Below are 57671 nucleotides of genomic sequence, written 5' to 3' on the forward strand. Positions count from 1 at the left end.
GGAATGTCCCAGATGCAAACGTATCAACCGGCAGCTAATCATGTCAGACTCATCGGACGGACCCACTGGATGGGGGAGGTGCTGTGGCTGGCTCTTTCGGGGAGCGGGGTGGAATTTTCATTCTACGGCCGGGCGGCCCGGATCACTCTGCAAGGCGATGATATCGCTGCAACCGGCAACAATCTGGCCCGGATTGGAATCAGTGTTAACGGCCAGCAGGTGATAGACGATCAGGTGGATCAGCTACGCAAAACGTATACAGTGTTCGAAAGCGAAACCGAGCAAAAGGTTACTGTAAGAATTACGAAGCTGTCTGAAGCAGCCATGTCAACGGTTGGCATTGCGGAGATCGCGGTGCAGGCTGAGGAAGGGATTAAGCCGACCCCATCTCCGCAGCATACGATCGAATTCATCGGCGATTCCATTACCTGCGGGTATGGTGTGGATGATGAAGAAGCGCTGCATACCTTTTCTACGGCTACAGAAAATGTAACGAAGGCTTATGCCTACCTGAGCGCAGAGCAGCTTGGTGCGGATTACAGTATGGTGTGTTACAGCGGATACGGCATTATTACCGGCTATACAGAAAATGATCAGAAGCTCACCACGCATCTTCTGCCCGATTACTACGAGAAGGTAGGCAAGTCTGAAGGGAGGTTCGGCGGCAGTCTGCTGCCTCAGGAGATAGCTTGGGATTTCAGCAGATTCACGCCGGAGCTGGTCGTCATTAATCTGGGGACCAACGACGATTCGTACACCAAGGAGGACCCCTCCAAGCAGGCGGATTATGCAGAGAACTATGTCGCTTTTCTACAAATGGTCAGACGGAATAATCCCGATTCGGCCATTCTGTGTACGCTCGGGATCATGGGGGACAGGCTGTATCCTATCCTGGAGCAGGCGGTGGACCGCTATGCCCGGGAAACTGGCGACAGCAGAATCTCGGTGATGAAATTCGAGGTGCAGCTAGAGGCGGACGGCCACGCTGTCGATTATCATCCTTCGCAGGTGACGCATCGCAAAGCGGCGGATAGACTGGCGTCAGAGATCAGGAAGCTGATGAAGTGGTGATCCTGGCGGATTAAGGGTGGCGAGTAGAGGAAGCGAAGCGGCTGGTTGGCATGGGAAGCAGGCTGACTGGATGGGAGCTGAAATGAAAGGCATAAATCCCTTTGAATCAGCTGAAAGTGACCAACTGGTGAAAAATGGAGCGGGTAATCGCGTGGCGATTGCACTATGTGCAATAGAAATTCATAAAACCCCTTACTAAATGGTCCTGATTGTATTTAGTACAGTAGAATGCTGGAGAGAAGCTCAATATAGGCAAAATCTCTTAATTCTGCTGTACATAATACAGTAGAATGGCTAGAAAGTTAGTTTTATAGCTTGATCTAATGTACAAAGTGCAATTAGGTACATTACCCGTCACCGGTGAATCCCCTTCTCACGCACAAACTTCTCCAGCACCCCGAACTCCTCCGTCACCTTGGTGAACGGCAGGGCGGCAAGGACCTGTTCCCGGTAAGGGTTGCGGGCTCCGGCCGCCAGGCGGGAATCCAGGATGCTGAGTACACCGAGGTCTGTCTCGCTGCGGATCAGGCGCCCGGTACCTTGTCTTAAGCGCAGCAGCATGTCCGGCACGTAGACCTCCATGAGCGGATTCTTCGCCTGCGCGGCCTTGTATTCGTAGACAGGATCAGCCGGAACCGGGAACGGCAGCCGGAAGACGATCAGATGCGACAGATCTGCACCCTCGATATTCACCCCTTCCCAGAATACACCGGTACTCAGCAGCACGCCCTTACTCGCCCGGAACTCAGCGATCACCCCGTCCTGCGACGAGCCTTCCCGCTGCATATGCAGCGCCCATTTCAGCTTCTCCCCACTCAGCTTCTTGTGAATGTATTTCATATCCTCTTTGGCCGAAAAAAGCACCAGCGTCCGCCCGTCCGTTACATTGCACAGCCGCAGCAGCTCCTTATACGCCGCATCCAGATAAGCTTCCCGGTTGTTGTGGTTATAGTAAGGAACGTCCTTGGCGATATACATCATCGTGTGGTTGTCGTAATCGAACGGTGAAGCCTGACGCTCCATATACTCCCCCCTGTAGCCCAGCGAACGGGAGAGATAAGCGTATTGTTCCTCCAGCGTACCGCCGGACTGGCTGAGGGTTGCGGAGGTCAGGATGACAGAGGTCTTGCCGCTAAATAGACTGTATTTCAGGAATTGGCTGATCCCCTTGGGGCAGATGCTGACGGTAGCTTCTCCCCGGGGCTGGCTGGCCCAGAGCAGATAGTTGTCCTCCGTCCCGGCAAGCGCCTGGAAGAGGCCGATCATTCCGTTAAGCGCTTCGAAGGTATTGTCGATCTCCCGCTCATGCCGGGAGGTCAGGACCGAGAGACTGAGGCGGAACTCCTGCAGAATCTGCACTGCCTGCTGCAGCGGGACTCCGGTAATCGCCGATACTTTAATCCGGTCAGTGTCCTGCTTGGCCGTGTGCAGCAGGTCTGCTTCTATCTGTCTGAACAGCTCTTTGGCACAGCGACGGACGAATTGGCAGGACTTCATCAGGCTGCGGTCCGCCGACTGCTTGAACAGAAGCTGCATGGCATCCTCCAGCACCCGGGAGATCTGCCGGACGGTGAATTCGAGCGTCTGGGCATCCCTGACCTTGGCTTCCAGATTATGCGCTTCATCTATAATGATCAGAGCAGGCCGCTCGGTGATCAGGCCTTTGGTCCCTTCCTTTTTCTTGATCAGGTCTCGGATCAGCAGGTCCTGGTTCACGATGATGATATCCATCTCGCCCGGGCCGGCGTTGATCTTGGCCCGCATGTCGTAGAAGGCGCAGGTATGCTTGTAGTGGCAGTGCTCGAACTTACAATCTGTCACACACACGTTAGACCATAAGGCATCACTGACTCCGCCCTTCAGATCTGCCCGCTCGTTGATTTCTGCATTCAGGATACGTTCTGCCATTACAGTGAGCGGTGAGCCGGACTCCTCGGACGGGAACAGGTCCGCTGCCCGGTACCGGCAGGCATATTGCCCCATGCCCTTGCCGACTACAGAGCGGACCATGGAGAAGCCGAGCCGGCTGCCGATGAACCGCAGATCCTTATGGATCTGTTCGGAGAGCTGGATGGACGAGGTGGCGATAATGACCGGCTGCCGGGAGAGCTGGTTGATGAGCAGGCCGGGAATCAGGTAGGCGAAGGATTTGCCGATACCGACTCCGGCTTCAATCATGGCATTTCGGCCATGGACATAAGCGTCGGCAATATCCAGCGACATATCCTGCTGGCCGAGCCGTTCGGTGAGACCGAGCCGTTTGAACCGGTCATACATGCGGAAGATGGCATTGACCAGGGCAGGCTCGGCGTTTTTGGCCGGCTCCTGCTTCTGTAATTTGTAGAGATCATTTAACCAGTTGATAACGACCGCCCCTTTTCCTGTCAATGTTAGTCTTGTCCTGCATGATATACGGCAGAGGTTGTTATTATCTTAGATGGCGGGCGAACAGTCAAGGGTTAAGGCTGAATTTGTAATCTAGATTCTGGAAGTTCGTCCCTTGCAGGCGGGAGCGGGGCTACATTCGATCGGAAGGTCCGTATCTATTATAATGAGGGCATAGTCTGCGTAATGATCACGAAGGGAGAGAGAACATATGAGCGAACGTCTGCCTTGTCAGACCCCGGGCTGCACGGGAAGCATTCTTCCTGCAACCGCACTGAAGACCGGAGGAATCTGTATGCCCTGCCAGCAGCGGAAGCTTGCAGAGGAGAGACAAGCTTATATTGAGCAGAACCGTAAAGAGGTGAACAGGTATGCGGGTATCCATGATCCGGTTGAAATTCTCACCATTATGCACAGCCCACGGAAGCCTGATCTGCTGATCAAGGAAGTCCCTTACCCCCGGACCGCACAGGAGCTGTATCACGGACTGACGGAGGAAGAGAGAGGGCGGATGGAGAGCTACGCCGTTCATTTATTAGAAGAAGAGGATATAGACCAGGCGGAGATGGTTCTGGTGTCCCTCCTCTGCTTCACGGATACACAGCTTGGGCCGGGTCTGGAAATGCTCCTCCGCACAGGGAATTATGCGCCCGCGATCCTCTTCAAGGATGCTGACGCGCAGGTCAGGGACCGGCTCATTGCTCAGGTGGAGTCCGACCCGGTTAACCGTAATCTGCTGCTGCTGGCGCTGGCCTGGATTGGCGATGAAGAGGTGGTCAGGCTGTTCGCGGCATGGCGGCAGTCCCCGCCGGAGTGGGCGTCAGCGTTATATATAGCTCCCGAGATGTATGCCCGTGAAGCGGGCTGGGAGCTGGATGCCGGAGGCGGCAAAAGGCAGCTGTATCATCCTGAATGTTACCCCTTCCTGGTAAGCAGGGAAGACACTCTGGAAGCGCCCGGTGCTCCGGCGGCTGTTCAAATGCTCCAGACAGGAACGGACGCCTGTCCTTGGTGCGGAGGTGCGCTAACCGTTTTATTTGATTACGATTTGCAGCATCCGCAGGTTAGGTTCATGGAGCTTCCCGGCAAGCGACTAAGAATTGCAGCCTGTATGCACTGCAACTGTTATGGCACTGTATATATGAAGGCTGATCTTGAGGGCGGGTATGCATGGAGTGAATATAATGTTGTTCCTGGATATCTGCCTGACAATACTGGAGGAGCATTGGCGTTCAACACGTGGCATGTCATGCAGCTGTCGGAACAGCCGGCAGGTACTTATGAGAGTGCATACTGGGTTCTGGAGGCACCGGCCTCGCAGATCGGAGGTCATCCGGCCTGGATTCAGGATGCGGACTATCCGGCCTGTCCCTGCTGCGCACAGACGATGACTTTTGCGGCGCAGGCGGATATGGGTCAGGTGGCGGAGGACGAGGGAATTTATTATGCTTTTCTGTGCCGGGAGTGCCTGATTACAGCGGTGAATTACCAGCAGACATGAGCCTGCTTTTGTCACAGATAAGTTACGGGTAAAGTGCTACCATGGAATGAAAAATAAACTGGCTGCAGGAGCTGATATATGAGTCGTTTCTCAGTTCATCAGATGATGCATTATTCACTGTATTCTTTTGCCGAGCACAGCCCGGACCCAATTTACATTCTGGGTATGGACAAAAAAGTGAGTTACGCCAATTCCAAATTCGTGGAGCTGTACGGCTGGTCAACAGAGGAATTGAACCTCCATGATTTCCCCCATGTTCCCCCGGAGCTCAGGGGCGAGCTTAACCAGATGTATAATTTCATCGATCGGGGGATGCCTCTGTTTGCCCTCGATACCTTCCGGATTAAGCGGAACGGAGAGCTGATCAGTGTCAAGATAACCATATCCCCTGTAAAAGATCCGGAAGGACGCATTACAGCATATGTATGTGTACTACGGGATGTAACGGAGATCAAGTTCTCAGAGCTGAAATATTACAAGCTGTTTAATGAAGCGAACGATCCCATTTTCATTTATGAGCAGGATGAGGAGGGCAAGCCTTCGAAGTTCCTGGATGTGAACGAAGCGGGCTGCCGGATGCTGGGCTACACACGCCATGAGCTGCTGGACAAGACCCCGCGCTCTATTGCCGCAGAAGCTCTGGTGCCGGAGGTGAATAAGATGTTCGGGTCCATTCTTAGCGGAGAAGGAATGTTCGTCGAATGGGTTGAGGTTACGAAGGATGGAAGGGAAATTCCGGTGGAGATCAGTGCGAAGCCGTTCAGGCTGAATGGCCGCCAACTGGTAATCTCGATTACCCGCGATATGACCGAACGAAAAAAAACGGAAGAGTTCCTGAGGTATAGCGAGAGCCTGTCCATGATCGGTGAGCTGTCCGCAGGCATTGCCCATGAAATCCGCAATCCATTGACCAGCATCCGCGGGTTCGTCCAGCTGCTGTATTCCCGCTCCAAGATGAACAGGGAGCTGCACGAGATCATCCTGTCAGAGGTGGACCGGATTAATTCAATCATCAGCGAGCTGCTGCTGCTGGGCAAGGAAATGCCGTCCGAGCTGGCAGACTGTAACCTGGTCCGGCTGCTCGGACAGGTGATTGTCCTGCTGAATGCGCAGGCGCATATGACAGATAACGAAATTGTCATGCACACGGATCTCGACAGCCTGCCTGTCCGGTGCGCGGTTAACAAGCTGAAGCAGGTGTTCATCAATGTGCTGAAAAATGCGATAGAAGCAAGCCCGCACGGAGCAGAAATTACGCTGGAGCTGAAACATGAGGAGCATACAGCCATTATTCGCATCATCGACACCGGGCCGGGCATACCGGCAGAGCTTCTGCAGCAGATCGGTGCTCCGTTCTTCACGACCAAATCCGGAGGGAATGGATTAGGTGTTATGATCAGTAAGAAAATTATCCATAATCATAAAGGGACTCTACAGTTCAAAACCAACCAGCCGACGGGAACAATAGTTGAGATTACGCTGCCTTTGCTTCATGAATTACAACATACATAAGCGGTATCCAAACGGAGCAGTGAGGTCAGACCGGACCCCGCTGCTCTTTTGATTATCTGCGCTCAGGGAAAGTTCACACTAAGAATAATGGGGTTTCGTTATTTGAAATTTTGGGTATATAAGCTATATTTTCGAAATATAAACGCAAGGCATGCTACAAGCTGGAAAGTGAGGGTTCTCATGGATTTTCCGGTCAACATCCTGCTCGTAGACGATCATCCCGAGAATCTGCTTGCCCTTGAGGCCGTTCTCCGCGGAGAGCCTTACCGGTTGTTTCGGGCCTATTCCGGGATTGAAGCTTTACGCTGTCTGCTGGAGGAGGAATTCGCCGTCATTGTGATGGATGTGCAAATGCCGGATATGGACGGGCTGGAGACGGCGCGCCTAATCCGTACCCGGGAGAAGAATCATGTGGTGCCGATTATTTTCATGTCCGCTAACAGTACGACGATGGAGGATATCTTCGCAGGTTACTCTGTGGGTGCGATGGATTACATGACGAAGCCCTTCGTCCCGCAGCTGTTCAAGTCCAAGATTGAGGGCTATGTCAGCATGTATGAAGCGAATAAGACGCTGCAGCTCCAGAGCGAAATGCTGAAGCAGCAGGCGCGGCAGCTGGAGAAGACGAATCAGGAGCTTCGGGAAGCGAAGGAAGCGGCAGAAGTTGCCTCCAAGGTGAAATCGGAATTCCTGGCGATGATGAGTCATGAAATCCGCACGCCGCTGAACGGGATCATCGGGATGTCTGATCTGCTGCTGGCCTCTGATCTGCCGGAGGAATATAGTGAGATGGCGGGGATTATCCACACGAGCAGCAATGCCCTTCTGTCGGTGATCAATCCCATTCTCGATTATTCCAAGCTGGAAGCCGGGAAGCTGGTGGTGGAAGATGCGCCGTTCTCTCTGCAGGACTGCCTGAGTGAGACTATTGCTCTGTTCACTGCTAAGATCCGTGAGCGGAAGCTTGACATGGTAGTGGAGATTGATCCTGCTGTGCCGCCTGATCTGGTGGGAGATGTGAACCGCCTCCGCCAGGTGCTGAATAATCTCGTAGGCAATGCCGTGAAGTTCACCCATGCAGGCAGTGTATACATAATGGTTAACAAGCTGGAGGGACCGGCGGAGAAGCTTACACTTGAATTCACAATCAGAGACACAGGAATCGGGATTCCCCCGGATAAAATCGGCGAGCTGTTCCAGCCCTTCTCCCAGCTCGATGCCTCTACCACACGCAGGTTCGAAGGCACGGGGCTTGGCTTATCGATCAGCAAAGCACTGGTTGAGCTGATGGGCGGAAGCATCCGGGTCGAGCCATCGGAGGAGCCCGGGGCTACGTTTGTTTTTACAATTGTCGTTCGTGAGCATCTTGGATTGGAGCAAAAATACGTGCTGAATAAGGGGCAGGGTTGATACTATGAGCGATGACAACCAAATCAAAGAAAACCAGGGCGATGGAATAGACGCGGGTGAACTGCTGAGCGCCTTAATGGCGATGAAGAAGGGCAATTTCTCCCACCGTATGCCGTATGACCGGACGGGAATCGCCGGTAAGGTAGCGGATACGTTCAACGAGATTATGGATATTCAGGAGAGCCTGGTGAACGAGGTTCAGACGGTGGCCAGAGTGGTCGGCAAGGAAGGGAACCTGTCCAGACGGTTCGTGCAAAAGAATCTGGGCGGGTCCTGGGAGACGGTGACCGATTCCTTGAACGGACTGGTGATTGACCTGATTCAGCCGACCAGCGAGATGGTCCGGGTCATTAACGCCGTAGCCAAGGGCGATCTGTCCCAGCAGGTGGAGCTGGCGATTGAAGGACGGCCGCTTACCGGCGAATTCCAGCGAACGGCAAGCAATATCAATAGGATGGTGAATCAGCTCAGCACGTTCGCTTCCGAAGTTACACGTGTAGCGCGTGAGGTGGGTACCGAAGGTATTTTGGGCGGACAGGCTGATGTGAAGGGGGTCTCCGGGACCTGGAAGGATCTGACCGACAGCGTCAATTATATGGCGACGAATCTTACGGATCAGGTGCGCAATATCGCGGCGGTGACCACGGCCGTAGCGAACGGCGATCTGTCGAAGCAGATTACAGTCAATGCACGGGGCGAAATCATGGAGCTGAAGAATACGATCAACACGATGGTGGACCAGCTCTCCATGTTCGCCTCTGAGGTGACCCGGGTGGCGCGTGAGGTCGGGACCGAAGGCAAGCTTGGCGGACAGGCCGATGTGAAGGATGTGTCCGGCACCTGGCGGGATTTGACCGAGAGCGTCAACTACATGGCGTCCAACCTGACGAACCAGGTGCGGAACATCGCGGTGGTAACCACGGCGGTGGCCAACGGCGATCTGTCGAAGAAGATTACCGCTGATGTGCAGGGTGAAATTCTGGAGCTGAAGAACACGATCAATATCATGGTGGATCAGTTATCGACCTTTGCTTCCGAGGTGACCCGGATGGCGCGCGAGGTTGGTACGGAAGGCATTCTTGGCGGGCAGGCCGACGTTAAGGGCGTGTCCGGCACCTGGCGGGATTTGACCGAAAGCGTCAACTATATGGCGTCCAACTTAACGAATCAGGTGCGCAATATCGCGGAAGTAACCACGGCGGTAGCCAAGGGCGACTTGTCGAAGACGATTACCGTCGACGCGAAGGGTGAGATTCTGGAGCTGAAAAGCACCATTAACATCATGGTGGACCAGCTCAGCAACTTCGCCTCCGAGGTCACGCGTGTGGCGCGCGAGGTATCTACGGAAGGGATTCTCGGCGGACAGGCCGATGTGAAGGGAGTCTCCGGGACCTGGAAGGATCTGACCGACAGCGTGAACTTCATGGCGGGGACGCTGACGGATCAGGTGCGCAATATCGCCGAAGTGACGACAGCCGTGGCGAAGGGGGATCTGTCCAAGCAGATTACGGTGAATGCGACCGGCGAGATTCTGGAGCTGAAGAATACCATTAACACCATGGTGGAGCAGCTGTCGATCTTCGCCTCCGAGGTGACGCGCGTGGCGCGTGAGGTCGGCACGGAAGGGATGCTGGGCGGACAGGCGCAGGTGAAGGGCGTAGCCGGGACCTGGCGCGATTTGACCGAGAGCGTGAACTATATGGCGTCCAACCTGACGAATCAGGTGCGCAACATCGCGGTCGTAACGACAGCGGTGGCGAACGGGGACCTGTCCAAAAAAATCACTGCGGATGTACAAGGCGAAATTCTGGAGCTGAAGAACACGATCAATACGATGGTCGACCAGCTCTCCATGTTCTCCTCCGAGGTGACGCGTGTAGCGCGCGAGGTCGGTACAGACGGCAAGCTCGGCGGCCAGGCGCAGGTGAAGGGAGTCGGCGGCACCTGGAAGGACTTGACCGAAGGCGTAAATAACATGGCCCGCAATCTGACGGACCAGGTGCGCAATATTGCAGATGTGACCACGGCGGTAGCCAAGGGCGACCTGTCCAAGAAGATCACCGTAGACGTCAAGGGCGAGATTCTGGAGCTGAAAAATACGATTAACACGATGGTGGACCAGCTCTCCATCTTCGCCTCCGAGGTGACGCGAGTAGCGCGCGAGGTGGGTACGGACGGCAAGCTGGGCGCGCAGGCCGAGGTGAAGGATGTGTCCGGCACCTGGAAGGATCTGACTGATACGGTCAACTTCATGGCGAGCAACCTGACGATTCAGATGCGCAACATTGCCGGTGTAACCACGGCGGTAGCGAACGGGGATCTGTCCAAGAAGATTACGGTGGATGTCAAAGGCGAATTGCTTGAGCTGAAGAACACGATCAATACGATGGTGGATCAGCTGAATTCGTTCGCCTCCGAGGTGACGCGTGTAGCGAGCGAGGTCGGCACGGACGGGAAGCTGGGCGGACAGGCCCAGGTGCGCGGTGTCGGGGGCATCTGGAAGGATCTTACTGACAATGTGAATATCATGGCCACCAATCTGACCGATCAGGTGCGGGGAATCGCCAAGGTTGTGACGGCAGTGGCGAACGGTAACCTGAAGCAGAAGCTGACGGTGGAAGCCAAGGGCGAGATTGCCGAGCTGACGGATACGATCAATAACATGATCGAGACGCTGGCCACCTTCGCCGATCAGGTGACTACCGTGGCCCGCGAGGTGGGAGCTGAAGGGAAGCTGGGCGGTCAGGCCAGTGTGCCGGGGGCCGCGGGTACCTGGCGTGATCTGACGGACAATGTCAATTACATGGCGAGTACGCTGACCACACAGGTGCGGGCCATCACCAATGTGGCTACCGCAGTGACTAACGGCGATCTGTCACGGGCGATTGATGTGTCCGCCTCCGGGGAGGTTGCCACGCTCAAGGATAACATTAACGAGATGATCCGTAATCTGAAGGAGACGACCCGGATCAACACCGAGCAGGACTGGCTGAAGACCAATCTGGCCAAGTTCTCGCGGATGCTCCAGGGGCAGCGCGATCTGTATGCAGTCAGCCGGATGATCCTGTCCGAGCTGGCTCCGCTGGTATCGATGCAGCATGGCGTCTTCTATATTAATGAACCCTCCGGCGGGGAAGCGGTCTTGAAGCTGTTCGCCAGCTATGCCTATCAGAACCGCAAGCATCTGGCGAATGAATTCCGGGCGGGGCAGGGGCTGGTCGGCCAGTGCCTGATTGAGAAGCAGCGGATTCTATTAACCAACGTTCCGGGCGACTATGTGATGATCTCGTCCGCACTGGGCGAAGCGACGCCGCTTAATATCATTCTGCTGCCGATCATCTTCGAGGATCAGGTGCTGGCGATTCTGGAACTGGCGACCTTCCGTCCCTACAGCGATATCGATATTGCCTTCCTGGATCAGCTTACTGAATCCATCGGCAGTGTAATTAACACGATGCAGGCGAACCAGCGTACAGAGGAGCTGCTGATCCAGTCGCAATCGCTCACCGAGGAGCTGCAGAAGCAGCAGCTGGAGCTGCGGAGCACGAATGACGAGCTGGAGGATAAGGCGAAGCTGCTCGTACTCCAGAAGGCAGAGGTGGAGAGCAAGAACCATGAGGTGGAGGTGGCCAAGCGTTACCTGGAGGAGAAGGCGGAGCAGCTTGCCCTGACCTCCAAGTACAAATCCGAATTCCTGGCCAACATGTCCCATGAGCTGCGCACGCCGCTGAATTCCTTGCTGCTCCTGGCAGAACAGCTGGCCGAGAATCCGGATGAGAATCTGCATGAGCTGCAGGTGAAGTTCGCGAAGACCATTCAGGATTCCGGGCTGGAACTGCTGAACCTGATTAATGATATACTCGATCTGTCCAAAATCGAATCCGGTACGATCACGCCGGATTTCAGCGAAGTCTCGCTGGCGGAGCTGACGGACGGGCTGGACCGTTCTTTCCGCCATATGGTGGATGCCAAGAAGCTCGACTACCGGATCAAGATTGATCCCGGTGTACCGGCCAGCATCGCTACGGATTCCAAGCGTCTGCTGCAAATCCTGAAGAACCTGCTGTCGAACGCCTTCAAATTCACCGAGCAGGGGCAGATTATGCTGCAGATCCGCAAAGCGGCTGACGGGTGGCACCCGGATAAGGAATCGCTTGAGCGGGCGGCAACGGTCATCTGCTTCTCGGTAAGTGATACGGGAATCGGCATTCCGGCGGAGAAGCAGCAGATTATCTTTGAAGCGTTCCAGCAGGCGGACGGCAGTACGAACCGGGAATACGGCGGAACGGGTCTCGGGCTGGCCATCTCCCGCGAGATCGCCGAGATGCTCGGCGGAGAGATTAGCCTGTACAGCGAAGTGGGCAAGGGAAGCGTATTTAACCTGTACCTGCCGACAGATGCGGAATTCACTGAACCGGAGCCTCCGAAGGCTCATGTTCCGGAGGTCATAGACATTACCCCGGCCAAACGCAGAAGCAGCCTTGTCAAGCCGGAAGAGGAGCCCTTCGCGGATGACCGCGATGGGATTGAACCGGGAGACCGGGTGTTCCTGATCGTTGAGGATGACCAGAAGTTCAACGAGATCATTCTGGGGATGCTCCACAAAAAAGGAATCAAAGCGGTTATCGCCACCAGCGGCTGGGATGTGCTGGAGCTGGTTCAGAAGTACCAGCCGTCGGCCATCACGCTGGATCTGCATCTTGGCGGAGATACGGACGGCTGGCTGGTGCTTCAGCAGCTCAAGAACGATATCGGAGTGCGGCATATTCCGGTCTGCGTAATGACCGTGGATGAAGACGAGGTGCAGCTGCTGCAGAAGGGGGCTTACGACTACTTCCGCAAGCCCGTCACCAATGAGGAGCTGGAGAATGCGCTGGAGCGGCTGAACCGGTTCGCGGATCACACCACGGCTAATCTGCTGGTCGCCGTCCAGGATGAACAGGAGCGCAAGCATATAGCCGAGCTGCTGGACAATCCGGATCTTACACTCACCGCCGTAGAGACCGGGCGCAAAGCCTTGAACCAGTTGAACAGCAAGACGTTCGATGCGATCGTGCTGGACAGCAGCCTGGCAGACATGAATCTGATCCGCTTCCTCCGGGAGATGTACAAGAACGCCAGGAACAAAAGAATCCCCGTGCTAGTGCAGATGAACCGGAAGCTGACGCCGGAGGAAGAAACCGAATGGGATGAGCTGGCCAAGATGGCGGTGCTTAAAGAGGTGAAATCGGATGCCCAGCTGATTGATGAATCCACCCTCGCCCTGCACCGCAAGGCAGAGAATCTGCCGCCGCCCTCCAGAGACAAGCTGGTGAAGCTGTATCAATCGGATGAGATGATCGAGTATAAAAAGGTGCTTGTCGTGGATGATGATATCCGCAACATCTTTGCGCTCACCTCTATTCTAGAGCGCCATCAGATGAAGGTGATCCCTGCGGAGAACGGTCAGGATGCGATCACGCTGCTGGAGCAGACGCCGGATATCGGAATTGTCCTGATGGACATCATGATGCCGGGAATGGACGGCTATGAGACAACCCGGGCGATCCGGGAGAAGCCGAAATGGAGGGACCTCCCGATACTTGCGCTTACAGCCAAGGCGATGAAGGGAGACCGGGAGCTGTGCCTGGAAGCAGGCTGCTCGGATTATATTACCAAGCCGGTGAACAGCGGACAGCTGTTATCGATGATGCGTACCTGGCTGGACGAATAGAGCAAGAAGATTAGGACCCATGCTATACAGACAGGAACAGGAGCCAACCCCTTAGCCGCGATGATGCGGTTAGGGTTGGCTCCTGTTTTTTGCGTATAAGCGGTGAATGCAGCTTACTGATCCGCAGAGGGTTCGAGCCGCCGGCAGGAAGCTCTCTCAATTAAGAGGGTGTCGACTTTGACCTTGGTGCTGACTGCGGACTGCCGGTGAAGAGAAGCGGTGAACAGCTCCACGGCCCATGCGGCCATCTGTTCTTTCTCCACATGAACTGTGGTCAGCTCCGGGGTTACAATCTGTGATTCATTGATATTATCGAAGCCGATGACGGATACATCCTCCGGGATGGAGAAGCCCAGCTCGCTGAGCGCCTTGATCGCGCTGATGGCGATGTAGTCACATTCACAGAAGAAGGCGGTGGGAAAAGGCTGTCCGCTGTCCTTCAGCCGCTGCAGCTTGTCCCGTAACGGTCCCTGGGAGGAAAATAAAGTCGGCGGCACCGCCAGCAGGCTGCTCCGGGGAATCTCCACCTGCGCCTCCGCCATGGCGTCCATGAACCCGCGCTGCCGTTCCCCGAAGTTATGAATCCGCTCCTCGGATGCGATATAACCGATGCTCCGGTGCCCGTGGCCGGTCAGATAGGTGCCTGCCTGATAAGCCCCCATATAATTATTGATCTCGACAAAATGGACAGGCAGCGCATCGAAGCAGGTGTCCAGCACGATCAAGCCGGGCAGCTTGTCCGCGATATTGGCTATTCTGGCCGCATCCAGGCTGGTCCCGAGCAGAATCACGCCGCTGGTGGGCTCCTCCATCACGGATTGAATGCCCTGCTCATAGTGCTTTTCTTCAATCGCGGAGAACATCAGACTGTAGCCCCCCATCCGGCAGCGCTCCTCGATATGATGAATCAGCTCCCGGAAGAAGGGCTGCTGATAGTACTCCTGATGGACCAGTCCGGCATTGGTGAACACCAGGAACCGCAGGGTGGTGGGGTTCGCCTCAGCGGCCGCTGCTTTTCCCCTGCCGGTGTATCCGTAGGTCTCCGCCAGGCGCAGGATTCGCCCGCGTGTCTCCGGCCCGACCCCCGGCTTCCCGTTCAGCGCCAGCGAGACGGCCCCTTTGGAGACCCCGGCCAGCCGGGCAAGCTCCTCCATATTCAATAACAAGACCTCCATTCAGCATCGTAGCTTAAGTATGTTTAGTGTAAGGGAAGGCGCTAATTTTAGCAATGAAGCGTAATTTGTATTTTTGTTTAGTTATGTTTAGTGAATTTGGCATATAATCGAGGTTAATATAATAGTTGAATAAGCTGTTTTTTAGCTTGAATAAGAACGTTGACGATGGAATGAAGGTGTTGTAGGATTGCTTTATAATAAATTTATAGTTAATGATATTATTTTTGTTTAGTTGTTGTTTAGTTTGATGTTGCTATTTGTATATCTTAGGATTCATACAGAAGGGAGCAGGACTTATGGCTAATCCGAAGGAAGCAGGGCAGGCTGAAGCATTCCAGGGGAAGGTCTCTGTATCGGTACCTGACCAGACTTCACAGTGGGGCGTATGTGAAATTGTACTGCAAGGAGGTCCTGCCGGGGGCAATCCGTTTACGGAGGTAGCGCTGCAGGCGGAATTTTCGATGGGAGAACGTTCGGTTCTTGTTCTGGGCTTCTATGATGGGGAAGGGGTATACCGCATCCGCTTCATGCCGGAGCATCAGGGGAAATGGGCGTTCCGGACCAGCAGTAATGAGCCTGTGCTGCATGAGCTTGAAGGGGAACTGGAATGCACGGCTGCGGCGGGCGGGAATCACGGTCCGGTCCGGGTGCGGAATACCTTTCATTTTGCCTATGCGGACGGAACGCCCTATCTTCCTGTCGGCACGACCTGCTACGCCTGGACCCATCAGGGGGACGAGATGGAGCGCCAGACACTGGATACGCTGAAAGCGTCTTCTTTTAACAAAATAAGAATGTGCGTGTTCCCGAAATCCTACTCCTATAACGAGAATGAACCGGAGTATTATCCCTATGAAGGCTCGGCCCAAGCAGGCTGGGATTACAGCCGGTTCAACCCGGCATTCTTCCGGCATCTGGAGGAGCGGATTGCAGATCTTGGGGAGCTGGGCATCGAGGCTGACCTGATTCTGTTCCACCCGTATGACCGTTGGGGCTTCGCGGATATGGGCAAGGAGGCAGATGACCGCTATCTCCGGTACCTTGTAGCCAGGCTCTCCGCATACCGTCATGTCTGGTGGTCGCTGGCCAATGAATATGACTTCATGAGAAACAAGATGCCGGCTGATTGGGAGCGGTATGCCCACATTGTAACGTCGTATGATCCTTACGGGCACCTGATCTCTAATCACAATGGCATTGCCTTCTATGATTTCAACCAGCCCTGGGTTACGCATTGTAGCATTCAGCGTGTGGATGCTTACAAGACCTCTGAGCATACGGATGAATGGAGACGGCGCTGGAATAAGCCTGTCGTGATCGATGAATGTGCCTACGAGGGTAATGTCGAGCATGGCTGGGGGAATATTACCGGGGAAGAGATGGTCCGCCGTTTCTGGGAAGGCGCGGTCCGTGGAGGGTATGTCGGACATGGGGAAACCTATCTGCACCCGGAGGATAAGCTCTGGTGGGCCAAGGGCGGCCGGCTGTATGGTACGAGCCCTGAGCGGATTGCTTTTCTGCGCCGCGTGCTGGAAGAAGGGCCTTCTGAGGGTCTGAACCCGCTCCCTTCGGAGTGGGATCTGCCCAGAGCCGGGGTGGAGGATGAATATGTTCTCTATTATTTCGGATTCAACCGGCCGAAGTTCCGCCAGTTCACGATGAACCCGGAGTTCCGCTATAAGGTGGAGCTGCTGGATACCTGGAACATGACGGTGGATGAGCTTGCGGGCAGCTATCAGGGAACCTTCAGGGTCGATCTGCCGGGACGGACATATATGGCGGTGAGAATGACGCGCCTGCGCGATGAGTATGACCTGGAGGCGAAATAAGATGTGGAAGGTTGGTGTTGTGGGCGCCGGGTATTGGTCGGACAAGCATTTGCAGGCATGGCAGCGTATCCCCGGCGTTCAGCTTCATGGCCTGTGTGACCTGGATTCGGACAAGCTGCGCAGGAAAGCGGAAGCATACGGGATTCCCGGGGACATGCTGTACTCCACGCTGGAAGACATGCTGACATCCGCAGACATCGATATCGTCGATATTATTACCGCGCCGGATACTCACCCTGAGCTGGTCGGACTGGCCGCCCGGGCAGGGAAGCATATCCTGTGCCAAAAGCCTTTTGCCCGTTCCATGGAGGAAGCTTGTGAAATGGTGGAAACAGCGCGTGCTGCGGGCGTCCGGCTGATGGTTACCGAGAACTGGCGCTGGCTGCAGCCGATTCAGGCCATCCGCAAGCTGCTGGATCAGGGAACGGCAGGACGGCTCCAGATGATCCGCTATATCCACACGGATTATTATTCACCGCGGTTTGCCCCGGAGAATGAGCTTCCGCAGCCGTTCTTCCGGGAGATGCCGAAGCTGCTGTTCTATGAGATGGGGGTTCATTGGTACGATACGTGGCGCTTTCTATTCGGGGAGCCGAAACGGCTGTATGCAGAGACCCGGAAGGTCAGTCCGTATATTGCCGGAGAGGACGCCGGGCTGATCACCCTTGGCTATGAGGATTATATGGGCCTTATGGATATGAGCTGGGCCACCCGGCAGAATCTGCCCGGCCCGCTAACCCTGCCGGTGCTGCCGGACCATAAGGAGCAGTTGATTATCGAAGGTGATCTGGCAACGATCAAGCTGTACAGCAGCGGCAGGCTCAGCCTGATTGATAATAACGGGCTGGAGACGGCGATTTCAGAGGATAACGGCCTTGATTTTGAAGAGAGTCATTACCGGCTGCAGTCGCATTTCATTGAATGCCTGGACACTGGAAGGAAATTCCAGACGAGCGGCGAAGATAATCTGAAGACGCTGGAGCTTGTATTCGGGACCTACCGAAGTGCGGAGGAGCATGAGGTCATTCATTTGGCATAGCTCCCAGGGGGCGGCGTGGATGATGGGCGAGTGTACAGGTACGTTCAAATATACGAAGAGCCGGAGAGCTGTTGTCCGGTTCTTCGCCATGCTTGCCGGCAAGATTGGCTGATCGCCGGGGAATAGCGTACACTGGGTGGATAGAGTCATTACTGAACTTAAGCTGCGGGGTGAGAAGGATGGACAAGCTGCTGGAGCAGATCATGGGCGAGCTGCTGGGACAGGTTAGTATTGAGAGCGTGAATCCGCTGGAGCCGGTGAAGGTCAGCGGTGTACCAAAGCCCTGGAGTGTGCTCGGAACCGGAAATTATGCAGCTGTCTTCTGCCGGCAGGGAGCTGAGGAATTCGCAGTGAAGATCTACGCGCCGGGCAGGCCGGGCATTGAGGAAGAAGCAGAGGTATACCGCCGCCTCGGGCAGCATCCGGCCTTCTCGGAGTGCTATTATGCCGGAGCGGATTTCCTGGTTCTCAAAAGGCTGGGCGGAGTCACCTTCTACGATTCCATGCAACGCGGCATTCTCATTACCGGACAGGCTATTGAAGACGTTGACAACGCGCTTCAGTATGCAAGGTCCCGCGGGCTGCGCCCGCATGATATCCATGCCAAGAATGTGATGCTCCGGGACGGGCGGGGACTGATTGTAGATGTCTCGGATTTCCTGAAGGATGACGACTGCAGCATGTGGGAGGATTACAAGCGGCTGTATTACAGGTTGTACCGGCCCGTGGCTTCCCGCCGGGTATTTCCGGTTCCGCGCCTGATTCTGGAGACGGTCCGCAGAGGGTACCGGTTATGGCGTCGGCGGAAGCAGAGGCGGAGCGGCTTCAATCATTTGAAAAGGTAACTATATAACATCTGCACGGAACTAAGCGCGGCCATGTCTGGATTTTGCTATTCCCGTGACTTGAAAGTGAAGGTTTGGCAGAGCGATTCCATTTATAATCGATATAGAACCTAGAATTCAATTGAAAATGGACAGGAGCGCGGCTTCATGCACTATACCAATCCCATCATATCCGGTTTCCATCCCGATCCCAGCATCTGCAGGGTAGGGGATGATTATTATCTGGTGACCAGCACATTTGAATATTATCCGGGCGTCCCTGTCTTTCACAGCAGGGATCTTGTCCACTGGCGTCAGATCGGCCATTGCCTTACCACACCCAGCCAGTTGCCGCTGGAGAATTCGTGGAGCTCAGGCGGAATATTCGCGCCGACCCTCCGTTACCATAACGGCTGGTTCTATATGGTGACCACGAATGTAAGCGGGATGGGCAATTTCTTCGTCAAAACACAGCATCCTGAAGGCACCTGGTCGGAGCCTTACCTGATTGCACAGGGCGGCATTGATCCTTCCCTGTACTTCGATGAGGACGGGCGCGTATATTTCCAGTCCGCCATGGACGGCGGGCAAGGGAACGGAATCTACCAGTGCGAGATTGATATCGGGACCGGGGAAATGCTGACCGGGAGCGTGCTGATCTGGACAGGAACGGGCGGCGCTCATCCCGAGGCTCCGCATCTGTACCGGAAGAACGGCTGGTATTATCTGATGATCGCCGAAGGCGGAACGGAGTATGGACACATGGAGACCATCGCCAGAAGCCGTCAGCCTTATGGTCCGTATGCTGCTTGTCCCCATAATCCGATTCTGTCCAACCGCAGTACGGCAATCAGCATACAAGCTACAGGCCATGCCGATCTGGTTGAGGCGCAGGACGGGAGCTGGTGGGCGGTGTGCTTAGGCATCCGTCCGGTCTCCTATCCGATGGGCCATCATCTGGGCAGAGAGAGCTTCCTGGCTCCCGTAACCTGGACATCCGAGGGCTGGCCGGTTATCGGGAACGGCGGCCGCATCGAGCCGGTTATGGACTCGCCGCTGCTGCCGGAGGTCCGCTGGCCGGCGAAGCCCGTAAGAGACCATTTCGATGATACCCGGCTGGGGCTGGACTGGACTTGTCTGCGTAATCCGGCAGAAGGAAGCTGGTCGCTCGAAGAACGGCCGGGATATCTCGTTCTGCATGGCCACGAGGCCACGCTGAATGAAGCCGCCGCACCTGCCTTTGTGGGCCGCCGCCTCAGCCACTTCACGGCCAATATAGCAGCAGAGCTGGATTATGAGCCGCAGCATGAAGGGGAAGAAGCCGGAATTACAGTGTACAAGAACGAGAAGCATCATTATGAGCTGGTGATCCGCTCTGCCAGCGGGCAGAGAGTCGCCGTGTTCCGGCGGACGGTCGGTTCACTCCGGGTGGAGCAGGTGGAGGAGTGTCCTGACGGGCCGGTCATCCTGAGGATCAAGGCGCTGCCCGGCAGCATAGAAGCCTCGGTTGAGGCACCGGATTCCGGGGTGATCGAGCTGGGGGCTGGAGAGACACATTATCTCAGCACCGAAATCTCAGGAGGGTTCACCGGGGTATTCGTTGCCATGTATGCAACGTCCGTGACGGGACAGGGCGCTCCGGCAGCGTATGACTGGTTCGATTATGAGCCGCTGGATCAGCCGGCGGTATAAGGTGTGAGCAGCAGTTCCTTGGGACATGCTGCTCTTTTTTGCGTTAAACGATGTATGGACCTGGCTGCTGCACAACTACTGCTGATTGCGGTAGGCCTTCGGGGACTTGCCGTACGTTTTTTTGAAGAGACGGGCGAAGTAGTTACTGTCATTAAATCCGCACCTATAGGAGATGTCTGTAATAGGGTGTCTGGTTTGCTTGAGCAGTGAGCATGCATGTTCCAGCCGGAGACGCTGAATATAAGCAATCGGTGTAGTCAGATAATACGCCTGGAATATCCTGTTCAAATGACGGACGGAAATATCCGATTTGGCGGCAATGGCATCAAGAGTAACCGGTTCATGATAGTGATCCTCAATATAGGAGATCGCACTGGCGAGGTGCATCAGGCTGTGGTCCACGCCCTTCTCCTGAATGTCATAATGTCTGGACAAATACACGACCAGCTCCATGAATTTGGAGGCGAGCATGGTCTGATAGCCGTGCTGCTTCTGTTCATATTCGGTAATCATGCCGGCCACAAGCGATGAGACGGCCTCCAGGCTGACGATGGGGAGGTTCATTTTGCTTTTATAGGCGTTAATGCTGCGGTAAAAGGGTTCTAAGACAAACAGCGCCTGATAGCCGTTCAGCGTTCTTAAGTCCGGTCCGGCCAGCTTAAGCATGCCTGATTTGTACATAATGTTGCAAATTCTGAAATCATAAGGGTCCTTATAGGCATGGGGAGTGCCGCCGTTAATCACGAATACATTGCCTTTCTTGATAAAAGCCTCTTCGTCGTTGACGATATGCGCAGCATGTCCGTTCAGCACAATGACAAGCTCGGAGAAGTCTGCATGCTGATGGAGGGAGGTGTCTTCTTCGTGCCCACCATATTGGATAAAGAAAGGAAAATGCTCGTCAGTCGTGAACCAGTTCAAATATACATTGCTCACAAAGCTCCCACCTCAGAAATACGTATTTGTCTATATAATGCTAGTCTGCGACTTGAAAATCAAGGTTATCCGCCAAAGGTGACGCTAAAATATAACTGTAAACGCATTCAACCAAAGGGGATGAGACGGATGGAAAAACAAATGCCAAGAAGATTAGGGATGGGTCTGCTGGCAAGTATGCTGCTCATTTCGGCAGGCTGCAGCAACAGCGGCAGTGCCGGAAATAACACAAAGAATACAACGAACGGAAATAACAGCGCAAAGGATACAGCTCCCGTAACGTTTACCTTCTTTGGCGCCGATGCCAGTCCGAATTGGAACAGGATGGAGGATGATATCGGCAAGGAGATTGTTGCCAAAACAGGTGTTACCCTGAACGCGGAATATGATGTGGGCAGCGGAGGGGGACAGGACAAAATCTCAATGATGGCAGCCAGCGGAGAGTATCCTGATATGATCTATGCCAAGGGAGAGCTGGGCAAGCTGGTGGATGCCGAAGCCATTATCGACCTGACCGAGCTGATTGATAAATATGCTCCGAATATAAAGAAAGTCATGGATGGGAACATGAACCGGATGAAATACAGCAAGGATAATCAGGCGATCTATTCGATCCCGACGAATGTCGGCATTGATCAACAGAGCTTCGATGCGACGAACGGATTTCAGATTCAGCACCGCGTATTGAAAGAGCTTGGATATCCCGAAGTCCGGACGGTGAAGGATTTCGAGAATGTCCTCAAGGCGTATGTGGCTAAGCATCCAACGACGGACGGGCAGCCGACCATACCGCTGACCGTCAATGCTGACGGCTGGAAGATCATGATTACGGTGACCAACCAGGGCGATATCACCACCGGAGGAACCAATGACGGCGAATATTATGTGAACCCTGAGACGTACGAGACGATGCTGCATTATAAGAAGCCTGAAGAGAAGGAGTACTTCCGCTGGCTGAACCATATGTACAATGAAGGGCTGCTCGACAAGGAATCCTTTGTCCAAAAGGATGACCAGTACAAATCCAAAATCTCCAGCGGCCGGGTGCTGGGGCTTACCTCAGTGGAATGGGAGTATCAGGATGCGGAGAACGCCCTGAAGGCTGCGGGCAAAGACGAATATACGTACGCCCACTTCCCGGTTACGCTGAGTGAGGAGTACAAGGATCACGCCATGCAGTCTGTCGGAGTGGACGGCTACGGGATCAGTATCACCACGGCTTGTAAAGATCCGGTCCGCGCGATTAAATTCCTGGACTGGCTCTCCTCGGAAGAAGGCCAGGTGCTGAGAAACTGGGGGATCGAAGGCAAGCATTATAATGTGGAGAACGGGAAGCGCGTCATCCCTGCTGACATTCTCGATCAGAAGGTCAACGATGCAGCAAGTTTCACCAAGGCGACAGGGGTGGGAATGTATTCCACGCTGGGAGTCCGCTACGGGGACGGTGTGAAGGATTCTACAGGCAATTACTATACTACGAACTTCCCGGAACAGATTCTGGCCGAATATTCGGGTGCGGAGAAAGCGAGCCTGGCTGCGTATAACGCAACAACCTGGAAAGACCTGTTCCCGGCGGAGGATGAATTCCCGGTCAAGGAATGGGGCGCGCTGTACAATATGCCGGTGCCGACAGATGGGGATTATCAGGTAATCTATCAAAAGACGCAGGATATCGTCCACAAACGGATTCCCGAAGCCATCCTCTCCAGCACAGCCGATTTCGATAAAATCTACGACGAATTCATTGCGGAGCTGAATAAAGCGGGTGCAGAGAAAATGGAGAAGGAATATACAGAGCTGGTTAAAGCGAGAGTCTCGCTGTTTACCGGGAAGGAGATTGAGTAGCAGAGCCGCTTAGCTTACGCGGCAGAGATATTCAGAGATATTCAAAAAGGGCCTTCCTGCAGCTGAGAAATTAGCCCGGAAGGCCCTTTTCGTTCCAGTACAGATTCAGCCCTTCGGGATCTTCCGGTAGCTTGAAGGAGAGAACCCCGAAATCTTCTTGAACAGCCTGGAGAAGTAATAAGGGTCGTTGATCCCTATAGCGGAGCCGACCTCCTTAATGCTGAGTTCGGTAAGATCGAGCAGATGGCCTGCCCGCTGGATTTTGAGCCGCAGGAAATACCCGATCGGGGAGACTCCGGTCTCGGCGTTGAAGATATAGATCAGATGCTGCTTCGACACGCCGACCTGCTTAGCCAGCTCAGGCAGGGTGAGGTTGCTGCCCAGCCGTCCGTTCATATACTGGATCGCCTGTTCCAGATACGTCCCGCGTTTCTTCTCCTGCGCGGACGGGCCTGCCGTAATGCCGATGCCGGAGAGCAGCTGTCTGGCCGTCTGGGCGATGTGCACATGGGTAGCCAGGGCGTAGGTCCGCTCAGCCAGCAGCTCATAGGCAGGAACGAACCATTCGATGAGCCGGGCCTTGCCGCTCGGGGCCAGTGCGAGGGGAGCACCCGACAATCCGAACAGCTTCACCAGCCGGTCCGCATGAATTCCTTTGAAATGGAACCAGTATATGCTCCATGGCTCTTCCTGCATGGCCCCGTACCGATGCGGGGTGTGTGGAGGAATAATCACCATGTCCCCCGGCTGCATGGTCATCTGCTCCCCATGATTCAGCTCCACCCAGCCCTCCCCCGCTTCACACAAGATCAAGATATGGGACGGGCTGCCTTCCAGGCGTTCCCTGAAATGATAACGGGCATTCGGGAAATAACCAATGTCCGTAATGAACAAGGAGGCGGTCAGCTCCTCCTGCTCCAATTCCTTCATCCAGTACTCCGGCAGCACATACAGCTTCTCCTCCACAAACCCTTCCGGCTTGCGGATATGACCGTGATTCATGCCGCTTCCCCCTAACAGATAGTAGGTTAACAAGCTTACACAGAATAAGAATATAATCCATCACTTCCCGCATTTCGTCAATTGGAAACTCCCCGGCCAGCGGCTAGAGTAGAACTATCAAGTCAAGGGAGGCAGTGAAGGGCATGAAGCGAGCAGCTAGTGGTTATACACCGGAGCTGGCCGGGAGTAACGCGAACAACAAGTACAGCGCAGACAGCGCAGACAGCGCAGACAGCGCAGACAACGCAGACAACGCAGACAACGCGAACAACACGCACAACACTGACTACGGTGGCAATGGGGACAATGCGGATAATGTGGACAACACGCACAACGCAGACCGGGTACAGGTACGGGAGACTAGTGTGATGATACCAACCTATGAAGCAGGCGCCGCTGATCCGAATCCCATGTTTCTGGAGAAAAGAGTCTATCAGGGAAGCTCAGGGCGTGTATATCCGCATCCCGTGATTGAGAGCATCTCGGATGTGAAGCAGGATAGGACGTACAAGCTGATTATTCTGGAGAACAAATATCTGCGGATAGAGATCATGCCGGAGCTTGGAGGGCGGATCTACCGGGCGCTCGACAAGACGAATAACTATGATTTTGTCTATTATAACCGCGTCATCAAGCCTGCGCTGGTCGGTCTTGCAGGTCCCTGGATCTCCGGGGGCATTGAGTTCAACTGGCCGCAGCATCACCGCCCGAATACGTTCGGCCCTGTTGACTATAAGCTTGAGGCTGCTGCGGATGGAAGCGCTGCCGTATGGGTGAGCGAGATTGACCGGATGTACGGGACGAAGGTTACGGCTGCGTTCAGACTCTATCCCGGGAGAGCCTATCTGGAGGTCCATGCGCAGTGTTATAACCGGACGCCGCAGGCGCAGACCTTCCTCTGGTGGGCCAACCCGGCGGTTGCGGTGAATGATCAGACGCAGTCTGTTTTTCCCCCTGATGTCACAGCCGTCTTTGATCATGGCAAAAGGGATGTATCGCGGTTCCCCATTGCGACCGGTACCTACTACAAACAGGATTATTCGGAAGGCGTGGACATCTCCCGCTATAAGAATATTCCGGTTCCGACCTCCTATATGGCCTATAAGTCGGATTATAATTTCGTCGGCGGATATGATCACGGCGTCCAGGCGGGACTGCTGCATGTGGCTGATCATCATATCTCACCAGGGAAGAAGCAATGGACCTGGGGGAACGGGGAGTTCGGGCAGGCCTGGGACCGCCAGCTGACCGATGAAGACGGACCTTATATTGAACTCATGACAGGCGTGTACACCGATAATCAGCCTGACTTCACCTGGCTGCAGCCGTATGAGGAGAAGAGCTTCACCCAGTATTTCATGCCGTATAAGGGCATCGGTCTGGTGAAAAATGCCTCGGTAGACGCTGCGGTCAATCTGGAGGCGGATGCAGTATCGGCTCAGGCGGTGGTGAAGGTATACGTGACCTCACGGCAGGAGCAGGCCGTGATCAGCTTAAGCGGAGCCGCAGGCGAATATCTGCGGGAGACTGCAGATCTGTCTCCCGCAGAGGCTATAGAGCGTACGGTTATGCTGAACCATGGAGAGCAGGAGTATGACCTCAAGCTGACGGTTCATAGCGGGGAGGGCAGGCTGCTGGTCGCCTATCAGCCGAAGCGGCCGGAGATTGAGCGCATCCCTGGAGCGGCGAAGCCGCTGGCAGTGCCGGAAGAGCTGCGCTCAGCAGAGGAGCTGTACCTGGCAGGCCTGCATCTGGAGCAGTACCGGCATGCCACCTTTGAGCCGGAGGCCTATTATATGGAAGGGCTTAAGCGGGACAGCGGGGATATCCGGCTGAATGTAGCATATGGAACGCTGCTGCTCCGCCGCGGGCAATACGCGCAGAGTGAGCCGTTGTTCCGCCGCGCCATTGAACGTCTAACCTCGCGTAATCCTAACCCGTATGACAGCGAAGCCTATTATCAGCTGGGGGTTGCTCTGCGCGGCCAGAACCGCTTGGATGAGGCTTTTGCCGCTTATTACAAAGCGGTATGGTCGGCAGCCTGGCAGGCTGCGGGGTATTTCTCGCTCGCTCAGATAGCCTGCCAGCAAGGCCGTTATGCCGAAGCGCTGGAGCTGGCGGAGCGTTCGCTGACCCGCAATACGCGTAATTATAAGGCAAGGAATCTCCAGTCTGCTCTGCTGCGCAGGCTTGGCCGGCTGCAGCAGGGGAGGAGATTCGCCAGTGAGACTGTGCAGCTTGATCCTGCTGATTTTGGCGCATACAACGAACTGGCCCTGGCCCTTGCAGCACTGGAGGACCCTGCTGCGGCAGAAGAGGCGCTGACAGAATTAGAACGTCTTATGCGTGGTGACGCACACAACTACCTTAATCTTATGGCGGATTATATGGACTGCGGGCTGTATGCGGAAGCTCTTGCTGTAGGGCGGAGGGCAGTCAAATGCGGAACACCCGAATCTGAAATCGACACCGACACCGACACCGACTCCGACTCCGTCTACCCGATGCTGCATTATGCCCTTGGCGAATGTTATGAGCGTACGGGACAAGATGAGCAGGCACGGGAGGCCCGCCGCCAGGGGCAAGCAGCTTCCCCGCTGCACTGCTTTCCGAACACCCTGTCCGAGCTTGAATGGCTGTTAAGCGCTATCCGGGCGAATCCCCTGGATGATAAGGCCTATTACTATCTCGGCAATCTCTATTATGACAAGAAGCGGCCGGAGGAAGCGGCGGCAAGCTGGGAACGTTCACGTGATCTGAGAGGGGATTTCGCCATCGTTCACCGCAATCTGGCTCTGACCTATTACAATAAGCAGAGTAATCCGCAGGCAGCATTAGCTTCGCTGGAGCAGGCATTTGCCTGTGCGCCGCAGGATGCGCGGATTCTGTATGAGCTGGATCAGCTGCGCAAGAAGCTGGCCTGGTCCACGGAGGAACGCCTTCAGATTCTGCAAGAGCGGCGGGAGCTGGTCGGGAAGCGGGATGATCTGTATGTGGAATATGTGACCCTTCTTAACAATCTTGGACGCTATCAGGATGCTATTGCTTCACTGTCTCAGCGTAATTTCCATCCTTGGGAAGGAGGAGAGGGTAAGGTGACCGGACAATATAAATTCGCTCATACCGAGCTCGGCAAGCAGGCACTGCAAGAGGGCAACTATAAGTCAGCAGCTGAGCACTTGGAGCAAGCGCTGGTCTATCCGCTGAATCTGGGCGAAGGCAGGCTGGAAGGCGCCCAGGAGAATAATATCTATTATTATTTGGGCGTAGCCTATGAAGGTCTTCAGCGGGAACAAGAAGCCGTCGCCAGCTACACCATAGCTTCACAAGGACTGGCCGAGCCGGCAAGTGCGATGTTCTACAATGACCAGCCGCCGGAGATGATCTACTACCAGGGGCTGGCCTGGTTGAAGCTCCGTAACGGGAAGGAGGCCAAGCGCCGCTTCAATATATTGATCGATTATGCCGAGCGTCATCTTTTCGATGATATCAAGCTGGACTATTTCGCCGTATCGCTGCCGGATTTCCTGGTGTTTGAGGATGACCTCAACCGGCGAAATGTCATACATTGCCGCTACATGCGGGGGCTCGGGCTTCTCGGGCTGGGCCGGCATGAAGCAGCGGTAGCGGAGCTTGATTCCGCTCTTGCCCTGGACCCCAATCATCAGGGAGCCGGAGTTCACAGACGGATGGCCGATCATGCCTTGAACCGGGACATCTCTAAGCAGAGGGAGGACAACAGAGTATGCATACAACAGGACGGCATGATATAAGCCTGGACGAAGGCTGGTGTTTTCAGGCAGATACAGCAGGCATAGGAGAGCGAGAGGAATGGCAGATTACAGGCTTGCCTGCTCCAAGGGAGGTTGCGGTTCCGCATACCTGGAATGTGGAGGAAGGTCTGGAGGAACACCGGGGGGCCGGGTGGTATGAGTATAATCTCAGCATTCCTGAGGAGTGGAGCGGCAGCCGGTTCCGTCTGCATTTTGAAGCCGTCTATCGTGATGCGGTGGTCTGGGTCAACGGCCGCGAGGCCGGTTCGCATGTCAACTCAGGGTATACTGCCTTTGAGCTGGAGGTGACCGCGCATATTCTGCATGGCAAGGAGAACCGGATTACGGTAAAAGCGGATAATTCCCCGGCTGCTCAGGCGCTCCCGCAAGGCCGCAGCTTCGACTGGGCGGACGATGGGGGGATCATCCGGCCCGTACAGCTTATAGTAACCGGGCAAACGGCCGTCAAGCATATCTGCGTCTCCCCGGAGGTCCGGTTCGGACCAGCGGGCCAGCAGGCGTCCGGCCGGTTACTGGCAGACGTACAGCTATGCGGACCCTCTGCTTCAGCAACGATAGGGGCCTCTATTTTCAAGAATGGTACACAAATATGGGAGGATCACCGCCCCCTGCCCCCGCAATCCGGGACCTGGCAGCTTGCAGGGATGGAGTGGCTCCCGGTGGACTTATGGCATTTCGATCATCCGCATCTCTATCAGCTTCAGATCACCATCCGTGAGGGCGGACAGCTTCATGATGAGGTAACCGTCAATTTCGGGTTCCGTGAGATTGTGGTCAGAGGGCAGGAGCTATGGCTGAACCGTGAGCCGGTCCGCCTGATGGGTGTCGAATGGATGCCGGGTTCGAATCCGGCGGTTGGCATGGCCGAGAAGCGGGAGGATCTTGGCGCGATGCTGGAACGGCTCAAGGAGGCGAACGCTGTGATCACCCGTTTTCACTGGCAACAGGGGAATGAGCTGCTGGACTGGTGTGACCGCAACGGCATTCTTGTCCAGGAGGAAATTCCGCATTGGCAGCAGCCGGCGGAGCCGGATCAGCACACCTTCGCGGTAGCCTTGTCCCAGGCGAAGGAGATGATCCGCGATCATTCCCATCATCCGTGTATCTTCGCTTGGGGGATGGGGAATGAGCTGAACGGGCAGTCGGAGACCACCCTCCGGTACATGAAGCAGCTGAAGCAGGAAATCCACGCGCTGGATTCACAGCGATTGATTAACTATGTGAGCAACACGGTCCACCTTAATCCGCGTAGTGATGCTACGGGAGCCGGGGACCTGCTGATGTGGAATGACTATATCGGAACCTGGCATGGCGAGCTGGATGAGGATGAGGTCATCCGGCAGATGCTGGCCGATTACCCGGATAAGCCGGTGGTGGTGGCTGAATATGGCCTCTGCGAGCCGGTGTACGAAGGTGGAGATCCCAGAAGAACAGCGATTTTTCTGCACAAAACAGAGCTCTACCGCAAGTATCCCCAGTTTGCTGCGCTGATCTTTTTCAGTCTGAATGATTACCGCACGCAAATGGGAGAAGACGGGCAGGGGAGATGGAAGCAGCGGGTGCACGGTTCGGTGGATGTACATAACCGGGTGAAGCCTTCGTTTGCAGCCTTGCGTGAGGTGGCTTCACCGCTCCTGCTTGCAGATGCCCCTGTGCGACGGAACGGACGGGAGCTTGAGGTCACCCTGAAATGCCAGAAGGATATTCCCGGCTATGCCGTCCGGGGCTATTATGTAAGGGTGTCAATAGATGGCGCAGAGGAAGCAGCACAGGTACAGGTGATTCCTGATATGCAGCCCGGAGAGGTTCGTACGCTGAGCCTCAAGTTGCCTGCTGCTCCTGGATCGGAGCTGACCCTAACCGTCTGCCGTCCGAACGGCTTCAGCGTGCTGGAGCTGGAAATGGGCCAGTAGTTGACCCGGTAATACAACCTAATCCTAAGGAGTGAAAAGAATGGATGCAGTGCTGAGCAGATTGCCCCGCAAGCTTACTCTCACCATGTGGGATTTCTCCTGGTACACAATGACCTTGCCGGGCGAGCCTTATCATGATCTGGCGGCAAGATGCAAGGAGGCAGCCGACAGAGGATACAACACCATCCGGATCTGCGCCATGCCGTTCCTGTTATTCACAGCGGAAGGCAAACGCCCCGGACCGCTGCACTTCGGCAGTCTGGGGGAAGTGGGCCAGCGTACCCGCTGGTACAACTGCCGCGGCGGTGCCGAGCTGGACGGGCATGCGCATCTGCTGGAGCTGTTCAGGCAGGCCAAGGCGCACGGACTCTATATTATGCTGTCTTCCTGGGAATATCAGCAGAGCCCCAGCTTCCTGGCCTATCCCGCACTGCGTGATGAGCTGGCTGCAATTGCTCCCGCAGAGCGGTTCATGACCCTGGCCCGGTCGATGGACCAGCTCATCCGGTATATCAAGGCGGAAGGCTTCGCTGATCGAATTGTTTATGCCGAGCTGCATAATGAAGTGGAATTCGGGCAGCTTACCGCCGTGGGTACCGTGCAGGGAATCGGCGCAACCGATACGCCCAGGCTGGTGAAGGCCATGCAGCCTTATATCGAGGAAGCGGTAGAGTATCTCCGGGAACAGCATCCCGATGTTCTGATCACGGCCAGCTATACGCTGAACGAAGCTTATCCGAAGGCATATGTAGCCCGTAATCTGCAGGTGGCTCACTATCATCTCTATATCAAAGGCGTGCTGAATGAGCTTATGGACGCAGCGGGGTTGAATGATGAGGGGGTACCTTTTCCGAATACCTTTGTCTGGTCTATGCTGAGGGAAGATGCCCCGCCCTTCGGGGAATGGAACCTGCCCGCAGGGCAGGAGTGGCGGATGGAGGGTAATCCGGTCGGGATGAAGCTGATCTATCTGCATGATTGGGCCGACCCTGATCTATGGGATCTCTACCTGTATGACCGCTATGGAGCCCATAAGCTGGCGATGCTGCAAAAAGCGGACCAGCGGCTGGAAGAAGCGCAGGAATGGGCGGTACATTCGGGTCTGCCGGTGGTGATCGGCGAAGGCTATGTCGGCTATACCCCGCTGCTTGCAGGCTTCGAGGAAGGCCCGGTCGGGAAATTCATTGCCGAGTATGCGCTGCGTAAGGGAATGGCCCTGGGCTTCTGGGGCATGACGCTATGCTCCAACTGTGCGCCGCATCATCCGTTCTGGCAGGATGTGGCCTGGCAGCAGCGGTGGAACCGGTACATTCTTGAAGCAGAGTAGCGGAGCAGTGAAGCGGCGTAGTCAGCGCGGCAGACCGGCAGCTTGTCATGCCGCGTCCCTCCGGGGCGGACAGCCGTTCCGAAGTAACACGAGAGAGCGCATTGTCTTGGCTGTATGTTTTATAGAGCTTTGGGGACAGAATAGCAGTATATAGGGCCCAAAAGACTGGCTTTGTCTACAACGAGTAGTTCTGCCATGATATAATCAATGTATAAGAACGGCTGAGGGCAAACGGATCAACATCGAAATGCAGCTGTTCAATCCATACAATATGGAGAAGCGGACGCTTTTCTACTGGAGTGAGATGTATTACCACCAAATTCAAAAAGGCGACGATTACAGTCAATTGAAGAAGTGTGTGACGATCAATATACTGAACTACTCCTGTCTGCCGAATGACCGTCATCATAATGTGTTTCATCTTCGGGAAGATCACACTGGAATTTCTCTTAATAACGATCTTGAGATTCATGTGATGGAATTAACGAAGCTCGAGGAGCAGGCCGTTCCATTAACTGGTGGTCTGATCAACTGGTTATTATTCCTGAAGGGTGTTGAACAACCAAACTGGGAGGTGCTGACCATGAATGAACCGATGCTAAAAAAAGCAATGGATACGCTGGAGTTCCTGAGTCAAGATGCCGCTACACGTATGGAATATGATGCCCGGATGAAGTATTTACGTGATGAGGCATCACGAATGAACGGAGCGAAAGCTGAAGGACGAGTAGAGGGTGAACGAAAAAAGGCAGAGGAAATGGTGCGTGAACTTCTTGCTCTTGGAGTGGAAACCTCCATTATTGTTAGAGCCTCAGGCCTCCCAGAGCAAGAAGTTTTAAGCTTGAAATCACAAACGGGGAAACACTGACCATGAATGAACCGATGTTGAAAAAAGCAATGGATACGCTGGAGTTCCTGAGTCAGGATGCCGCTACACGTATGGAATATGATGCCCGGATGAAGTATTTACGTGATGAGGCGTCACGAATGAATGGTGCTAAGGCTGAGGGGATTGCGGAGGGGATTGCTCAGGGTGCAATTCGAGAAAAAAGAGAAACTGCTCGAAAGCTCTTGGCGATGGGACATGATTTTGATTTTATAGTTAAACTCACCGAGCTTTCTGAAAAGGAAGTTCAGAACCTTTGGAAGAATTAACACTCCATGGATAAACCGGTGAAACTCATATTTTTCAAAAGACTGCTCCAACTTGGGGCAGTTTTTTTGAAATATGAAATTTATATGTTTCACTCGAAAGGAAGTGAGCGAATGGGCCATTCGTTATTTGAAATTACAGAGTCCGCGATTATACCCGCTGAGGTATCCGATAAAGTTCTGCGCAGAGAGGCCGGGGCGATTACCTTATTCATCGGGACGGTGCGTGAGTTCACACAGGGGAAGAAAACCTTGTATCTTGAATATGAAGCATACCCGTCCATGGCTGTAACGCAGCTGAAGCGCATCGGGCAGGAAGTGCTGGAGCGCTGGCCGGATACGAAGGTTGCAGTCACCCACCGGATCGGCAGGCTGGAGATTACCGATATTGCCGTGGTTATCGCAGTCTCCTCGCCCCACCGTAAGGCTGCCTATGAAGCGAATGAATACGTGATTGAGCGGATCAAGCAAATCGTCCCCATCTGGAAAAAAGAAACCGGCGAGGACGGCAAAGCGTGGATTGGCGACCAGCTGAATCAGAACGCCTACCCCGCGGGCCGTCCGCTGCTGCCGGATATTCCGGCGGAGGACGAGAGGTAGCTAAAAGGAGGAACGTTCAATGAATGCAGAACAGGTCATGCAGGAGCTTGAAGCGCTTGGCAAGGAACGGACCAAGAAGATATATACCGCAAACGGCGCACGGGAACCGCTATTTGGTGTGGCTACCGGTGCCATGAAACCGATCTTCAAGCAAACTGGAATCAATCAGGCGCTGGCTGAGGAGCTGTATGCCACAGGTAATTATGATGCGATGTATTTTGCCGGGATCATTGCCGACCCGAACGGGATGACAGAGGCGGACTATAACCGCTGGATGGACGGGGCTTATTTCTATATGCTGTCCGATTTCGTGGTGGCTGTCACCTTGGCTGAAGCAGATATTGCCCAGCAGGTGGCGGATGAGTGGATCAGGAGCGGAGAGGACCTTAGAATATCGGCAGGCTGGAGCTGTTACTGCTGGCTGCTGGGAAGCCGCCCGGATCAGGAGTTCCAGCGCGACAAGCTGGCCGGGATGCTGGAGCTTGTGGGTAAGACCATTCACGACTCCCCGGAGCGTACCCGGTACTCTATGAACAATTTTATGTATACCGTAGCCGTGTCCTATTCACCGCTGCATGATCTGGCACGCGAGACGGCGGAGCGGGTGGGTCCGGTCGAGGTGGACAAGGACAAGCCGAAGAGCAAGCGTATTAGCGCATACGATAATATTATGAAGGCTGTCGACAAAGGTCGGACCGGGTTCAAGCGCAAGCATGTACGCTGCTGATCTCGCGGATTTCACCGGCATCCGGTAATGCTTTGCTGCTTCTGGTTAATAAATGCTATGCATTTGGACAACCTATTCCCTATCCTGGAAGAAAAGAGGCGGTTAAGATGTCAACTACACACCATAGTCACGAGGAAGCCGTTGAGACGGTCCGCAAGTTGATCAAAGGTATTGATATGGCTATGCTTACCACGATCTCGGAGGAAGGGCTGGTCTCCCGGCCTATGAAGACACAGGATGTTGAATTCGACGGAGACTTGTGGTTCCTGACCAAGAAGGATACGAGCAAGTTCGGAGAGATTCTGTATGACCCGCGGGTGAACGTGGTCTATGCAGATAAGTCCTATGTCTCCATCCGTGGAACAGCCGAGATTGTAACTGATGTGAATAAGAAGAAAGAGCTCTGGAGCGCAGGATACGAGGCGTTCCTGAAGACAAGCTATGATGACCCGAATGTGATTCTGATTAAAGTCCATGCCGAAGCAGCTGAGTACTGGAAGAGCGGCAACCTGGCCGAGAAGGCGGTATACATGTTCAAGCGGATGACTGGACAGGACACGGACAAGCTGAATCTGAATCAGACGGTCGAGCTGGAATAGAGTAGACAGACAGACGGTTTTGGAAGATTACAGGTTCATAGGTTCTGCAACGGAGAGATCAACAGAATTCATCTGGGGGTCTCTTTTTTTGGTGTGGAGCCGGAAAAAGATAATTGTCACATTACATACGGCTCATGTGTTATATCTATATGATTTGCAGAAAGGAGACTATCGTGGACGCTATTGGAGACAAGATTAAGAGGATACAGGACGGGGAAGGAGGCCTTTACTCCGATGTGATCAGGCTATACCAGCAGCGGATTTACCTCTATTGCTATCGCTTGCTGAATAACAAGGAAGAGGCGGAAGACGCGGTACAGGACATCCTGATCAAGGCCTACCAGAATATCGGGCAGTACAAGCCTCAGGCAGATTTTACCTCATGGCTCTACAAGATTGCTTATCATCATTGCCTGAATCAGCTGCGGCGGCAGAAATACCAGCAGCAGTTGCGGAAGCTGCTCGGGCAGAAGATTACGGAGAAGAGCGCCGAAGAAATGGCCCAGAACCGCCTGTTCAGCGAGCCGGTCTCGGCTGCTCTGAGGAAGCTGGATGTGGAGGACCGGAACTTGTTGATCCTGCGGATTTTTGAAGATAAATCATTTGCGGAAATCAGTGAAATTCTGGGTGTGAGTACGGCTACCGTACGCAAAAGATATGAACGGACCAGGGAAAAACTTAAAAAAGCGATTGAGAGAAAGGAGAAACAATTATGGGCAAGCGTGAATTAACTCCAGAGGAGCAGTTTCTGAAGGATGGAGACCGTTCAGCACATTGGAACACCGTTGATGTTCATGAACCAGTAATGAAGGCGCTCGGGCTTGAGGGGGCATTGACAGCTGAAGAAGACGAGACCCTGCTTCAGACCCTTCCGCCAAGCGGAGAGGCACCTAAAGTAATGCGCAGAATGGAAACAAGAACCGGACGGAGACAGAAGCGGATGCCGGTGAAGGGCTGGGCGGCGGCGGTCCTGGCACTGGTCTTGCTGGGCGGCGGCTATACCCAATTCTCCGGCAAACTCCAGCAAGGAGCTGAAGCCCAGAGTTCGGGTGAAGTCCGGCAAGGGGCCGGAGCCCAGTATAAGGTGCTTCCTTATCAGCCGCTTCCGGCGACGGCTTCCGGCGGAACGCTGATTGAGAAGGCGAAAGAACCCTTGAAGCCTTATATTCCAGAAGCACAGCCGGGTATAGAGTATGAAGCCAACCAGAAGCTAAGTATTCTCTATAACCAGAAGTATTCAAAAGGGGCAGAGCTTATGAAGGAACTGTTGCTCCCTGGAGAGTATGCCACCTATGTAATTACGCGTGAAGACGAGGAGGGAGAGGGGAGTATGAACATGTATCGCCCGCCCCTCACGTTCAATGACTATACCGCGTATAAGACTAGTGTAGAGGAGCACAACGCTCCTGTCCTGGAGCAGCCGGCGTATCTGCCGGAAGGGTATGCCCTGGACGAGGCAATCATCAAGCCTTCTTTCTTAAAAGTTCCGGATGTGCAAGAGCTGGAAGGCGGAGACGAGAGAGACCTGGGAGATAACTTCCAGTTGTCCTGGAGAGTGGAGAAGGCGGAGAATATTGACTACCCGTATTCCTCACTGGTATACAAGAAGGGAGAGGTTCGGGTGAGAATAGGTGTGTCGCGTGTGGATGACAACCAAAACCCGGCTGATCCGCTCTCGTGGAGTGAACATACAAAGATGGAAAATATAGAGATCAAAGGCAGACAGGCCATTTTTTCGGATGACTCCGGCAACAAGGAACTTGACTTGGGGTATAAGTATAAGTTGGTTTGGTCTGACCCCGGTGCAAAGGTTATCTATTCTGTGATCGCCGGCCAGGAGAACACAGAGCTAACGAAGGATGAGCTTATCGCCATTGCCGCCAGTATGATGAAATAAGTAATGCTGCGTTGACACTCAGGGCTGTTTCGCTATCTTAGGATAGCGGAGCAGCCTTTGAACGTTTATTGCCTAGCTGCAGGATGGCATATTCGTAAGATTTTATAAGAATTCGTGCATTGCTCTCCTATGAACTTCAATTCCATATTGTTACTATAGCAATGTAGCAAGAGAATACAGATGTATACAGGAGGGTTAAAGATGTTGAAATGGAAGCGTTCTCTTTCGGTCCTGGCGATGACAGCGATATTAGGTACACTGGCTGCCTGCGGCGGCGGAGGGAATAAGGTAAACAATGCAGGAGGGGCTACAGAAGCACCTGCCAGCACGAATGCTGCTGCGACGGCTGCTGCAACTGATGCGCCAAGCACCAATGAGCCGGTCAAGCTGCGGATTATGTGGTGGGGCTCCCAGCCGCGTCACGAAGCCACTTTGGCGGCCCTGGAATTGTACACGAAGAACAATCCGAACGTAACCTTCGAGCCGGAGTATTCCGGTATGGATGGTTATCTGGACAAATTATCCACGCAGGCTGCGGCCAACAATGCACCTGATGTGGTTCAGCTTGACCCGGGCTGGATGCCGGACTGGATGGCCCGCCAGCAATTGGCCGACCTCGCTCCTGAGGTGGATGTAAGCAAATTCGATACGAAGCTGCTGTCCGGCGGACAGCTTGACGGCAAGCAGTACGCTGTTCCGCTCGGTTCGGTAGCCTTCGGTATGGTATATGATAAAGCGGCTATGGATAAGTTGGGCATCGCGAACCCGGCCAACGGCTGGACCTGGGATGAGTTCTTCGCTTTAGCGAAGGAATCCAAGTCCAAGCTGCCGAAGGGACAGTATTTCACCCTCGACTATGCAGGTAACTATTTCATGTACTCGGCGTATCAGTATGCCAAAGGCAAAGGGCAGGTTATCACGAATGAGGGTCATTTCAACGTGGATGAAGCCACGTATCTGGACTGGACCCGTAAATTCGAAGAGCTGCGTAAGGAAGGCCTGGTTCCTCCGGCGGATGTGAATGCCTCCGATAAGGAAAATGATCCGCAAATGGATCTGCTCGCAGCAGGCAAGGTGCTGTTCCGTTACAGCTTCTCCAACAATCTGGGAACCTGGGACAGCATTAAGCCAGGAGCCTACGCACTTGTAACGATGCCGCGTGCCGAAGAGGCCGGAGGCTGGCTGAAGCCGTCGATGTACATGGCGGTCTCCAAGAACTCCAAGCATGCTGAAGAAGCCAAGAAATTCATCAACTGGTTCGTGAATGATGCTGAAGCGGCCAATATTACCCAAACCTTCCGCGGTCTGCCGGCCAACAAGGATAATGCGGCCCTGCTGGAAGCGAACATGAGCGATCTGGATAAGGTAGGCTTGGCTCTGCTCCGTGCTACGGAGCCGGATGGCCAGACCTGGTCGGCCGGAGCCGGCGGCTGGACGAACTTCATCGACAAGGACTGGGTACTTGTCCGCGACCAGCTCAGCTTCGGCAAGTCTACACCAGAAGAGGCGTTCAAGCAGCTGAAGGAAGCCTCGCTATCCTACGAGAAATAATTTATGTACAGAAGCCCGGGACAGCAATGTTCCGGGCTTTATCTTTTTGAAATATCGTTTCCACTTGGAACGCGGTTATACTCGTGTTTTCAAATTAATCGTTATATTTTGAAAGAATTCGAGCATTGCCCTCCTTTAGCCGGAGTGTGGCCCAATACTATACTTAAGCTATACAAATTGACCACAAGAGGTGACCACAGATGAACCGCTCCACAACCACTTTAGCCCAAGCCTCGCCAGCGCCGAAAAAAAGCTCCTATTTCAAAAGCCGGTGGAACGCTCCGCTTGCAGGCTATTTGTTTATTTCGCCCTGGCTGATCGGGTTCCTGGTACTGACGGCGTATCCGTTGTTCTTATCCCTGTACTATTCGTTTACCGACTACACCCTGATGCAGCCGATGAAATGGATCGGGTCCCGCAATTACGAACGGATTTTCACCGCAGACCCCAAATTCATTCAATCCGCCAAAGTCACGGTCATGTATGTGCTGGCCTCCGTGCCCCTTAAGCTGATTGCGGCCCTGCTCGTGGCCATGGTACTCAGCAGAGCGGTCAGAGGGATCAGCGTCTACCGCACAGCGATCTATTTCCCTTCTCTAATCGGAGGCAGTATCGGGGTATCGCTGCTCTGGCGCAACATCTTCGGGGTAGACGGGATTTTTAACAAGCTGATTGCCGTCTTCGGCATCGAAGGGAAAAGCTGGATCACCAACCCGGACACCGCGCTTGGCACACTGATTCTGCTGACCGTCTGGCAATTCGGCTCCACGATGGTAATCTTCCTGGCAGGGCTGAAGCAGATTCCCAATGACTTGTATGAAGCTTCCTCGGTAGACGGGGCGAACAGGTTCATTCAATTCTTCCGCATTACACTGCCTATGCTGTCGCCGATTCTCTACTTCAACCTGATCATGGCCGTGATCAACGCCTTCCAGATGTTCACCTCGGCCTTCGTGATTACGAATGGCGGACCGATGAACGCTACATATGTATATGCCATGTATTTGTATGAACGGGCCTTCAGCCGGTACGAGCTGGGCTACGCTTCTGCACTGGCCTGGATTATGCTGGTCGCCATTGTTGCCGCAACACTTCTGATCTCCTACACCTCGAAGTACTGGGTATTCTATGAGACTGACACTGGAGGGAAAAAACGCAAATGACAACTCTGAATTGGAAGCCTGCATTCCGGCATGTGTTCATGATTCTCTTCAGCTTCCTCATGGTCTATCCGATTGTCTGGTGGATCGGCGCCTCGCTGAAGGACAGCACCGAGCTGAGTTCACCGGGAATCTTCCCGTCCGTTCCGCAGTGGGAGAACTTCACCAAAGGCTGGAACTCAGTTCCCGGACATACGTTCACTGATTTCTACCTCAACACCTTCTGGCTGGAAATTATGGTGCTGATCGCAACGCTGTTATCCTGTACGCTGGTTGCCTTCGGGTTCGCCAGACTGGATTTTCCGCTGAAGAAATTCTGGTTCTCGATTCTGATGCTGACGCTGATGATGCCTGGTCAGGTGCTGATTATTCCCCAGTATGCCTTGTTCCATCAGCTGGGCTGGGTGAACACGTATTTGCCGTTTGTCGTTCCCCATCTGCTGGCGGGCGGGGCCGGCGGAAGCTTCTTCGTCTTCCTGCTGATCCAGTTTATCCGCGGCGTGCCCAAGGAGCTGGACGAATCGGCCAAAATCGACGGCTGCTCCTGGTTCGGAATTTTCTGGAGAGTGGTCATGCCGCTCGCCTTCCCGGCGGTCGTTACGGTGACGATCTTCTGCTTCCTGTGGAACTGGGATGACTTCCTGGGACACCTCCTGTACATCAACACGGTAGACAAATACACGGTGGGCCTTGCGCTGCGTATGATTAATGACTCCCAGTCTGCAGCCGAGTGGGGCCAGCTTCTGGCCATGTCGCTTGTCTCTATTGTTCCGGCAACGCTTGTGTTCACCTTCCTGCAAAAGTATTTCGTGGACGGGATTGCGACAACAGGCATAAAGGGATAAGATGTAAAAAAACATCCGTCCGATAACGGTAAAGCGCCTGAGCCTTATTCGACGCTTTACCGTTTATTTCGTGTGAGCCGGAGGCGAAGGAAGGGGATCACTTGACCAATCCTTTTAAAAAGTACAGGATCGACCGTCTGTTTTTTCACAGCTTTGCCATTATAATTATTCTGGTGATAGCGGTAACGGCTTGGACCAGCTACAGCAATTCCTCCAAGGCCCTTGTACAGACCACCTCCCATTATCAGCAGCGGCTGCTGGATGAGTTGAACAATGAGATTACCACCCGGCTGGATATGATCGAGCAGATCTCACTGTCCACCTCACGGGACAACGAGCTGACGACCTTTCTCTTGAACAGGCAGGATGATTTCGAACGGTACCGCAAGCGTATAAGCGTTGAGAGTGCGCTCGGCAATCTAACCTATGCCATTCCGTTAATTCAGGGGATTGACCTCTATATGGATCAGCCGATGCCGAGCAGCGGGCAGAGCTATATTCAATTCCGCAATATTCTCGATCTGGATAAGCAGTCCTGGGCCAGGAATCTGGTGAAAAGCGATTTCGCCTGGTCGGGGGAACATTCCATTCCCAGTGTGCAGGGAGACATTCCGGTGCTTAGCTTCGCCCGGAAAATCATGAACGAGAACGACTATCTTGGTGTGCTTGTCGTTCATATTAAAGCCAGGGAAATCCGTGCGCTGCTGACCGGCAACTCCTCCGGGTCGAACCGGATCATGGCGGACAGCGCCGGCAAGCAGATTCTGAGCATCGGGGAGACGCTGGAGCAGAGCGAGTGGTCGAAATGGATCGACCTCAAGAGCAACAAATCCGGCTATGTCCACATTCCCGGCGATAAGGATACCGGCAATACGCTGCTGGTCTACTCCAGAATGGATAATTCCATCTGGACGCTGATTGAGTTCACCTCCTGGAAGCAGATTACGGCAAGCAGTCTGGAGCTGGCGGAATGGATCGGGCTGATCGGGATTGGAGCGATTCTGCTGGTCCTGCTATTGACGCATTATCTGAGCAGGCAATTCTCCAAGCCGATTAAGCAGCTTGTAAGCGCTATGAGAATATATTCAGTCGGCGGGCACAAGGAGGAACTGCCAAGCGACTACGAGAATGAATTCGGTTATTTATTCTCCGGCTACCGCAAGCAGACCGAGCGTATCGAGGAGCTGTACCTGTCGCTGGAGCGGCGGTATGAGCAGCAGCGCAAAGCGGAGATTGAGGCCTTGCAGGCCAATATCAATCCCCATTTTCTCTACAATATGCTGGACCAGCTCAACTGGATGGCCATTGAGGCCGGGCAGGATGAGCTGAGCCGGATTCTGGAGCTGATGGGCCAGATGTTCAGGATCGGCTTATCCAACGGGGCGAGCTTCATCATGGTATCGGAGGAATTACAGCACATCCAGTGTTATCTCGAAATCCAGCAGCTCCGCTGGGGCGACGGTCTGGAGTACACCATCGAGGTGGAACCGGGGCTTCAGGAGGCTTATCTTCCCAAGCTCACCCTGCAGCCGTTCGTGGAGAATTCCATTGTGCACGGCTTCAATAAGCAGCGCAGCGGCCATGTCTCGATCTCCTTAACTAAGGTAGAGGAGACGCTGCAGATTATAATTGATGATAACGGGGCAGGCCTGAAGCAGCCGGAGGCGCGGCCGCACAGGCGGCATACCGGCGGCTATGGCATACGGAATGTGCGAGAGCGGATTGCCGGATATTTCGGAGATGACTATGGGGTTACGCTGAAGGAACGTGAAGAGGGAGGGACCCGGGTAGAGATTGTTCTGCCGCTGCTCACAGAGGCTCCGGCACAGATACTGACTGCTTCTCTCGCTGCGAAGGAAGGCTGATAAGGCTGCTGCGGGCCAGAGAAGCTTAAGGAGGCAGACATGATGTGGAAGATCGCTATTATTGACGATGAGCGCCAGGTACTTCAGGGGATGAAACGGGCGATTCCATGGGAGGAGCTGGGTGCGGAATGGGCCGGTGAGGCACTTAACGGGGAAGACGGCCTGGCGATGATCCGGGCAACCACCCCGGACATTGTAATCACGGATATCTATATGCCGGTAATGAGCGGCCTGGAGATGATGGAGCAATTAAGGAACGAGGGCTTCAAGGGCAAAATCATTATTCTGAGCGGTTATTCAGACTTCGAGCATGCCAGACAAGCCCTCCGGCTTCAGGTCAGTGACTATGTCTCCAAGCCGATCAGCCTGCCTACGCTTAGAACGATCCTTCACAAGGTTATTGCAGAGCTGCTCAGAGAGCAGGAGAAGGTGATCAGACAAGGCGAGCTGGAGCTGAAAATGATGCTGTATGAGCCTTTTGTCGAGAAGGAATGGGTCCGGTCCGCTGCGGTCGGCACCCTGGAGCCTTCATACCGGAACAATTCCCATCTTCCGCCTTCGTATCATTACTGGCTGGAAGGCAGGCATGCAAGCATCGGGATCGAGCTGATCCGTGATGACCGGGCCAGCTCCTTCTCGGTCTCCGACTGGAATCTGCTGCGCTTCGCAGTCAGTAACATTGCCTGTGAGGTTACGCGCAAGCAATACGCTAATATGGAATACACCGAGCTGAACAGCTACCGGGCCTTGCTGATTATTCACCCCGAGGCAGAATGCACACAGCAGCTGGAGGAGCTGGGAACCCGGCTGGTCGACAGCATCCACTCGTATCTCAGGCTGGTAGTCCGCATAGGGATTGGAGGACTGAAGGATACATGGACGAAGATTCCAGAATCGACGGAGGAGGCGTTCCGCGCCATGGATCACGGAGCCTTACGGATCAGTCCGGCCTATGAGGTGTACTGCTACCGGGAGAGCCACAGCAGCGGGCAGGACCGTGGGGTGCTCTTCCCGGTGAAGTTCTCCTACAAGCTGGCCGCCGCGATGAAGGCTTCACAGGAGGCGGAGGCGCAGCAGCTTGTATACGGATACATTACCGAGCTGCAAGCGCAGCAAGGGGTCTCCGCCAGCTATGTGCAGATGCTCGGCAGCGAGCTATGGGGCATTATCACCTACTCCCTGTATGAGTCCGGATTCGTGCTTGATGATCTGTTCACCAATGACCAGATTGCCCAGGAGATCGGCAACCTGGCCATACCCGACCAGCTGGCAAGCTGGTTGTCCGCCAAAATCACAGCCATCTGTGCCAGCCGTCAATGGAAGGGCAGCAGTAAGCACCGGCAGGTCGTTGATTTCATGACGAACTACATTCATGAGCATTATGCCGAGGAGCTTACGCTGGCTGATCTGTCGGATAAGGTGTTCATCTCCCGGAATCATTTGTCGATTATTTTCAAGAACATTACCGGGGAGACCTTCAACAACTATCTGACCCGGGTAAGGATTGAGAAGGCCAGGGAGCTGCTCATGGAACGCAATATGCTGGTCTACGAAGTGGCGGAGCGGGTTGGCTACAAGAACATTCCTTATTTCAGTACTCTATTCAAGAAGATCACCGGCATGAATCCCACGGAGCTGATCAAATGATGACACATATAATCCGCTAGAGACAAGTATGATGATAGAAGCCGCGATGACAGAGCAGGGACTTGCGGCTGAGCTGCATCAACATCAATGTGTCATCAAGGAGGACAGGGGTATGCCCGTTAACTTCAGCATTATCGGCGGAGGAGGATTCCGCGCACAGTATTATTTACGAATTGCCCGGGTCTTGCCGGACCTGTTTCGGATCGGCGGCCTTGTAGTCAGGGACCGGGCCCAGGGACAGGAGATAGAAGCTGCGTGGGGTGTTCAGACATACCGTTCCCTTGACGAGCTGCTGCGGAATGAGGACCCGGATTTCGCAGTAGTCTCCGTCAGCGGCGGGGCGGCAATGAACTATTTGTACCAGCTGGCCGAGATTGGCCTTCCGGCGCTGACAGAGACACCGCCTGCCTCCAGTCTGGAAGAGCTGGAGCAGCTGCATAAGGAGCTGACTGTGCACGGGGCTTGGATACAGGTCGCAGAGCAGTACCCGTACCATCCGATCCAGGAGGCGCGGCTGTCATTGATCCGCTCCGGCAGGCTGGGCAGAATCACCGAGACGACGGTCTCGGTATCCCATCTGTATCATGGGGCAGCCCTGATGCGCAGGATGCTCGGCATCGGGTTCGAGGAGGCGGTCATCCGGGGGATGCGGTTCGACTCCATCTGGGTTGGCGGACCAACCCGCAGCGGCCCTCCGGTTGAAGACAAGCTGATTCCGCTGCAGAGGGAGCTGGCCTGGCTGGATTTCGGAGACCGGCTGGGCATTTACGATTTCACCAAGGACCAGCACCGCTCCTGGACGCGCTCGAATCATCTTAGCGTGCGCGGAGAGCGCGGGGAGATCTTCGACAACCGGGTGCTGATCCAGCAGGAGAATCTGGTGCCTCTGCAAATGGAGCTGAAGCGCATCAACCGTGGAGAACAGGAGAATGCCGAAGGCTATTACCTCCAGGGAATTATTTGCGGAGAGCAATGGCTGTATAACAACCCCTTCGCCCCGGCTCGGCTGTACGATGACGAGCTCGCCATTGCGTCCTGTCTGGACAAGATGGCCCTCTATGCGGCTGGCGGCCCCGGATTCTACGGACTGGAGGAAGCCTCGCAGGATGTATATCTCGGCAAGCTGATTGAGAAGGCCATTGAGTCCGGCGAAACCGTAAGAGCAGAGCGGATGTGCTGGGCGGAGGGGAAGTAGGGTTGCGGCGGGAGTATAGCTGCTGGTTATGCTGCTCACATTCTGGCCCGGCTTGAGCTATTGCTGTGGCTGAATGTGTGCTTGATCAAACTTCATTTCGCTCAAACCCCGGCCTCATGCGGACATTGGCCCCGCCATTTTCGCAGTGGAAAGGCATATATTTATGCGAAGTCACTGTATGAGTGGAGTATGTTATTGACGGGGGAGCAAGCCGGTACTATAATCTGAAAAACGGATGAAGCACATCCCGCACCCTGATTGATTGGGTGCGGGATTTTTTGTGCGTGAATATGCCTGTAACTTTAGGTTCTGACGCCCCCGGAAGTGAGTGGACACAGGTGGGATGATCAAGCTCAGTTTGCGGGGGGAGAGTTGATTTTATAGAGGAGGAAAAGAGAAATGGGATTTGCTGAAGAGCATCAGAGATGGCTGGAATATCATAAGAAACGCAGGACGGGGGAACGTCTGGACCGGCTGGACCGGGGCCACCGGCATGGGGAGCAGATGTTTGTGGAGCGGGTATGGTGGCCGATTTTCGGGAAGTTGGATGATCTTCATCCGGAGTACGAGGTTGCCGATTGGCGGGGCAGGCCGTATTTTGTGGATTTTGTGTGGAAGCCTGGACAGGTAAAGTTTGCTATTGAGATCAAGGGATATGGGCCGCATGTTCAGAACACGGACCGGACCAGATACCGCCAAGAGCTGAACCGGGAGACGTATCTGCAGATTGCCGGATACCGCGTCATCGCCATCCCGTACGATGATCTGGAGTCTGCACCGGAGCAGACCATCTCCCTGCTGAAAGCTTTGCTAACCCCAAGTTTGTTGAAAACCAGTTCGGAGGGGAGCAGTCAATTTACGAGGATAGAGCGTGACATCTTGCACATGGCGAGCCGGATGAATGGGATGATTCGGCCGGTGGATGTGGTGAAGGGGCTTGGAGTAAATCGGCGGACTGCGAGGAAATATATCAATATTCTATGTGAGAAAGGCAAATTTAAACCCGTTTTGGCGCAGGATAGTAGTCGAGTCTGCCGGTACGAGCTGATTCATAGTTTCATTGATTCAGAGATATGGTAGGCGGAGATGAGGGGCATTAATGCCCCTAAATCCGGCAAAGTTGGCGGCGCGGCGGAGATGAGGGGCACAATTGCCCCTGAATCCGACGAAAGTCGGCGGCGCGGCGGAGATGAGGGGCACAATTGCCCCTGAATCCGGCAAAGCTGGCGGCGCGGCGGAAATGAGGTGCACAAGTGCACCTGGATCGGGCGAAAACGGGCGGTAGGCGGAAATGAGGGGCATTAGTGCCCCTGAATCCGGCAAAGTTGGCGGCGAGGCGGAAATGAGGGGCATTAGTGCCCCTGAATCCGGCAAAGCCGGCGGCGCGGCGGAGATGAGGGGCATTAATGCCCCTGAATCCGGCAAAGTTGGCGGCGAGCGGAAATAAGGGGCATTAGTGCCCCTGAATCCGACGAAAGTCGGCGGCGAGCGGAAATAAGGGGCATTAGTGCCCCTGAATCCGACGAAAGTCGGCGGCGAGCGGAAATGAGGGGCATTAGTGCCCCTGAATCCGGCAAAGTTGGCGGCGAGGCGGAAATGAGGGGCATTAGTGCCCCTGATCCCCCCGCAAGCGGCCGCAAACAGCCCCACGGCTAACCCCTCAAGCCCCGCCCACCGGCAGCTTGATCGTGAACGCCGAGCCTTGGCCCGGCTCGCTGCGCACCTCTATGATGCCTTTGCTCAGGCTGATGATGCGCGCGGCGAGCGGCAGGCCGAGGCCGTTGCCCCCGGCGGCGCGGGCGGGGTCGCCCTGGTAGAACTTCTCGAAGATGTGCTTGCGCACCTTCGGGGTCATGCCGATGCCGGTGTCCGCGATGACCACCGAGATCCAGGCCCCGTCCGAGTGGAGCGCGACCGAGATCGTTCCGCCCTCCGGCGTGAACTTGATCGCATTGCCGAGCACATTAAGCCACACCTGCATCATCAGCTCCTCGTTGCCATAATACCGCTGCTCATCCAGCTCGATATCCAGATTGAGCTGCTTGGCGGACCAGAGGGATTCCAGCAGCAGCAGGGCCTGGCGGAGCTGCTCGTCCAGCGGATATTCTGCCAGCTCTGAGAGCATCTCCTGGTTCTCCAGCTTGGATATCTTGAGGATGTTACCGGACAGGTTGGAGAGCTGCCGTGAGCTTTCAATGATCATTCCGGTGTATTCGTTATGCTCTTCCTTGCTCAGATTCTCTTCCTGCAGCAGCATGGCGTACCCTTCGATTGCGGCAATGGGCGTCTTGAATTCGTGAGACACATTCACGACGAAGTCATTGCGGAGGGTCTCGATGCTGCGAAGCTCCTGAACCATAAGGTTGAAATGATGTGCCACCTCACTGATCTCATTGATCCGGTGGGACTCATTCAGATAGATATTGAAGTTGCCGTCTGCAATCTCTTTGGCTGCCTTGCTGAAGTCTGTAATCGGGGCCAGGATCTTCTTGCCTACCAGGATAGTGATCGTGGTCCCGACGACCAGGCTGAACAGCATCATCGTCAGAACAGGCGGAAACGGATTGCCGTGCTCCCTGGTATGATTGCCCAGCCGGTAATACAAAAAGGCTGTGATTCCCAGGATGAAGACAAAGAACAGAATGATCACGAACACCATTGAGACGAAATACCACCATAGCCCCCTGTCTCTTCTCCGAATCATCCCTGCTTCACCGCCTTATAGCCAAGCCCTCTGACCGTGACGATTTCAAAATCCGGATTGTCCCTGAAACGCTCCCGCAGCCGGTTAATGTGAACCACTACCGTGTGCTCATCCGACTCGGAGTCCATCCCCCAGATTTCATCCATGAGCTGCTGCTTGGTGAAAATTTTATTCGGATAAGAGATCATTTTATAGAGGAGATAGAATTCCTTCTGCGGCAGCACGATGCGCTCTGGCCCCTGAATCACGGTTAACGTATCATAGTCGAGCACCGTTTCTGCCCATTCGATTTTGCGTTCGCTGATGATTTTGGCCCGGCGCAGCAGCGCCCCGACACGCAGGAGCATCTCATTCACATTGACCGGCTTGACCATATAATCATCAATGCCAACGAGGAAGCCCTGCTGCTTATCGGCAAAATTCTCCCGCGCTGTCACCATCAGGACCGGAAGCTGACTGTTGTTGTCCCGAATCATCCGTGTCAACTCGAAGCCGTCCATCACGGGCATCATAATATCGCAGATCATCAGATCGATATACTCCTTATCCAGCATCGCCAGTGCATCCTCGCCATTCACAGCCGGAACCGTGCGGTAGCCGTGTCTGGTCAGCACAGTACAGAAGAGCTGCCGCAGCTTGGCGTCATCCTCCACTACAAGAATAGTAAACATAGGTTCTCCTCCTGGAACGGTTCCATGTTATAGAACGTATAGCCTGTATATATGTTCTGTGGTTTTTTTTAAGTATACCTCATCAAGATCAATTTAATCTCAACCGGGAGTTTAGGTTTAGTTTATATTGGACGATTATACTGGGGAACAGCAGGACAGGAAGTGCGCCGTACCTACAGAGAATAAGAGTATAGGAATGGAAAGGGAGACAGGACAATGCTGCAATTAAAAAACATTACCAAGAGCTATAAGACCGGCGAATTCACTCAAGTTGCACTGGATAAAGTAAATCTCAATTTCAGAGAAAGTGAGTTCGTTGCGATTCTGGGCCAGAGCGGCTCGGGCAAGACCACGCTGCTTAATATCGTCGGCGGACTGGATCAGTATGACAGCGGAGAGCTGATCATTAACGGCCAATCGACGGAGCGCTTCAAGGACAGCGAGTGGGATGCGTACCGCAATAACAGTGTCGGCTTTATTTTTCAGAGCTATAATCTGATCTCGCACTTAAGCATCACGGACAACGTGGAGATGGGGATGACACTCAGCGGGGTATCTTCAGCCGAGAAGCACCGAAAGGCGCTGGAGGTACTGGAGAAGGTCGGACTTAAGGATCATGTGCACAAAAAGCCGAACCAGCTCTCAGGCGGACAGATGCAGCGTGTGGCGATTGCCCGTGCGCTCGCGAACAATCCGGATATTATCCTGGCCGATGAGCCTACCGGAGCCTTGGATTCAGAGACCAGTGAGCAGATCATGGAGCTGATCAAGTCGATTGCCGAGGATAAGCTCGTCATCATGGTTACCCATAATCCTGAGCTGGCAGAGAACTATGCAGACCGCGTAATCCGCTTCTCGGATGGTCATGCGATCTCGGACAGCAATCCGCTGCCTACACAGAAGACCTCAAGTGCGTATAAGCTGAAGCAGACAAGCATGAGCTTTTTCACAGCCCTGAAATTATCCGGCAAAAACATTGCCACCAAGAAATGGCGCACGGGGTTGACCGCTTTTGCCTCCAGTATCGGAATTATCGGTATTGCCCTGATCCTGTCCCTGTCCAATGGCTTCGACAAACAGATCAGCTCCTATGAAACCGGGGCCTTATCCAACTTCCCGATCTCCATCAACCAGACGGCAATGAATTTGCAGAATGCAGGTCCTCCAGGGCAGGAAACAACGGAGCTCCCCTCCTATCCGGCTGAGAAAAAGCTGTATCCATACGACCCTACGGTGAATTCAGCTATCCACACGAACGTGCTGACCAAGGACTATATCGAGTACCTTGACGGAATCGATCCCAAGCTGATTGACGGCGTCTCTTACACCCGTACCGTGAATATGAACTGGCTGGTGAAGAATGGGGACAAGGCGTCGGTTCTGGATAAAAGCAAGATCACAGTAGCACCGTATCCAAGCAAACAGGGCAGTGCCTCGGGCAGCTATCTGGAGCAATACTATGATCTGCTGGAGGGGAAATTCCCGACAGAGAAGACGGATCTTGTGCTGATCGTGGATCAGTACAACCGTCTGACCGATGGAGCAGTGAATGCGCTTGGACTGGATTATGAAGCAAAGAGTATCAATCTGAGTGATCTGGTCGGAACTCCGCTCAAGCTGGTCATGAACAATGATTATTATAAGCAAAATGGTGAACAGTTTGTAGTCAATGCAACCGGAGGAAATCTGAATGACCTCTACAACAGCCCTAAGGCAGTAACACTTAATATTGTCGGTGTGCTGCGCGCACAGGAGGGGTCGACAATCTCAACGCTGTCGCCCGGCCTGGTCTACTCCGATGAATTGGCAGCCTCCTTCATTGCAGATGCACAGAAATCGGAAATTGTACTCGCACAAGAGAAATCCGATATCAATGTATTGACGGGGCAAGCCCTGTCGGAGGGGGTCGCAGGCGGAGGCTCCGGTACCGGAATGGGCGAGATGCCGCTAGTGAACGCCGGGATGGCAGCGGCAGCCAGCATGTCGTCCATGACGAAGGAGAATGCCCTTGCAGCGCTGGGGGCCACGGATATTCCAAGCGCAGTCTCGCTGTATCCGATTGATTTCAGCGCCAAGGAATCTGTAACGGCTTATCTCGATAAGTGGAATGAAGGGAAGGCTGCTGAAGCTCAGGTACAGTACACCGACCTCGCAGCTATTGTCACCAACATTTCCGGCGGAATTATGGACGGGATTACGATGGTGCTGATTGCTTTTGCGGCGATTTCCCTGGTGGTCTCCCTGATCATGATTGCGATCATTACGTATATCTCCGTAATGGAACGTACGAAGGAGATCGGCGTACTACGTGCACTGGGTGCCCGTAAGAAGGATATCACGCGGGTGTTCAATGCCGAGACCTTCATTATCGGGGCATGCTCGGGGATTCTGGGCATTGGCATCACTTATCTGCTGACCATCCCGGTCAATGCAATCCTCTACAACCTGACGGAGCTGAAAAATGTCGCCCAGCTGAATCCGCTCCACGCGCTCGTTCTTGGTGTCATCAGCGTCCTGCTCACTATGCTGGGCGGAGCTATTCCGGCCAAGATGGCGGCGAAGAAGGACCCGGTGACTGCCCTGCGCAGTGAATAACCAGCCGTAGTCCAGATCAGCCAGACTGAAATAACGAAATAACGAAATAACAAAGAACCAAGAACCAAGGGAATCCGTTCCTTTGGTTCTTTCTGTATTTAATTTCCGCATGATAAATTGTCATAGATCACAGACATACAGGGATATTGTGGGATAAAATAACAGGAAATAGAGATTTAATCATGTATCCAGGAGGGATTAAATGAAGACCAGAGGCAAGTTGCAGGTCATCGCGGGTTTTCTTATGCTGGCGCTAATTATTACCTTGCACGATGTGCTGGAGAATCAGACGCTGAGAATCGTATTATCGATCACTGTAGCGGTAGCCGCTGCTTATTTTCTTTCCAAAATCAGTTCTCCGAAGCAGGTATCCGGCAGAACGATGACGGTAGCGTTAGTATCACTGCTGATATTCACTTGCGCATACCATATCCTTTTGTCCATAATTCTGGAGCAGAGTATATTCGCTAATGGCTTTTGGATGTTCTTATGCGTAATTTATTTGTTAATCTGGATGCGTGCCCGGCTAAGCCCTTCAAGATAAAAGCAGCCGCTTGCATTGGAAGTAGCCGGAACAGCAGTCTGGGATTACTCCGCAGAAGGCAGCTGGGCGCGCAGCGTTTTCTTTTTGTTAATCTCCTTGGACAGCTCTAACTGCTGCTGGGAGATTTTTTTGAGTTCGGCCTGCAGCTTGGTAATGCGGCTCATTTTACTGCTGAGGGAGCTTGGGGATGAGCTAATCTTACAGTCTTTTTCCAGCTGGTTGATCTTGAGCTTGGTCTTGCGGGTCTTCTTCTGCAGCTCTGTCATACCGGCTTCCATCTCTGCGATCTCCTGGTTTAAACGATCCAGCACCGGTCTTGTGAAATTAATAGCCATTCGGGCACCTCTTACTTTTCTTAATAATAAGCAGTCAGGATATCATTGTACTATAAGCGCTACGTATATGCGAGGGTGAACTAGAACGTCCAGCTGAGGCGCTTCGCCTGATTTCCTGAAGGCTCTAATCTGGATTCACAGGTCCAAGAGCAGCCAATTCCTCCCGCATATAAATAGTAGAGACTACTATGTATTCTGAAGCTATTTTTGATGAGGTGGGGTGGTGCGAGATGAAGAGACAGGCAAGACCGGCACGGAAGCGGGTGCTTCGCGCCAAGCGGCAGGCTGTACCCGGAGTGAAGCGCAGAATCAAGGTGCAGACAGTTGAATTTGCGGTGTTTGGTGACAGTCATGTGGGATATAGTAACAGCTTGAGCATCTTTAAGAGTCTTTTGCCTAAGGCAGTGAGCAGCGGGAACAAACGGTTTATCATCTTCGGGGGAGATAACACCCAAGCGGGGGCGGATCACGGGAATAACGCCGGGACGTACTATAAGGAATTCAAGGACACCGTTACCAGTACGCTGGGAAGCATCCCTTATAAGGCTTCTATTGGAAATTGGGAGGCCAGCACACGGTCGTTGTTCACTCAATACTTGGGGGCGGTGTCCGGACAGATGAATTTCCCGGGAACGCAGGGCAAGGTGAGATATGTATGGCTGGATTGCGCACTGGGCCAGTTCACGCCGGCCAGCCTCAATCTGCTGCGTAATCTGGATGACAGGTATTTCTATATTATTGATTTCCACTGGCCGCTCCGGGTACAGGGCATTACGGTGGATTCCAGCCATGTGCTCAGTGCGGCCGAGACCTCCAAGTTCTTCACAGCCATCCCGGCAAAAGCCACAGAGAAGGTGCTGGCGATCTTCACACATCATGGTCACAAATTCTACCGGAAGCTGAATAACATCTATCCGGGGTACACGAAGACCAAATTCTTCGTCACCGGCTGCTCCGGGGACTACAAATGCAAGCCCGGCGGGAATATGGGCTATTATAACGCCACATTAACCAGCAGCGGATCAGGCTATAAAGTCGAGGCTTTTATTGCGCACTAAGCTTATTAGACGGAGCATAACTGAGGAGAATGTCTTTAAGGACATTCTCTTTTGTCTTTTGCTGCCTTATGAGAACTTGACAGCCCTTTCACAGGTTGGGTATGGTTGTCTGGTCAGGAGATAAAGGAGGCAGAACAGAATGTCAGGATTACTTGGAAATCACTTCATGACACAGATTGGGATTCTGGTTCACGATATCGAGAAGGTGAGTCAGGCGTATGCAGACTTTTTCGGACTGGACAAGCCTCAGATCAGCATCACGGACACGGCAGACATTGCCCGGACGGAGTATAACGGCGGAGGGACAGGGTCGAGGGCGAAGCTGGCTTTTTTCGACATGGGTTCTCTGCAACTGGAACTGATTGAACCGGACCATCAGCCGAGCACCTGGCGGGATTACCTGAATGAGCACGGGGAAGGGGTTCACCATATTGCGTTCGTGGTCGAAGGCATGAAGGACAAGATCATGCTGCTCGAAGGCAAGGGATTCCCGCTCCAGCAGAAGGGCGAGTATACCGGCGGACGGTATGCCTACTTGGATACGTTCAAGGAATTGAAGGTAGTGCTGGAACTGCTGGAGAATGACAACGATAACAGTAATAATAAGGATTAGTAATATAAATAGAATTCTGACGGGAGGAATTATACAATGAATATTCTGATTACAGGGGCGGGACGCGGACTGGGCCTTGAGCTGGCGGCGGCTGCGCTGGAGCGTGGACATGCTGTTATTGCCGGGGTGCGGGATCTGACGCGCGGGCAGGCAGCCTTAGCTGATCTGGCGGCAGTACACGGGGATAAGCTGACTCTAGTGACGCTTGATGTGACGGACGAGGCCGGAATAGCAGCACTTGCCGCCAGCCTGACAGAGCAGGCCCGGACACTCGGCGTCATCATCAATAATGCCGCAGTGCTGAATGCCACGGACACCCCGCTTGAAGAGCTGGATATGGAAGAGATGCAGCATGCCATGGACATCAATCTGTACGGGCCGATGCGGGTGGTCAAGCACCTTCTGCCTCTACTGACAGGGCCGGATGCTTCGATCATCAATATCTCATCAGAGGCAGGCAGTATCACCAATGCTTACCCGGGCAGCTATCCGTATACGATCTCCAAGACCGCGCTCAATATGTTCACGCAGAAGCTCCATGTCACGCTGAAGGACCGCGGCATCCATGTGCTCAGCGTCCATCCCGGCTGGATGCCTACCGATATGGGGGGAGCTAAGGCACCGCTTCACCCGCGCACCAGTGCCGAAGGGATTCTGGACCTGATCGGGCAGAGAGCCGAGCCGTCCGGCCATTTCAGATTCGTGGATTACACGGGTAAGGATATGGATATCTAGCTAGTATGCACAGCACTTCACCTGTTAAGAGGAGAGTGGAGTTGTAATTTTCTCGTCCGGAGAGCGGCGGGGCCAGAGGAGCAGTCCCAGGGAGCAGACTACCAGAACTACGCAGAGCAGGTAGGAATGGCGGTATCCTAACCACTGGGCTGCGGCTCCTCCCGCCAGGCTTCCGGCCAGTCTGCCGATGGTTGTAGCATTGGTGTACAGCGTGGAGGCATAGCCGGGAAGGTCCGGCAGCAGATCCTGAATATAGCTGATGCCAATTGCAGAGATCACAGCGACAAAAAAAGCCAGCAGCACCTGTCCGGCGATGAGCTGCCACAGCTCACCTACTCCGATCACCAGCGCATAATAGATTCCTCCCATTACCATGCCCCAGCCCAGCAGAACTTTGCTGTCGTATTTGGCTGACAGCAGCCCCAGCACCAGCATGAACGGAATTTCCATTAACGCACAGATACTGGCTACCGAAGCAACATTCTGTGTAGTGCCTCCCAGCGTATTGACAATGAACAAGGAGATATTCAGATTATTGGCCCAGTGTCCGGTATAGAGCAGGGTCAGGATGAGAAAAGGAACCAGTACCCTGGCATTCCGTTGCAGCCCGGACGGCTGCTGGATACGCCTGTGGATCTGCTGCTTAGCGGCTGGAGGCCGTACGAAGCTGAACACCAGTAGGGCATTGATCAGGAAGATCAGTGTCGTCGTTGAGAAAATCCCCTGAAATCCGAAGCGGCTCAGGAGCGCGGCTCCAACCAGCGGACCGCTGATGAAGCCCAGGGAGAACATCGAGCGCAGGGCCGAGTTAGCCAAGGCATGATCAGGAGAGCTGCTGGCGCTCACAGCTTCTCTGGCACTGGCGAATAATTGCGGCATCGCCGGGGCGCCGGCTGCGGTGAATATTGTCATATAGGCCAGCAGCGGGTAGAAGTCATGGATGAATATGTATCCGGCAAAAGCAAGCGCGTTGAACATCATACAGATCACCATCAGCCTGCGGCGGTTCAGTCCGGCGTCGGAGCGTTTGGCAATGAACATGCTTAAGGCTACCCCGCTAAGCAGCGTCACCGCTGTAAATATTCCGAAGGTTCCGGCGGTTACGCCGAGTTCTTCTGTGAAGTAGACCGCCAGGAACGGAGCGCTGATAGAGATAGCCATTCCCTGGAACAGCATGCAGAGCAGGAATATAGGATAGCTTGGAATGAGGAGCAGAGCATAGGTTCTTTTGAGCATAGAGTGTGTGAACTTCCTTTCAGCATTGTTTAGTCTTAACTTCGATTTATCTATAGTATAACGTCAATAGGATATGATGTGTCTGATTAGCATCTATACCATACGGAATCCCTAATAATGAACTGATTTTTGGGCCAATTGTTCAGGTGTTATTGTCAGGGAGAATCTTCTAAGATGGAAGAGGATAGGACAGCCGGGCTGTGCGGACGGAAGAGGATGCTCGGTTTGGCTGGAGATGAAACCGTTATCATGAAGAATGAAGGAGAGATTACATATGGACGCTGCTACGTATCCTTTTAGACAAAATGAATTGCCATTAGATGAACGTGTTCAGGATCTGCTCTCCCGGCTGACGCTGGCGGAGAAGGTCAGTCTGATGCCGCAATATCAGGCTGCCATTGAACGGCTGGGTGTAGGCGGTTACAAGCATGGGACGGAGGGCGCGCACGGGATCTCCTGGCTGGGCAAAGCCACCTCGTACCCGCAGCCAAGCGGCCTCGCCTGTACCTGGAACCCGGCGCTGCTGCAGAGAATCGGCTCGGCGATCGGGGATGAGGCCAGAGCCTTTTACCGCAAGAATCCCACTATTAACGGCTTGACTCTCTGGGCACCGACTGTGGATATGGAACGGGACCCGCGCTGGGGGAGAACAGAGGAAGCCTACGGGGAAGACCCTGAGCTGACTGGCCGGCTGAGTACAGCGCTTGTCCAGGGAATTCAAGGAGATCATCCGGTGTATTTGAAAGCGGTAGCGACCCTGAAGCATTTCCTCGGGAACAATAATGAGATCGACCGGGGCGTGGCTTCGTCCAGCATTGACCCGCGCAATATGCGCGAATATTATCTGGAAGCGTTCAAGCCTGCCTTCAAGGAAGGCGGCGCACAATCCATGATGACCGCCTACAATTCGGTGAACGGCGTGCCGGTTATCCTCCATCCGGCAGTGATGGAGATTGTGAAGGGCGAATGGGAGATGGACGGCTTCATTGTCAGCGATGCCGGAGACCTGTTCGGGATTGTGAAGGACCATAAGTATTATGATTCCTTCGCCCAGTCCATGGCGGAATCCATCAAGAATGGCATTGACAGTGTGACCGAAGAGACGGAGGAGACCATTAAGGTTATTCACGAGGCGCTCCGTGAAGGACTGCTGACCGAGGCGGATCTGGACCGCGCGCTGGCGAACACCTTCCGCGTCCGCTTCCGGCTCGGTGAGTTCGACCCGGAGGAAGGTAATCCGTATACGAAGATAGACGACTCAGCCATTCTCAGCAAAGCGCATGGCGAGCTGTCACTCGAAGCCGCGAAGGAATCCATAGTGCTGCTGAAGAACGACAACGCTGCCCTTCCGCTGAATGCAGCCTCGTTGTCCAAGGTCGCTGTGATCGGCACGCTGGGGGACGAAGCGTTCAGAGACTGGTATTCCGGTACGCTGCCATATGCGGTGACCCCTTTGCAGGGAATCATCAAGAAGCTGGCAGGCAAGCAGGTCACCTTCGAGAGCGGGGATGACCGGATCATTCTGACCTCCGCTGCCAGCGGACAAGCAGTGGGCATCACGGGCGAGGACGGACGGCTCGCAGTGCTGCATGATCAGCCGGAGCGGGGAGAGATGTTCCGCCATACGGCGTGGGGCTGGACCGCTCATACCCTTGAATCTGCCAGCAGGGGACAATATGTTACCCTGACAGATGCCGGCACACTGACCGCTTCCGCGGATGAAATCTATGGCTGGTATGTGAAGGAATCGCTGAATCTGGTCCCGGAGGGGGAAGACACCGTCAGCTTGCGGACCTGGAACAATCAGCCGCTCGTTATCAGTGCTGAGGACGGAACCATTCGCGCTGCTGAAGAAGAAACGTCTGCCGAAGCAGCCCAATTCCATAAGAAAGTTGTCGTGAACGGCGTAGAAGCAGCGGCGGAAGCGGCCCGGGCCGCTGAGGTTGCCGTTGTATTCGTCGGTAACCATCCGCTCTTGAACGGCAAGGAGGAGATTGACCGGCCGGATATCGTACTGCCCGCAGAGCAGGAGAATCTGGTCAAGGCTGTCTATGCCGCCAACCCGAACACCGTCGTAGTGATCGTCGGCAGCTATCCGATTTCCTCCACCTGGATCGACGAGCATATTCCGGCCGTGCTGTACACCTCGCACAGCGGACAGGAGCTGGGCCATGCAGTCGCAGATGTCCTGTTCGGCGATTACAGCCCGTCCGGCAAGCTGAATATGACCTGGTACCGCAGCGTCAGCCAGCTGCCTGAATTCATGGACTACGATATTATCAAAGGCAAGAGAACCTACATGTACTTCGACGGTGAGCCGCTCTATCCGTTCGGTCACGGTCTGAGCTATGCGCAGGTGAATTATAACAAGCTGTCGCTGGCGTCGGAGGAAGTGCAGCAGGACGGTAATATCAGTCTGACCGTAGAGCTTGAGAACAGCGGCAGCGTTGACGGTGACGAGGTAGTCCAGCTGTATGTCCAGTGCTTGTCCACCCGGATCAAACGGCCGCTTAAGCAGCTGAAGAGGTTCGACAAAATCCGGCTGGCTGCCGGACACAAGCAGACGGTCACATTCACCTTACCGGCCGCTGAACTCTCCTTCTGGGACGTCAGCCGCGAACAGTACTGTGTGGAGGATGGGGAATACATGCTGATGGCAGGCCGTTCCTCGGGAGATATCCGGCTGTCAGCCACAATCAGGTTGCATGGCGAGACCGTTCCGCCACGTGATCTGTATACGCCGGTGAAGGCTGAGAATTACGATGATTACGAAGCTGTTTTCCTTGATGAATGCAAGGCTGGCGGCGCTGCGGTGCATCCGGTGAAGGAAGGGGCATGGATCGCCTTCCATAATGTCCGGTTTGCAGAGGGTGCAGCGGGCGTCGAGCTGCTTGTATCCTCCGTCCAGGGAGGTATGGTTGAAGTCCGGACCGGCAGTCCGTCCGGCAAGCTGGCGGCTACGCTTGCGGTTCCG

General features: G+C 54.2%; 42 protein-coding genes and 1 pseudogene (1 of these 43 running past the window's edge). 35 read left to right on the top strand and 8 right to left on the bottom strand.

All coding sequences use genetic code 11. The annotated features are described in order from the left end of the window. Nucleotides 1-3 precede the first annotated feature (3 nt). Together MKY86_RS06040 and MKY86_RS06045 are read left to right on the top strand one after the other, a co-directional pair. Nucleotides 4-1071: an SGNH/GDSL hydrolase family protein gene (locus MKY86_RS06040; RefSeq protein ID WP_076076565.1), complete on the top strand. Its 1068-nt coding sequence runs from the start codon at nt 4-6 to the stop codon at nt 1069-1071. A 70-nt stretch (nt 1072-1141) separates the two neighbouring features. Next, nucleotides 1142-1270, top strand: coding sequence for a hypothetical protein (locus MKY86_RS06045; protein ID WP_340826612.1), 129 nt, complete (start codon nt 1142-1144; stop codon nt 1268-1270). Between the two features lie 155 nt (nt 1271-1425). Here the strand turns inward: MKY86_RS06045 and MKY86_RS06050 are convergent, their stop codons facing one another. Further along, on the bottom strand, nt 1426-3459 hold the full coding sequence (locus MKY86_RS06050) for an ATP-dependent DNA helicase (RefSeq protein WP_340826614.1): 2034 nt from the start codon (nt 3457-3459) through the stop codon (nt 1426-1428). A 208-nt stretch (nt 3460-3667) separates the two neighbouring features. On the opposite strand from MKY86_RS06050, the gene MKY86_RS06055 reads away from it, so the two are divergent. From MKY86_RS06055 to MKY86_RS06070, 4 genes are all read left to right on the top strand, one after another. Next, nucleotides 3668-4957, top strand: coding sequence for a hypothetical protein (locus MKY86_RS06055; RefSeq protein ID WP_076076563.1), 1290 nt, complete (start codon nt 3668-3670; stop codon nt 4955-4957). Nucleotides 4958-5035: 78 nt separating this feature from the next. Then, on the top strand, nt 5036-6469 hold the full coding sequence (locus MKY86_RS06060; protein WP_076076560.1) for a PAS domain-containing sensor histidine kinase: 1434 nt from the start codon (nt 5036-5038) through the stop codon (nt 6467-6469). A 180-nt stretch (nt 6470-6649) separates the two neighbouring features. Beyond that, the gene (locus MKY86_RS06065; RefSeq protein WP_076076557.1) at nt 6650-7879 is read left to right on the top strand and encodes an ATP-binding protein; all 1230 of its coding nucleotides are present in this window, start codon (nt 6650-6652) and stop codon (nt 7877-7879) included. 4 nt (nt 7880-7883) lie between these two features. Further along, complete coding sequence (locus MKY86_RS06070) at nt 7884-13592, top strand: HAMP domain-containing protein (protein ID WP_076076555.1); 5709 nt, start codon at nt 7884-7886, stop codon at nt 13590-13592. A 113-nt stretch (nt 13593-13705) separates the two neighbouring features. On the opposite strand, the gene MKY86_RS06075 is transcribed toward MKY86_RS06070, so the two are convergent. Continuing rightward, entirely contained in the window at nt 13706-14746 is a 1041-nt protein-coding gene (locus MKY86_RS06075; RefSeq protein ID WP_340827769.1) for a LacI family DNA-binding transcriptional regulator, read from the bottom strand. A gap of 317 nt (nt 14747-15063) precedes the next feature. Between MKY86_RS06075 and MKY86_RS06080 the strand changes: the two genes are divergently transcribed. The 4 genes from MKY86_RS06080 to MKY86_RS06095 all read left to right on the top strand — a co-directional run bounded on the left by MKY86_RS06080 (nt 15064) and on the right by MKY86_RS06095 (nt 20151). After that, entirely contained in the window at nt 15064-16596 is a 1533-nt protein-coding gene (locus MKY86_RS06080; RefSeq protein WP_076076550.1) for a DUF5605 domain-containing protein, read from the top strand. A 1-nt stretch (nt 16597) separates the two neighbouring features. Then, entirely contained in the window at nt 16598-17635 is a 1038-nt protein-coding gene (locus tag MKY86_RS06085; protein WP_076076547.1) for a Gfo/Idh/MocA family protein, read from the top strand. A 179-nt stretch (nt 17636-17814) separates the two neighbouring features. Continuing rightward, complete coding sequence (locus MKY86_RS06090; protein WP_076076545.1) at nt 17815-18480, top strand: serine/threonine protein kinase; 666 nt, start codon at nt 17815-17817, stop codon at nt 18478-18480. Nucleotides 18481-18627: 147 nt separating this feature from the next. Next, nucleotides 18628-20151, top strand: coding sequence for a glycoside hydrolase family 43 protein (locus MKY86_RS06095; protein WP_076076542.1), 1524 nt, complete (start codon nt 18628-18630; stop codon nt 20149-20151). 75 nt (nt 20152-20226) lie between these two features. Here MKY86_RS06095 and MKY86_RS06100 read toward each other — a convergent pair whose 3' ends face one another. Then, entirely contained in the window at nt 20227-21087 is an 861-nt protein-coding gene (locus tag MKY86_RS06100; protein WP_076076540.1) for a helix-turn-helix domain-containing protein, read from the bottom strand. A 129-nt stretch (nt 21088-21216) separates the two neighbouring features. Between MKY86_RS06100 and MKY86_RS06105 the strand changes: the two genes are divergently transcribed. Continuing rightward, on the top strand, nt 21217-22932 hold the full coding sequence (locus tag MKY86_RS06105) for an ABC transporter substrate-binding protein (protein WP_076076537.1): 1716 nt from the start codon (nt 21217-21219) through the stop codon (nt 22930-22932). 105 nt (nt 22933-23037) lie between these two features. Here the strand turns inward: MKY86_RS06105 and MKY86_RS06110 are convergent, their stop codons facing one another. After that, nucleotides 23038-23934: an AraC family transcriptional regulator gene (locus MKY86_RS06110; protein WP_076076534.1), complete on the bottom strand. Its 897-nt coding sequence runs from the start codon at nt 23932-23934 to the stop codon at nt 23038-23040. Between the two features lie 368 nt (nt 23935-24302). On the opposite strand from MKY86_RS06110, the gene MKY86_RS06115 reads away from it, so the two are divergent. The 18 genes and pseudogenes from MKY86_RS06115 to MKY86_RS06200 all read left to right on the top strand — a co-directional run bounded on the left by MKY86_RS06115 (nt 24303) and on the right by MKY86_RS06200 (nt 45653). Then, nucleotides 24303-27707 carry a DUF5107 domain-containing protein gene (locus MKY86_RS06115; RefSeq protein WP_083684622.1) on the top strand — a complete coding sequence of 1135 codons (3405 nt, stop codon included), beginning with the start codon at nt 24303-24305 and terminating at the stop codon, nt 27705-27707. Next, complete coding sequence (locus MKY86_RS06120; protein WP_076076532.1) at nt 27680-29641, top strand: glycoside hydrolase family 2 protein; 1962 nt, start codon at nt 27680-27682, stop codon at nt 29639-29641. The genes MKY86_RS06115 and MKY86_RS06120 overlap by 28 nt, the downstream gene beginning before the upstream one ends. A gap of 40 nt (nt 29642-29681) precedes the next feature. Further along, entirely contained in the window at nt 29682-30968 is a 1287-nt protein-coding gene (locus tag MKY86_RS06125; protein WP_076076529.1) for a cellulase-like family protein, read from the top strand. A 214-nt stretch (nt 30969-31182) separates the two neighbouring features. After that, nucleotides 31183-31836 (top strand): annotated as a pseudogene (locus MKY86_RS06130) (Rpn family recombination-promoting nuclease/putative transposase); the annotation flags it as partial. Between the two features lie 2 nt (nt 31837-31838). Then, on the top strand, nt 31839-32123 hold the full coding sequence (locus tag MKY86_RS06135) for a hypothetical protein (RefSeq protein WP_076076526.1): 285 nt from the start codon (nt 31839-31841) through the stop codon (nt 32121-32123). A gap of 111 nt (nt 32124-32234) precedes the next feature. Continuing rightward, nucleotides 32235-32720, top strand: coding sequence for a molybdenum cofactor biosynthesis protein MoaE (locus tag MKY86_RS06140; protein ID WP_076076524.1), 486 nt, complete (start codon nt 32235-32237; stop codon nt 32718-32720). A gap of 19 nt (nt 32721-32739) precedes the next feature. After that, nucleotides 32740-33447, top strand: a complete 708-nt coding sequence (locus tag MKY86_RS06145; protein WP_076076504.1) for a DNA alkylation repair protein — start codon at nt 32740-32742, stop codon at nt 33445-33447. A gap of 107 nt (nt 33448-33554) precedes the next feature. Then, nucleotides 33555-34046, top strand: coding sequence for a pyridoxamine 5'-phosphate oxidase family protein (locus tag MKY86_RS06150; RefSeq protein WP_076076502.1), 492 nt, complete (start codon nt 33555-33557; stop codon nt 34044-34046). A 173-nt stretch (nt 34047-34219) separates the two neighbouring features. Beyond that, nucleotides 34220-34777, top strand: coding sequence for an RNA polymerase sigma factor (locus MKY86_RS06155; protein WP_340826630.1), 558 nt, complete (start codon nt 34220-34222; stop codon nt 34775-34777). Next, nucleotides 34759-35943, top strand: coding sequence for a DUF4367 domain-containing protein (locus tag MKY86_RS06160; protein ID WP_076076499.1), 1185 nt, complete (start codon nt 34759-34761; stop codon nt 35941-35943). The genes MKY86_RS06155 and MKY86_RS06160 overlap by 19 nt, the downstream gene beginning before the upstream one ends. Before the next feature lie 201 nt (nt 35944-36144). Continuing rightward, nucleotides 36145-37494: an ABC transporter substrate-binding protein gene (locus MKY86_RS06165; RefSeq protein WP_076076497.1), complete on the top strand. Its 1350-nt coding sequence runs from the start codon at nt 36145-36147 to the stop codon at nt 37492-37494. A gap of 200 nt (nt 37495-37694) precedes the next feature. Continuing rightward, on the top strand, nt 37695-38657 hold the full coding sequence (locus MKY86_RS06170) for a carbohydrate ABC transporter permease (protein ID WP_076076494.1): 963 nt from the start codon (nt 37695-37697) through the stop codon (nt 38655-38657). Beyond that, complete coding sequence (locus tag MKY86_RS06175; RefSeq protein ID WP_076076492.1) at nt 38654-39499, top strand: carbohydrate ABC transporter permease; 846 nt, start codon at nt 38654-38656, stop codon at nt 39497-39499. The genes MKY86_RS06170 and MKY86_RS06175 overlap by 4 nt, the downstream gene beginning before the upstream one ends. A 101-nt stretch (nt 39500-39600) precedes the next feature. Next, nucleotides 39601-41364: a sensor histidine kinase gene (locus MKY86_RS06180; protein WP_076076489.1), complete on the top strand. Its 1764-nt coding sequence runs from the start codon at nt 39601-39603 to the stop codon at nt 41362-41364. A gap of 42 nt (nt 41365-41406) precedes the next feature. Further along, complete coding sequence (locus MKY86_RS06185) at nt 41407-43011, top strand: response regulator transcription factor (protein ID WP_076076487.1); 1605 nt, start codon at nt 41407-41409, stop codon at nt 43009-43011. Nucleotides 43012-43123: 112 nt separating this feature from the next. Then, on the top strand, nt 43124-44206 hold the full coding sequence (locus tag MKY86_RS06190) for a Gfo/Idh/MocA family protein (RefSeq protein WP_076076934.1): 1083 nt from the start codon (nt 43124-43126) through the stop codon (nt 44204-44206). 399 nt (nt 44207-44605) lie between these two features. Continuing rightward, complete coding sequence (locus tag MKY86_RS06195) at nt 44606-45286, top strand: hypothetical protein (RefSeq protein ID WP_076076484.1); 681 nt, start codon at nt 44606-44608, stop codon at nt 45284-45286. Between the two features lie 211 nt (nt 45287-45497). Then, a complete protein-coding gene (locus MKY86_RS06200; RefSeq protein ID WP_340826634.1) occupies nt 45498-45653 on the top strand; it encodes a hypothetical protein in 156 nt (51 codons plus the stop codon). A gap of 213 nt (nt 45654-45866) precedes the next feature. Here MKY86_RS06200 and MKY86_RS06205 read toward each other — a convergent pair whose 3' ends face one another. Continuing rightward, the gene (locus MKY86_RS06205) at nt 45867-46910 is read right to left on the bottom strand and encodes a HAMP domain-containing sensor histidine kinase (protein ID WP_076076481.1); all 1044 of its coding nucleotides are present in this window, start codon (nt 46908-46910) and stop codon (nt 45867-45869) included. After that, entirely contained in the window at nt 46907-47581 is a 675-nt protein-coding gene (locus tag MKY86_RS06210; protein WP_076076479.1) for a response regulator transcription factor, read from the bottom strand. Before MKY86_RS06210 ends, MKY86_RS06205 begins: the two co-directional genes overlap by 4 nt. Nucleotides 47582-47797: 216 nt before the next feature. Between MKY86_RS06210 and MKY86_RS06215 the strand changes: the two genes are divergently transcribed. Both MKY86_RS06215 and MKY86_RS06220 read left to right on the top strand, forming a co-directional pair. Beyond that, nucleotides 47798-50176, top strand: coding sequence for an ABC transporter ATP-binding protein/permease (locus MKY86_RS06215; RefSeq protein ID WP_076076476.1), 2379 nt, complete (start codon nt 47798-47800; stop codon nt 50174-50176). Between the two features lie 202 nt (nt 50177-50378). After that, nucleotides 50379-50720, top strand: coding sequence for a hypothetical protein (locus MKY86_RS06220; protein ID WP_076076474.1), 342 nt, complete (start codon nt 50379-50381; stop codon nt 50718-50720). A 44-nt stretch (nt 50721-50764) separates the two neighbouring features. On the opposite strand, the gene MKY86_RS06225 is transcribed toward MKY86_RS06220, so the two are convergent. Next, complete coding sequence (locus MKY86_RS06225; RefSeq protein ID WP_076076471.1) at nt 50765-51055, bottom strand: hypothetical protein; 291 nt, start codon at nt 51053-51055, stop codon at nt 50765-50767. A gap of 230 nt (nt 51056-51285) precedes the next feature. Between MKY86_RS06225 and MKY86_RS06230 the strand changes: the two genes are divergently transcribed. From MKY86_RS06230 to MKY86_RS06240, 3 genes are all read left to right on the top strand, one after another. Next, nucleotides 51286-52113 carry a metallophosphoesterase family protein gene (locus tag MKY86_RS06230; protein ID WP_076076469.1) on the top strand — a complete coding sequence of 276 codons (828 nt, stop codon included), beginning with the start codon at nt 51286-51288 and terminating at the stop codon, nt 52111-52113. A 139-nt stretch (nt 52114-52252) separates the two neighbouring features. Continuing rightward, nucleotides 52253-52726, top strand: coding sequence for a VOC family protein (locus MKY86_RS06235; protein WP_076076466.1), 474 nt, complete (start codon nt 52253-52255; stop codon nt 52724-52726). A 36-nt stretch (nt 52727-52762) separates the two neighbouring features. After that, on the top strand, nt 52763-53461 hold the full coding sequence (locus MKY86_RS06240; protein ID WP_076076464.1) for an SDR family NAD(P)-dependent oxidoreductase: 699 nt from the start codon (nt 52763-52765) through the stop codon (nt 53459-53461). A 24-nt stretch (nt 53462-53485) separates the two neighbouring features. On the opposite strand, the gene MKY86_RS06245 is transcribed toward MKY86_RS06240, so the two are convergent. Beyond that, nucleotides 53486-54697, bottom strand: a complete 1212-nt coding sequence (locus tag MKY86_RS06245; RefSeq protein ID WP_076076461.1) for a sugar efflux transporter — start codon at nt 54695-54697, stop codon at nt 53486-53488. Between the two features lie 274 nt (nt 54698-54971). On the opposite strand from MKY86_RS06245, the gene MKY86_RS06250 reads away from it, so the two are divergent. Then, nucleotides 54972-57671 carry the 5' portion of a glycoside hydrolase family 3 protein gene (locus MKY86_RS06250; RefSeq protein WP_076076458.1) on the top strand. 123 nt of this gene lie beyond the right edge of the window, so only the first 2700 of its 2823 coding nucleotides appear in the window; the start codon lies at nt 54972-54974; its stop codon lies off the right edge, out of view.

It is taken from the genome of Paenibacillus sp. FSL R7-0333, from assembly GCF_038000365.1.
In the GTDB taxonomy this organism is placed as follows: domain Bacteria; phylum Bacillota; class Bacilli; order Paenibacillales; family Paenibacillaceae; genus Paenibacillus_AQ; species Paenibacillus_AQ silagei.

Coding starts and splice junctions, on each gene's coding strand:
- MKY86_RS06040 (WP_076076565.1), top strand. CDS start 4: ATGTCCCAGATGCAAACGTATCAACCGGCAGCTAATCATGTCAGACTC.
- MKY86_RS06045 (WP_340826612.1), top strand. CDS start 1,142: ATGGGAGCTGAAATGAAAGGCATAAATCCCTTTGAATCAGCTGAAAGT.
- MKY86_RS06055 (WP_076076563.1), top strand. CDS start 3,668: ATGAGCGAACGTCTGCCTTGTCAGACCCCGGGCTGCACGGGAAGCATT.
- MKY86_RS06060 (WP_076076560.1), top strand. CDS start 5,036: ATGAGTCGTTTCTCAGTTCATCAGATGATGCATTATTCACTGTATTCT.
- MKY86_RS06065 (WP_076076557.1), top strand. CDS start 6,650: ATGGATTTTCCGGTCAACATCCTGCTCGTAGACGATCATCCCGAGAAT.
- MKY86_RS06070 (WP_076076555.1), top strand. CDS start 7,884: ATGAGCGATGACAACCAAATCAAAGAAAACCAGGGCGATGGAATAGAC.
- MKY86_RS06075 (WP_340827769.1), bottom strand. CDS start 14,746: ATGGAGGAGCTTGCCCGGCTGGCCGGGGTCTCCAAAGGGGCCGTCTCG.
- MKY86_RS06080 (WP_076076550.1), top strand. CDS start 15,064: ATGGCTAATCCGAAGGAAGCAGGGCAGGCTGAAGCATTCCAGGGGAAG.
- MKY86_RS06085 (WP_076076547.1), top strand. CDS start 16,598: ATGTGGAAGGTTGGTGTTGTGGGCGCCGGGTATTGGTCGGACAAGCAT.
- MKY86_RS06090 (WP_076076545.1), top strand. CDS start 17,815: ATGGACAAGCTGCTGGAGCAGATCATGGGCGAGCTGCTGGGACAGGTT.
- MKY86_RS06095 (WP_076076542.1), top strand. CDS start 18,628: ATGCACTATACCAATCCCATCATATCCGGTTTCCATCCCGATCCCAGC.
- MKY86_RS06105 (WP_076076537.1), top strand. CDS start 21,217: ATGGAAAAACAAATGCCAAGAAGATTAGGGATGGGTCTGCTGGCAAGT.
- MKY86_RS06110 (WP_076076534.1), bottom strand. CDS start 23,934: ATGAATCACGGTCATATCCGCAAGCCGGAAGGGTTTGTGGAGGAGAAG.
- MKY86_RS06115 (WP_083684622.1), top strand. CDS start 24,303: ATGATACCAACCTATGAAGCAGGCGCCGCTGATCCGAATCCCATGTTT.
- MKY86_RS06120 (WP_076076532.1), top strand. CDS start 27,680: ATGCATACAACAGGACGGCATGATATAAGCCTGGACGAAGGCTGGTGT.
- MKY86_RS06125 (WP_076076529.1), top strand. CDS start 29,682: ATGGATGCAGTGCTGAGCAGATTGCCCCGCAAGCTTACTCTCACCATG.
- MKY86_RS06135 (WP_076076526.1), top strand. CDS start 31,839: ATGAATGAACCGATGTTGAAAAAAGCAATGGATACGCTGGAGTTCCTG.
- MKY86_RS06140 (WP_076076524.1), top strand. CDS start 32,235: ATGGGCCATTCGTTATTTGAAATTACAGAGTCCGCGATTATACCCGCT.
- MKY86_RS06145 (WP_076076504.1), top strand. CDS start 32,740: ATGAATGCAGAACAGGTCATGCAGGAGCTTGAAGCGCTTGGCAAGGAA.
- MKY86_RS06150 (WP_076076502.1), top strand. CDS start 33,555: ATGTCAACTACACACCATAGTCACGAGGAAGCCGTTGAGACGGTCCGC.
- MKY86_RS06160 (WP_076076499.1), top strand. CDS start 34,759: ATGGGCAAGCGTGAATTAACTCCAGAGGAGCAGTTTCTGAAGGATGGA.
- MKY86_RS06165 (WP_076076497.1), top strand. CDS start 36,145: ATGTTGAAATGGAAGCGTTCTCTTTCGGTCCTGGCGATGACAGCGATA.
- MKY86_RS06170 (WP_076076494.1), top strand. CDS start 37,695: ATGAACCGCTCCACAACCACTTTAGCCCAAGCCTCGCCAGCGCCGAAA.
- MKY86_RS06175 (WP_076076492.1), top strand. CDS start 38,654: ATGACAACTCTGAATTGGAAGCCTGCATTCCGGCATGTGTTCATGATT.
- MKY86_RS06185 (WP_076076487.1), top strand. CDS start 41,407: ATGTGGAAGATCGCTATTATTGACGATGAGCGCCAGGTACTTCAGGGG.
- MKY86_RS06190 (WP_076076934.1), top strand. CDS start 43,124: ATGCCCGTTAACTTCAGCATTATCGGCGGAGGAGGATTCCGCGCACAG.
- MKY86_RS06195 (WP_076076484.1), top strand. CDS start 44,606: ATGGGATTTGCTGAAGAGCATCAGAGATGGCTGGAATATCATAAGAAA.
- MKY86_RS06200 (WP_340826634.1), top strand. CDS start 45,498: ATGAGGGGCATTAGTGCCCCTGAATCCGGCAAAGTTGGCGGCGAGGCG.
- MKY86_RS06205 (WP_076076481.1), bottom strand. CDS start 46,910: ATGATTCGGAGAAGAGACAGGGGGCTATGGTGGTATTTCGTCTCAATG.
- MKY86_RS06210 (WP_076076479.1), bottom strand. CDS start 47,581: ATGTTTACTATTCTTGTAGTGGAGGATGACGCCAAGCTGCGGCAGCTC.
- MKY86_RS06215 (WP_076076476.1), top strand. CDS start 47,798: ATGCTGCAATTAAAAAACATTACCAAGAGCTATAAGACCGGCGAATTC.
- MKY86_RS06220 (WP_076076474.1), top strand. CDS start 50,379: ATGAAGACCAGAGGCAAGTTGCAGGTCATCGCGGGTTTTCTTATGCTG.
- MKY86_RS06225 (WP_076076471.1), bottom strand. CDS start 51,055: ATGGCTATTAATTTCACAAGACCGGTGCTGGATCGTTTAAACCAGGAG.
- MKY86_RS06230 (WP_076076469.1), top strand. CDS start 51,286: ATGAAGAGACAGGCAAGACCGGCACGGAAGCGGGTGCTTCGCGCCAAG.
- MKY86_RS06235 (WP_076076466.1), top strand. CDS start 52,253: ATGTCAGGATTACTTGGAAATCACTTCATGACACAGATTGGGATTCTG.
- MKY86_RS06240 (WP_076076464.1), top strand. CDS start 52,763: ATGAATATTCTGATTACAGGGGCGGGACGCGGACTGGGCCTTGAGCTG.
- MKY86_RS06245 (WP_076076461.1), bottom strand. CDS start 54,697: ATGCTCAAAAGAACCTATGCTCTGCTCCTCATTCCAAGCTATCCTATA.